This is a genomic window from Aestuariimicrobium sp. G57, assembly GCF_050110855.1.
Classification (GTDB): domain Bacteria; phylum Actinomycetota; class Actinomycetes; order Propionibacteriales; family Propionibacteriaceae; genus Aestuariimicrobium.
In genome coordinates, this window is the sequence record NZ_JBNINW010000001.1 from 698,643 (window position 1) to 756,313 (window position 57,671).

Here is a 57,671-nt window from a genome sequence, read left to right on the forward strand (position 1 = left end):
CATCATCGGCGGCGACACCCGGCGCGGCGGCCTGCTGCTGACGGGCCTCGGCCAGTTCGGCGCGCAGCCGCTCGACCTCCTGACGCAGCTCGGCATCGGCCTGGCTGTTCTGCGGCGCGTTCGCGGAGTCGTTGTTCAACGCCTCCATCTGGGCCTTCAGGCGCTCGTTCTCCTCGAGCAGCGAGGTGAACGTGAGGTCGACCTTGTCCACGAAGTCGTCCACCTCGCCAGCGCGATAACCATCGGTTCCGCGGCGGGCGATCGGGAAGCGGATTGCGCGCACCTCGCTGAGGCTCAGTGTCATGTCTTCTCCAAGTTCAGGGCTGCAGGGCCGACAATTTCGGCGGCTCCGCGAGCGGACAGCAGGGTTTCCACCACGACGTGTGCCACTGGCGGATCGGATTCAGGCTACCGCAGCCATGCGTGACGGGCCAGAACGAGGGGGCGATTCGGCACTCCGAACCCTTGACCCGTGCTTGAGGCCACGACCGGGGGCCGCGTTCAGCACGCCGCAATCAGAAGTACGCCAACACCAGGCGCTGGGTGACCAGCAGGGTGATCCAGGCACAGATGAACCCGAGCGAAATGCTCACCTGTCCGAAGCGCAGCGCCGGCAGCCAGCGGTCATAGAAGCGGATGAGCGGGTCAGTGACGGTGTAGACGGCCTCGAACGCCACCAGCGCCAGACCGCGCGGCGTGAACCCCGGGCTCAGCAGCGGGACGAAGGACATCACCATGCGCACGAAGAAGAGGAACATGTACACCTCGAGGGCGATGCCGAGCACCCAACCCACTGTTCCCACTTGCACTCCTCGACTCGTGCCGCGAGCCGGGCCGCCGGCTCAGCTCTGGTTGAAGAACCCGCCCGAGGCAATGCGCTGTTTGTCCTCTGCCGTGACTTTCACGTTGGGCGGCGAGAGCAGGAAGACCCGGCTCGTCACACGCTCAATGCTGCCACGAAGTCCAAAGATCAGTCCCGCGCCGAAGTCGACGAGACGCTTGGCGTCGGCGTCGTCCATCTCGGTGAGGTTCATGATGACAGGCACACCGTCACGGAAGTGCTCCCCGATGATCCGCGCCTCGTTGTAGGTGCGCGGGTGCACCGTGATGATGCGGCTCAGGTCGGCGGTGATGGGGGTCTGCGCCACGGGGGCGTGGGCGGCGGGTTCGTCCACCTCGACCGGCTCCTCTTCGATGTGTTCCACGGGTCGATGTTCACCAGCACGATGTTCCACAGCACGCGGACGGGTGCGCACGGCGGGCGTCGGCGCCTCGTGCTCGTGACCCTGTTTGCGGGAACGGTGGATGGGGGTGACGGTGGAGGGTTCGTCCTCGTCGTAGACCTGTTCGGTGTACTCGTCATCGACGGGATCGCTGGCGTAGCGGTCGTCGGCCACGAGCCCGAACCATGCCGCAGCCTTCCTGATTGCCGACATTGCTCCCCTTCCAACGGTGTCGCCACCACGCTAGTCCGTGACCCCGACCAAAGCCCTGAGTGACACGCACTAGGCAGGACGAGGCAGCCACACCAGCCCCGCCATGCGGCCGGCAGCCCCGCCATCGCGGCGGTGTGAATGCAGGTCGGGCGAGGTGATGGTGCACGGGTCGAGCCGCAGGGGTTCGACCCCCAGCTCGACCAATTGCAGTTCGGCACCGATGCCCAGGTCGAGCGAGGGGGTGCCCCAGCTTGTCGTCGAGAGGATCTCGGGGTGCTGCGCCGCCACGTCGTCGGCCATCTGCTGCGGCACCTCGTAGCAGTCCCCGCACACATGCGGCCCGATCCAGGCCACGATCTCACGGGCACCAAGGCCGCGCATGGCCTCGACGGTGTTGACGAGTACGCCCTGCAGAAACCCGACACGGCCCGCATGCGCGGCGCCGACCACCCCGGCGGTGAAGTCGGCCAGCATCACGGGCACGCAGTCCGCGACCCGGATGCACAGCGCAACGTCGGGCAGGGTGGTGACCATGGCATCGGCCACCGGCAGCGACGCCTCCCCTGCAGGGGCGCCCAGGTGCGACCGCGGGCCCCAGCCTTCCATCAGGTCGGCATCGACATGCAGCACGTCCGGGCCGTGCACCTGGCTGGTGGCGACCACCGAACGCACGCCGACAGCGCGGCGCACACGCTCGAAATTGGTCTCGACATCGCTGACGTCGGTGGCGTCGGTGCGGCCAAGGTTCAGGGTGCCGACATCAGCCGGCGACACTCCCCCGTGGCGGTCGGTGAACGCCACACCCACACCCTGGTTGGCGCTGGGTTCAAGCAGGAACCGGAACACGCGTCACATCACGAACGGCGGCACGTCCAGGTCGTCGTCCTCGTCGCGCTGCGGCTGCTGCTGCGGACGCGGCCGCTGGACGTTCTCACGCTGGAAGCCGCTGTCGCGCTGGACAGTGTCCTCGCTGCGCCCCTGCTGGCCGAATGCACCCTGCTGGCCGAATGCACCCTGCTGCTGAGGTCCACGCTGGGCCACCTCGGCCGCCGAGCCACCCTGCGGCGCCGCGGCTTGCTGCTGCACACCGGGCTGGCGGGACTGTTGCGGCATGCGCGTTTGCAGGCCGGCGTTGGTGCGCAGCGGGGGCTGGCCGCCATCGAAGCCGGCGGCGATGACCGTGACCCGCACCTCGTCGCCCAGCGAATCGTCAATGACGGTGCCGAAGATGATGTTGGCCTCGTCGTGGGCTGATTCCTCGATCAGCTGGGCTGCGGCCGAGACCTCGAACAGGCCAAGGTCCGAACCACCTGCGATCGAGAGCAGCACGCCGTGGGCGCCGTCGATGCTGGCTTCGAGCAGCGGCGAACTGATCGCCATCTCGGCTGCGGCGCGGGCGCGGTCCTCGCCGCGGGCCGAGCCGATGCCCATCAGCGCCGAACCGGCATCCTTCATGATCGACTTCACGTCGGCGAAGTCGAGGTTGATCAGGCCGGGGGTGGTGATCAGGTCGGTGATGCCCGAGACGCCCTGCAGCAGCACGGTGTCGGCCTGCTTGAAAGCATCAAGGATGGCGACCTGGTGGTCGGTCATCGCGAGCAGCTTGTCATTCGGGATGACGATGAGGGTGTCGACCTCTTCGCGCAGCCGCGCGATGCCCTCTTCGGCCTGGTTCGAGCGGCGCTTGCCCTCGAAACTGAACGGGCGGGTCACAACACCAATGGTCAGTGCGCCGAGCGAGCGCGCGATCTTGGCCACCACGGGCGCGCCACCGGTGCCGGTGCCACCACCCTCGCCCGCCGTCACGAAGACCATGTCGGCGCCCTTGAGTGCCGCCTCGATCTCGTCGGAGTGGTCGTCGGCCGCCTGCCGTCCCTTGTCGGGGTCGGCACCGGCGCCAAGGCCACGGGTCAGGTCGCGACCGACGTCGAGCTTGACGTCCGCGTCGCTCATCAGCAGCGCCTGTGCGTCGGTGTTGATCGCGATGAACTCGACGCCCTTCAGGCCAGCCTCGATCATGCGGTTGACTGCGTTGACACCGCCTCCGCCGACACCGACAACCTTGATCACCGCCAGGTAGTTCTGGGATGCACTGGCCATTCGTTCCCGCCTCACTCCATCGATTGCTGCTGCACCCACGGTGCCCGGGTTCCGTGCAAGCCTATGGAGTGGCCTTTTGGCATGTCCATTAGCGCCACGCCGAACCCTCAGGGTCTCAACCACAGGTCGAGGGTGTGGCCAAGGTTCACCTGGACGTGGGATTGGCAGGTGAACTCACATCGTAGACGGTGGCCTTGACGCCGAGCATCGCGGTGGCCACCTGGGCCTTGGTCGTCGACTGCGCGGACGAGCCCCAGATCACGGTCTGGCCCTTGTCGAGCACCAGGGTGATGTTGTCGGGGCTGGTGGCGGTGATCTTCTGCACACGGCTGCGCAGCGCTGGGGTCAACGAGGCCTGGACGGTGGCCAGGTCGGTGAGCAACCGTCGGTCGTCCGGGGCCTCGACCACGACCAGACCCGCTCGCGCCTTCGTGGCTTGGTGGAAGACGACACCCTTCGCGTCCGACCAGTAGAAGGTGCCGCCCACGCGGCGTTGCAGCACGGGGGTGCGCTCGGTGACGAGGATGGCGATGGTGTTCGGCCAGCGCCGCTCGACCCGCACGCTCTCGACGGCCGGCATGGCCGCAACCCGCGTGGCGATGTCGTCGGTGTTGACCCGGATGAGCGGGGTGCGCATCGGTACCCGGGCCTGGCCGCGCACCCCCGCGACGGTGGTCACGTCCGTGCCCTCGACCTCGACCGACGTGGCCGACAGCACCGGCGAGAACCCGACCAGCCACACCGCCACGGCGAGCAGCACCGCGATGCCGGCCGCGATCGCGCCACGCACCAGGACGCGTCGACGTGCCTGCTGGCGTTTGCGCTGACGGGCGATGCCGGCATCGGCGATGCCTGCAGGCAGACGCCCCTGGCGCCCGGCGGGGCTCACCGCGTGGCCTGCCTCAGCTGGGCTACCAGCAGCGGGCCGACCAGCGTCACGTCACCGGCCCCGAGCGTCATCACCAGGTCGCCGGGGCGGGCCACGTCGGCGATCCGGGCGGGCAGGTCAAGCTTGTCGGGCACATAGGTGACCGTGGCACCGTGGGCCAGGGCGGCGTCGACGACCAATTGCCCGGTGACCCCCTTGACGGGGTCTTCGCGCGCAGCATAGATGTCGGTGACGAAGCCCAGGTCGGCCAGCGCCAGCGCATCGCCGAACTCGTCGCGGAACTCCTGCGTGCGGCTGAACAGGTGCGGTTGGAAGCAGGCGATGAGTCGTCCACCGTCGGGCACTGCCCGACGCGCGGCCGTGAGCGCCGCCCGCAGCTCGGTCGGGTGGTGGGCATAGTCGTCATAGATCGCGATGCCGTTGACGGTGTCGACCAGTTGGAAGCGGCGCAGCGTGCCCGTGAAGCTGCGGGCACCCCGCAGCAGCGCCTCGTGGTCGAGGCCGAGGATGCGTCCAACGGCATAGGCGGCCGCGGCGTTCTCGAGGTTGTACTTGCCCGGCACCTGCAACTGCAGCCGCACGGACTGCCCCTCGAAGCTGAGCGATGCCGCGGCGTGCGTGCCCTCGAAGTCGAGGTCGCTGAGCACGACGTCGGCGGCCTCGGTGGTGCCATAGGTGATCACCTGCAAACCGCGGCCGCGCATGCGGTGGGCCAACTCGAGGGCACCCGGGTCGTCAACGCCGGCCACCAGCGCCTCGACCCCCTGCTGCGAGGCGAACTGCTCGAAGCCGCGCAGGTAGGCCTGCGGGGTGGCCCAGTTGTCCAGGTGGTCGGCCTCGACATTGGTGACCACGGCGATGCGGGTGGGGTACTGCAGAAAGCTGCCGTCCGATTCGTCGGCCTCGACGACGAACGCCTCGCCCTTGCCCAGATGTGCGCTGGTGCCGCTGGCGGCCAGCGGCGAGCCGATCACATAGCTGGGGTCGGCACCGGCAGCAGTGAGCATGACCGCGGTCATGCCGGTGGTGGTGGTCTTGCCGTGGGTGCCGGCGATCGAGATACCGACCCGCCCGTGCATCAACGCCGCCAGGGCCGCCGAACGGTGCAGCACGCGCAGCCCACGACGACGCGCCTCGATGAGTTCGGGGTTGGTCTCGCGGATCGCCGACGAGACGACCACCGTGTCGGCATCACCCACCTGTTCGGCGGCATGCCCCACGAACGTGGGGATGCCCGCACGGGTCAGTTGCTGCAAGGTGACCGAGTCGATCTGGTCCGACCCGGTGACGGTCACCCCGAGCTCGTGGAACAGCCGGGCGATGCCGCTCATCCCAGCACCACCGATGGCGATGAAGTGCACCTTGCCCAATTGGTCGGCCGGTGGCACCTGCACAGGTGCGCGCAATCCCATCAGAATCCCCGTCCCTTCGTTGCGTGTGCCTTCGCGCCGAGCGGCTGCGCGGCCGCGATCACCAGGCCCGCCAGGTCGTCGGCGGCCGTCGCGCTCATCAGCGAGCGCCCGGCACGGGCCATGCGTGCCAGTTCGTCAGGATTGGTCACCAGCGGTGCGACGACGTCGAGCAACCGCTGCCGGTCGAGTTCGGCATCAGGCACCAGCACCGCACCACCTGCGGCGACCAGGGCAGTGGCGTTGCGTGCCTGCTCACCGTTGCCGTGCGGCAGGGGGACGAACACACCGGGCAGGCCCACGACCGCCGTCTCGACCACGGTGCCAGCGCCGGAGCGACCGACCATCAGGTCTGCCGCGGCATAGGCGACGTGCATCTGGTCGACATAGGCCACGGGCACGTACCGGGCCCCCGTGGCCTCGTCCCGCACCTCGACATGCTGGTCGGTGAAATTCTTGCGGCCCCAGACGTGCAGCACCTGCACACCATCGGCCAGCAACCCGTCCCGGGCGGTGACCAGCGCGGTGTTGATGCTGCGGGCACCCTGCGAGCCGCCGCTGACCAGCAGCGTGGGCCGGTCTGCGTCCAGTCCCAGCATGGCGCGGGCCTCGTCACGCGTGGGTCGTCCCTCGCGGGCGAGGGCCTGGATCTCGGTGCGCACCGGCAGGCCGATGAACCTGGCCTTCGGCAGCGGCGTGTCCGGAAAGGTCGTCGCCACGACGGCCGCGAAACGCGCGGCCACCTTGTTGGCGAGCCCGGGAATGGCGTTCTGCTCGTGGATGACGACGGGGATGCGCAGCCTGCGGGCGGCGAGATAGGCCGGCAGCGAGACGTACCCGCCAAACCCGACGACCACCTCGGCGCCCCGGTCGTGAAGGATCTTGCGGGCCTGGTTGACGGCCCGGTTCAACCGCACGGGCACCAAGGCCTGGTCGAGCCCGGGCTTGCGCGGCATCGGCACCGGGTCGACGAGGTCGAGCGCGAGGCCCGCCTGTGGGATGACCGTGGTCTCGAGGCCCTTGGGGGTGCCGATGCAACTGAGTTCGACATCAGTCAGCCGCTGGAGCGCCTGCGCAGTGGCGATCAGGGGCGACGTGTGCCCTGCCGTGCCGCCCCCGGCGAGTACGACGCGCAGCGCCTGCGACATGTTCATCCTCCCGTGGTCCGCGAGTAGCGCCAGCCTGCGGCCACACGCAGACCCAAACCTACCCGGACGGGGTCAATTACGGGAGGAGGCGCGGCCGCGCTGCACCACGGTCGTCACCTTCGGCCCCGGCGCCTGGTCCTTGCTGCGGGCGCGGACGGCACCGGGCTCGTGCCGGGCACAGCACATCAGCAGCCCCGCGGCCAACAGGTTCGCCAGCAACGCCGAGCCACCCACCGAGATGAACGGCAGCGGCACGCCGACGACCGGCAGCAGCTTCATGGCCACGCTGATGTTCACGATGGCCTGGAACAGCAGCCAACTGGTCACTCCCCCGGCCAGCACGCGGTAGAACAGCGATGAGGACCGCAGGGCAATGCGGAACCCGGCGAACCCGAGCAAGGTGAACAGGGCGATCACCAGCAGGGTGCCGAGCAGGCCCATCTCTTCGCCGATCACCGCGAAGACGAAGTCATTCTGGGCGCCGTCATACAGACCGCCCCACTTCTGTTTGGACGCCCCGAGCCCCTGCCCGAACCACCCACCGGAGGCCAGTGCGTAGATGGCCGACAGCGGCTGCTGCGAGACCGACAGGTCATCGGCGGGCGGCGGGTTGAGGAACAGCATGATGCGGTGCATGCGGTTCTCACTCGAGACGACCAGCAGTCCCACCACGGCAATGGCAGCGGTGACCAGACCGCCCAGCACCACCCAGGGTGTCCCCACGACCCACAACAACAGGAACACGATGGCCACCATGATCATGCCGGTGCCCAGGTCACCCTGCAGCAACACCAGCAGCGTCACCAGTCCGGCCCCGGGCAGCATCGGCACCAGCAGGTGCTTGGGCTGGTCAAGCACCTTCTGCTTCATCGAGAACACCGACGCCACCCAGAGGATCACGGCGACCTTGGCGAACTCGGACGGCTGCAGGCTGATCGGCCCCAGTTCGAGCCAGGCACGGTTGCCCTTGATGTCAAGGCCCAGCGGGGTGAAGACCAGCACGAGCAACACGACGGCGAGCATCATGCCGGCCCAGCTCAACGGCTTCAGCACACGTTCGTTGAGCCTGGCCAGCACGATCGCCGCGGGCACGCCCAGGGCCAGGAAGATCAGCTGGCGGATCGCGTAGTAGTAGGCACCGTCACCATTGGCCTGCGCATAGACCGACGAGGACGACAGGCTCATCAACAGACCGATGCCCACGAGGATGGCGACCGAGGTCACCACCATCCACAGGTCGGAGTTGGGGTGGTGCAGCACCTGCTGCACCCAGGCGGGTGCGCGGCCGGCGCGGGCCCGGCGGGCTGACTTCGAACGGCTGGTGGTGGCGGGGGTCCTCGTGCGCGCCTGGATGGTCATCGGGTGCGGTCCCCCTTCGTCCGTTCTCTCAGTTGGTGCCCGGAATGCCGGCCCGCACAGCTGCGGCGAAGTCGTCGCCGCGGGCGTCATACCCGGTCCACATGTCCCTGCTGGCACATCCCGGCGCCAGCAGCACCGTGTCACCGGGCTGCGCGAGGTTGGCGGCCTCCGCGACGGCCTGCACCATGGCTCCAGTGTCGCCGGAATCGATGAGGATCACCGGGACGTGCGGCGCGTGTCGGGCAAGTGCATCGGCCACCACCTGGCGATCGACGCCGAGCAGCACGGCGCCCCGCAGCCGCTCGGCGTGGGCGATGACCAGGTCGTCGAAGCTCACGCCCTTGGCCTGCCCGCCGGCGATCCAGACCACCTTCTCGAAGGCGCGCAGCGACGAGTTCGCGGCATGGGGGTTCGTGGCCTTGGAATCGTCCACCCAGGTGATGCCGTCGTGGGTGGCCACGGTCTCGATGCGGTGCCCGCCCAGGTGCAGTCGCTGCAGGCCCTCGGCGACCGCGGCCGCGGGCACACCGAAACTGCGCGCGAGGGCTGCCGCGGCCAGGGCATTCTCGACGTTGTGGGGGGCGTTGGGCACGACGTCGGCCACCTTGGCCAGTTCGAGGGCCGAGCTCTGCCGTTGGGTGATGAAGGCCCGGTCGACGATCAGGTCGTCGACCACCCCCACCATTGACGGGCCGGGGATACCGAGCGTGAACCCGATCGCACGGGCGCCGTCGACGACGTCGGCCTCTTCGACCATCTTCTCGGTGGCCTCGTCGGCGACGTTGTACACGCAGGCGTGGCGCACCTGGTGGTAGATCCGGGCCTTGTCAGCGGCGTAGGCCGCGAACGGGTCGGCTTCGTGGGCATACCACTCGAGGTGGTCGTCGTGCAGGTTGAGCACGGCCGCCGAGTGCAGTTCGAGTGAGGGCGACCAGTGCAGTTGGAAGCTCGACAGTTCGACGGCGAACACGTCGTAGTCGACCTCGTCGTTGATGGCCTCGAGCACCGGACGACCGATGTTGCCCACGCAGGCGACCTTGAGCCCGGCCGCCAGCAGCATCGACTCGAGCATCTGGGTGGTGGTGGTCTTGCCGTTGGTGCCCGTCGCCCCCAGCCAGGGCACCACCTTGTCGGGGTGCATGAATCGCCAGGCCAGCTCGGTTTCTCCCCAGACCGGGATGCCACGGGCCGCCGCCTGGGCGAGCAGTGGTGCGACCGGGCGCCAACCGGGCGAGGTGACGACCAGGTCGACGTCTTCGGGCAGTGTCGCGGTGGCGCCGGGGCCGATCGTGACCTCGGCGTCGAGCAGTTCGAGCAGCTGCTTCTTCTCGCGGTTGGCCTCGGAATCGTCCTCGTCGAACACCCGCACGTGCGCGCGCTGTTCGAGCAGGGCATCTGCAGCGGCGAACCCCGACCGTCCGAGCCCGGCCACGACCACACGGGCCTCATGCCACGGCGAGGTGCGGTCCGCCCCGTCCAACCAGTCACGCACGCTCATTGACCACTCACCCATTCGCCGTAGAAGAGCCCGAGGCCCACGGCCACGAACAGTCCGCAGATGATCCAGAACCGGATCGTGACGGTGACCTCGGCCCAACCCTTCAACTCGAAGTGGTGGTGCAGGGGCGCCATCTTGAAGATGCGTTTGCCCTTGGTGATCTTGAAATAGCTGACCTGCATCATCACCGACAGCGTCTCGATCACGAACAGGCCACCCAGGATCACGAGCAGCAGTTCGGTGCGGCTGGTGATGGCCAGGCCCGCCAGCGCGGCGCCGATCGCCAGCGAGCCGGTGTCACCGATGAAGATCTTGGCGGGCTTGGCATTCCACCACAGGAAGCCGAAGCATGCCCCGGCGAGCGCCATGGCCACCACCGCCAGGTCGTAGGGGTCGCGCACGTCATAGCAGAGGGGTCCTGCCGTGGCGGTGATGCCGCAGTACTGGTTGTACTGCCAGATGTTGACGATCGCATAGGCCGCGAAGACCATCGATGCCGACCCTGCCAGCAGTCCGTCGAGGCCGTCGGTCAGGTTCGTGGCGTTCGAGAATCCGGCGATCAGGAAGATGATCCAGACCACGGCCACGATGAACGGCAGTTGCAGCCAGCTGATGTCACGCAGGAACGAGATCGCCGTCGACGCCGGGGTCACACCGCGCTCGTCGGGGAACAGGAGCGCCCCCACGGCGAACGTGATGGCCACGACGGCCTGGCCGATGAGCTTTCCGGCCGGGGTCAGGCCGAGCGAACGCTCGTGGCGGATCTTGGTGAAGTCGTCCAGGAAACCGATGAAGCCCATGCCCGCGAACAACCACAGCACGAGGATCGCCGAGAGGCTCAGCGGGCTCCACGTGATCAGGTGCGCGACCAGGTAGGCCGCCACGGTCGAGATCACCACGACGATGCCGCCCATCGTGGGCGTGCCTCGTTTGGTGTTGTGTGACGTCGGCCCGTCGTCACGGATGAATTGGCCGTAGCCCCGCTTGACCAGCACCCCGATCAACACGCGGGTGCCCAACAGCGTTCCGGCCAGGGCCAGAGCGCCTGCGAGCAGGATGTTCAGCATCAGCGTGCCTCCTGGTGGCTGGGGTCGCTCGAGAGCAGGGCTGCAGCAACCTTGTCGAGTGCCAGACCCCGGGACGCCTTGACGAGCACAACGTCCTGTGCGCCCAAGGGTATCGAGGACGCCTCGTGCAGGGTCACAATGTGGGTGATCACGCCATGCGCGGCGGCGCCGTCTGCCAGCTGCTGCGCGAACTCGCCAACGGCCCACAGCTCGTCGACCCCGGCCCGGGCGGCCAGCTCACCGACGCGATGGTGGCGTGCCGCAGCATCGTCGCCGAGTTCGAGCATGTCACCGAGTACGGCCAGCACCCGGGTGTCCGGCAGCTGCTGTCGACGCGCGGCACCGATGTCCGAGAGCGCGGCCAGCGCGGCCGCCATCGAATCGGGGTTCGCGTTGTAGCTGTCGTTGATGATGGCCGCGCCGTCAGCGCGCTGCTGCAATTGCATGCGCCACGGTGACCGGTGCTCGAGATTGTTGAGGGACGACGCCACCGCGGCGGGCGCGAGCCCTGCGGCGAGCGCGGCGGCCGCTGCGGCGACGGCATTGGCCACCTGGTGGCCCCCGATCAGGGCCAGACCGACCGGCAGCCTGACGTCGTCGGCCCCCGGGGCCTTGACCACCATCATGAAACTGTGGTGACCGAGGTCGTCGTGGGTGATCTCGTCGGCCGTCACGAGCAGTCCGGCACCGTCGGGCAGGCTGGCCGACGCATCCAGGCTGAACCATGCCAGCCGTGCTCGGGTGCGATGCTGCATGGCGGCGACATGCGTGTCGTCGAGGTTGAGCACGGCCCAGCCTTCCGGGCCGAGCCCCTCGACGAGCTCACCCTTGGCCGCCGCGATGCCCTCGACCGAACCGAATTCGCCCAGGTGTGCGGTGCCGACGTTGAGCACGAGCGAGATGTCGGGGTGCACCAGCGAGCACAGCCACGCGATGTGGCCGATCCCCCGTGCCCCCATTTCGCTGACCAGGTAGCGGGTCTGGTCATCGACTCGGCAGGCGGTCAGCGGTACGCCGATCTCGTTGTTGAACGAACCGACCGGGGCGACCGTCGTGCCGGCATCCTCGAGCACCTGGGCGAGCATGTCCTTGGTGCTGGTCTTGCCCGACGAGCCGGTCACGGCCAGCACCAGCAGGCCCGAGCCATGGGCGTCGGCCACCACGGCCTCGGCGAGCCGGCTCAGTCCCGCGACGCCGTCATCGACGATGATCTGCGCGAGCCCGGGGTGCCCGCGCATGTGCTGCTCGCTCGTGACCAGCGCCGCAGCAGCGCCGTTCGCGGCGGCGACACCGACATAGTCATGGCCGTCGACATGGTCGCCGGGGAGGGCCACGAACAGGGCACCGGGCGTGACCCTGCGCGAGTCGATGACGACGTCGGGGCCCACCGCTGCGGCGACGTCCCCGACGAGACGACCGGTCACGGTGCGGGCCACCCACTCAGCTGAACGTGTCCTCATTGCCGACCCTCGTCCCCATTCGCGACCATGGCGTGATTTCCCACCAGCGTGGCCCACTCGTCGCGAACCACCTGGACATCGTCGAATTCAATCACGGTGTCGCCGACCTGCTGGCCCTGCTCATGCCCCTTGCCCAGGACCATCACCACGTCTTCAGGACCGGCCAACGACAGCGCACGTCGAATGGCCTCGCGGCGCCCACCGACCTCGACCACCTCGGCGCGGCCCAGCCCAGTGGCGCCTGCGGCCACGGCCGCACGGATCACCGCCGGGTTTTCGGTGCGCGGGTTGTCATCGGTCACCACGACGACATCAGCGCCCCGGGCAGCCGCGCGACCCATGAGTGGTCGTTTCTCGGCATCCCGGTCACCACCGGCACCCAGCACCACCAGCGTGCGTCCGGGGGTGGTCACGGCCCCCAATGCCTCGTCCACGGCCTGGGGGGTGTGGGCAAAGTCAACGATCACGACCGGGGCAGCGCCCGGCAGGTCGACCCGTTGCATACGCCCGGGCACACTGGCATGGCGCAGGCCCCGGGAGGCCACGACGGCGTCGAGACCGGCGGCGTGCACCATGGCCAGCGCCAGCGCGGCATTGGTGACGTTGTAGTCACCGGGCAGGGGCAGGCTGAACTCCAGTCGCTGGCCGTCCATGTCAAGGCGCACCCGCTGCACGCCGGGGTGCTCGGGGTCGGTTTCGGCGCCCAGGATGCGCACATCGGCCTCGCGGGCGCGTCCCACCGTCGTCAACGGCCGATCCGTGACCAGCCCGGCCAGCTTGCGGCCCCAGTCGTCGTCGATGCAGACCACCGCATGACGGGCCCCGGCGCCGGTCAGCGCGTCACCGGTGAACAGCGAGGCCTTGGCCGCGAAGTAGTCGTCCATGTCGGCGTGGAAATCGAGGTGGTCGCGCCCCAGCATCGTGAAGCCAGCCACCGCGAACTCCGTGCCGGCGACCCGCGACAGGGCCAGGGCATGCGACGAGACCTCCATCGCAATGGCCTGGGCGCCCCGCTCGACCATGGTGGCGAACAGGTGCTGCAGGTCGGGCGCCTCGGGGGTCGTGACCGTCGAGGTCGACCAGTCGAGCTGGTGGCCGTCGAGCCGGAACCCGAGCGTGCCGACCGTGCCGACGACCAGGCCCAGCTCGGCCAGTGCCGCCTCGATCAGGAACGTGGTGGTGGTCTTGCCGTTGGTGCCGGTCACCGCGAACATCGGCACCTGGCGCGACGGGTGCCCGTGGAACGCCTGGGACACCGCCGCCATCGCCTGCCGGGGACGGTCGCTGATGAGCACCGGCACACCCGCAGCGGCGGCAAGGGCAGCACCGTCGGGATCGGTCAGCACGGCGACGGCACCCTGGTCGACGGCCTGGGCGCTGAACCGGGCCCCATGGGTGCGGGCACCCGGCATCGCCAGGTAGAGCCAGCCCGGCCGCACGCGACGCGAATCAAATGTCAGCCCGGCGATGGCCGGGTCCGGCAGCCCGTCGTCAACGGCGATACCCGCCGCCCTGGCGAGGGCATGCAGCGTGTGCGGTGGGTGGTCATCAGGGTGCGAAAGTGTCACGGTGTGTACTCGAGCGGGGTCTTCGGCGCGGGGGTGGTCGACGGCGCGATGCCATAGCGCGGCAGCGCCAGACCCAGGATCTGATTGGCCACCGGCAGCGCAAGCGCCGAACCGTCGCTGCCCTTGGTGGGCTGGTCAATCATCACATAGACCAGCAACTGCGGGTCGTCCGCCGGGGCAACTCCGACATAGCTGGCGGTGTAGCCGCGGTAGCAACCACACGTGGCATCGACGCGCTGCGCCGTCCCGGTCTTGCCCGCCACCCGGTAGTTCGGGATCGCGCGCTTGTCGTCCTTGGTGACGACGCTCTCCATCATCGTGAGCACCATCTGTGACGCCTCGGACGAGATCACCCGGCGCGGCTCGGCGGTGGGCGTCGGCGACAGGTTGCCGTCAGTGCCCGAGGCCTTGATGAGCCGCGGGGCGTTGTAGACACCATCGTTGGCCACGGCGGCGATGGCGGCCGCCATCTGGATGGCGGTGACGCTCAGGCCCTGGCCGAACACGATCTGGTCGAAGGAGTAGTCGGGCATGTCGCTCTTGGGCACGAAGCCCGACGACTCGGCCGGCAGCCCGACGTTCGACTTCTTGCCGAGCCCGAAGCCGGCGTAATAGTTGGTCAGTGTGGCCTTGTCCATCTGGCGGCTCAGCAGCACGGTGCCGATGTTGGACGAGTTCGCCAGCACCCCGGCGCCGGTCAGGTAGATGGTGCCGTGCGGGAACGCATCCTTCAGCTTGCCGTCACCCGAGGCCAGCGAGGCGGGCACCTCGACCTTGGTGGTCGGGGTGACCAGTCCCTTGTCAGCCAGCGCCGCGAAGGTGAGGACCTTCTGCACCGAACCGGGCTCGTACGGGGCACTGGCGGCGGTGTTGCCCAGGTTGGCGGCATCGGCCTTGTGTGGTGCGTTCGAGTCGAAGCTCGGCGAGGTCGACAGCGCCAGCAGCTCACCCGTCTTGACGTTCATGACCACGGCAATGCCGTTCTTGGCACCGGCGCGGCTGATGCCTGCACTGAGTGCCTGGTTGGCCACGAGCTGCATCTCGGAATCAATGGTCAGCTGGTAGTTCGTGCCGTTGGTGGCCTTGATGAGCGTGCTGTTGCCGAGCGGGATGCGCCCGTTCGCAGACGTGTCGTAGACCTCTTTGCCGTAGGTGCCGGTCAGCTGCTTGTTGAGCGCGTATTCCAGCCCGCCGGCGCCGACGGCGCGCTGCGTCTGGTCATCCTTGCCCATGAACCCGACGATGTTGGCCGCCACATCACCTGACGGGTAGTAGCGGATCGGGTCGTCCTCTTTGTAGAGGCCGAACCAGTTGTCGTTGGCGAGGTCGGCCCGTATCTGCTCGTAGGTGTAGGCGGGCACCTGGGCAGCGATGACCGAGTAGTGCTTCAACGAGGTGTCGGTGAGCTTCGGCAGGTAGTCCCCGGGCTTGCCGCCCAGGTGCTTGACCAGCACGTCGGCGATCGCCCCGGGGGCCGCCTTGGCCTTCGCACGCTGCTTCGGCCCCATGTCGACGGACGTGTCGACGCCGTTGCGTTCGATCATCAATGGGTCGGCGATGATGCGCACTGCGGGTTCGGACGACGCCAGCACCACACCGTTGCGGTCGGTGAAGGCGCCCCGCTGCGGGATGAGTTCGCGCGAGGCGCTCATCTGAGCCGCAGCCTGGGCGGCATAGGCCCGGGCATCGAAGGCCTGCAGCAGGAAGGCTCGGCCACCGAGCAGCCCCATGATCAGGCCCATCGCAGCGAGCATGGCGATGATGCGCGTCGACTGCTTCTTCAGCGGGATCCGGGTCGCGGTCCTGTAGACCTTGGGACGGCTCGCATCCAGGCGGGCGGAACGTGCTGATTGGGACCGTGCCGACTGGGACCGTGCCGACTGGGACCGTGCGGGTCGGCGAGTCACAGCCATCAGTTTCCTCCGGTCGGCTTCGTGCTGGGTGCGGTGCTCTGCTGCTTCTGGGCGTCCTGCTGCTTCTGTGCGTCCTGCTGCTTCTTCGCCGTGGCCTCGTCGGCCGCCTTCTTCGCCGCGGCGTCCTCTGCCGCCTTCTTCTTCGCAGCAGCCTGCTCGGCCTTCAGCTTGTCTTCGGCGGCCTTCTTCGCCGCGGCGTCGGCCTTTGCCTTGACGACCGCGAGCCGCGCGGCTTCCTGTTGCTGCACCTGCTGCTGCCACGTCAAGTAGACCTGATCGGGCAGTTCCTTGCCGGTCACCTTCGTCGGCGTGCCGAGGATCTTGCCTTCGGGCAGCACGATGAACGCCGGCTGCGGGTTGGGCCGCATGCCCAACTCGTAGGCCTTGGCCTGCAGGCTGGCCGGTGAGCGCAGGTTGTCGACCTCGGCCTGGGTCTGGGCCTGCTTGTGCGACAGGTTGGCCGCCTCTCGCTGCAGCCCGGCCAGCTCGGTCGCCTGCGTCTGGATCTGGGTGTTGACCACGACCAGCCCACCCATGCCAACGGCCAGCAGTGCCACCAGGGCAAGCAGGAAGGGGAACCGGGACACCTTGCGGGGCGCGGCCTCGATGAGGCTGAGCCTGCGCCGTGCCCTGTCGGCACGCGTGGCGATGCGGGCGAGCGGTTCAAGTGCTTGGACGGCGCTCATGCTTGCTCCCTGATTCGTTCGATCACACGCAGCCGGGCAGAGGCGGCGCGGGGGTTGTCGGCGATCTCGGCTTCAGTGGGTTTGTCGGCACCCCGGGTCACCAGCTCGAAGCGGGCGAGCAGGTGGTCGGGCACCACCGGCAGGTGTGGTGGTGCCTGGTCGCTGCTGGCCTCGCGGAAGAGGTCCTTGACCCGTCGGTCCTCGAGCGAGTGGTAGGCCAGCACGGCGAGGCGTCCACCGACGGCCAGCGCGTCGAGCGCGGCCGGCAGCACGCCGTCCAGGGCAGCGAGCTCACCGTTCACCTCGATGCGCAGGGCCTGGAAGGACTTCTTGGCCGGGTGCCCGGTGGACTTGGCCCGCACGGCGGCCGGAATCGCTGCCGTGATCACCTCGACCAGACGGCCGGACCTCTCGAACGGCTGCTGCTCGCGTGCGGCGACGATGCGCTGGGCGATGCGGTCGGCAAACTTCTCCTCGCCGTAGGTGCGCAGCACGCGGGCGAGGTCCTTGACCGGATAGGTGTTGACCACATCGGCCGCGGTCATGCCGGCGTCCTGACCCATGCGCATGTCGAGCGGCGCATCGACGGAATAGGCGAAGCCACGTTCGGTGTGGTCGATCTGCAGGGACGAGAGGCCGAGGTCGAGCAGCATCGAGTCAACCCGGGCGACGCCCAGCCCGGCCAGCACCTGCGAGAGTTCTGAATAGACGGCCCGCACGAGCGTGACCCTGTCGCCGAAGCGCGCCAGCCGGGCGGCGGCGAGTTCGAGTGCCTGCGGGTCCCGGTCGATACCGATGACCTGGACACCGGGAAAACGGTCGAGAACTGCCTCGATGTGCCCGCCCATACCGGTGGTGCCGTCCACGTGGATGCGGGTGCGCCCTGCACCTTCAAGCGCAGGCGCGAGCATGGCGAGGATGCGGTCACGCATGACGGGCACGTGCGCCGCTGAGGCGCGGGCTGCGAGGTCCTGAGATGGGTCGGTCAACTGCGCTGGGTCGGTCGTGCCCTGCGGCACCACCTCGTCCTCGCTGGCCATTCGCCCTCCAGTAGTCCCTGCGTCGCGGTCCTCGTAGTTCGTGTGTCCGTAGTTCGTGTGCCCGTGGCTCGTGGTTCCGGTCCGGCGTCCCGGGAAGTGATGACCTGGCACCGGGGAAGGTGTGCCAGGGCATCGGACACCGGGCCGAAGCCGCGAGCCACGGACGATGTCCGTGAGTTGGTCCCGCCCCTCAGAGCGGGAAGATCTCTTCGTTGATGTCGGCGAATGCTGCCTCTTGTTCAGCGGAGTAGGCCTCCCAGGCCGCCTTGTCCCAGACCTCCACCCGGTCGATGGCGCCGACCACCGCGAGTTCCACGTCGAGCGAGGCGTACTCCCGCAGCTTCGGGGGGATCGTCAATCTCCCCTGGCTGTCGGGCGTCTCGTCCGATGCCGAGGACGCCAGCATGCGCTGGATGGCCCGGTTGCGGGCCACGGTGCCGGGCGCCGCCAACACTTCGGCGGCCTTCCGCTCGAAGACGGCCTTGGGATAGATGGCCAGGCAGCGTTCCTGCTGCATCGTGACCACCAGCCCCTCGGCCAGCTCCTCGCGGAACTTGGCGGGAAGGAAGAACCGGCCCTTGGCGTCGAGCTTGGGGTTGTAGGTGTTCAGGAACATGTCCCGCCCCTCCCCCAGAGCTCTTCTGAAGCGCCGATCCGCTCCACTGCGCTCCACTGTACGCCACTTTGCTCCACTTTGGCCATCATTCGAGGCGTTTCACGTGTGGTGCGCGCGGAATCCCGCCCCGGCCAGGAGCACGACAAGTAGCCGGTTGTCTCGCGGCAGGTTGATCCCGCCCACTAGGCTCGGTTCTGGCATCTACCGCGCTTGGCACTGCCGGGCGTCCCTGCCTGTCCTGAACCCGAAGGCTTGAAGGAGAACCACCGTGACGGTCGCGCCCGAAGCACCCGCCGTGCACCAAGTCGTCTCGACCATGCAGAAGGTCCGCGAGGCGATCGAGCATGTCATCGAGGGCAAGACCGCCCAGATCGACCTGGCCCTGGTCGTGCTGCTGGCCGAGGGACACCTGCTGGTGGAGGATGTGCCCGGTGTGGGCAAGACGATGCTGGCCCGGGCGATGGGTCGCGCCCTCGACTGCACCGTGCGCCGCCTGCAGTTCACGCCCGACCTGCTGCCCAGCGACATCACCGGAGTCAGCATCTACAACCAGGTCACCCACGAGTTCGAGTTCAAGCCCGGCGGCATCTTCGCCAACATCGTGGTCGGCGACGAGATCAACCGCGCCTCACCCAAGACGCAGTCCGCGCTGCTCGAGGCCATGGCCGAGCGCCAGGTCAGCTCCGACGGCATCACGCATGAACTCGAGCGACCCTTCATGGTCATCGCCACACAGAACCCGATCGAGATGGAGGGCACCTACCCGCTGCCCGAGGCCCAGCGTGACCGCTTCATGGCCCGCATCGAGATGGGTTACCCCACCCGACGCGCAGAACTCGACATGCTCGACCACCACGGCGCCAAGGAGCCGCTGTCCGAGGTCGAACCGGTGGCCGGCAAGCATGACATCGTGGGGCTCATCAAGATCTGTCGCGAGGTCTATGTGGCCGAGGCAGTCAAGGACTACATCGTCGACGTGGTCGCGAGCACCCGCCGCAGCCAGGACCTGAGGCTCGGCGCCTCCCCGCGTTCCAGCCTTGCACTGCTGCGCGCCGTCCGCGCCCGTGCCGCGATGCAGGGCCGCGACTACGCCATTCCCGAAGACGTCCAGACACTGGCGATCCCGGTGCTGGCCCACCGACTGTTGCCCTCGACCGCCTCGCAGTTGGGCGGTCGCTCGGTGCACGAGATCTTGCAGGACCTGATCGCGTCGGTGGAGATCCCTGACCACCGCTGATGAGCGCACCCTGGAAACTACTCACCGGGCGCGGATGGGCACTGTTCCTCTCCGGCGTCGCGGGGACGATCGCGGCCATCGCGTATGGACAACGTGATGTGCTCTGGGTGGCCTTCGTGCTGCTGTTGCTGCCCGTGGTAGGCCTGGTCGCCGTCAGCCGCAGCGGCCTGCGCCTGAAGGCCGAACGCCGCGTCGACCCCTCGCGGGGCGTGCTGGGCCAACAGCTGACCGGCACACTGTCACTGACGAACAAGGGCTCATTCCCCCTCGCCGTGCTGAAGTTCGAGGAGTCACTGCCCCGCGAGCTCGGCCGTCGTGCGCGATTCACGATGCACACCGTGCGCGGCACCTGGCGGCGCACCGTGCACTACCCCATGTACGGCTCGGCGCGCGGCCGCTACACGGTGGGCCCCTTGCTGGTGCGTGCCAGCGACCCGTTCGGCCTGGCCCGTCTCGACCGACGATTCAGTTCGACCCAGCAGGTGCTGGTGACCCCGCGAGTCGTGCCGCTCGGCGTGATGGCAACAGCCCCCGGCTCAGGCCAGACCGGCGACAGCACCCCCCGCCGCATCGGGCTGGTCGGGCAGGACGACGTCCTCATCCGGGAGTACCGCGATGGCGACGACGTCCGGCGCATTCATTGGCGCTCGACGGCCCGCAGGGGCGAGATCATGGTGCGCCGCGAGGAACAGTCATGGGACCCCTCGCTCACCCTGCTGCTCGACTCACGCATCCAGGCCCACGTCGGCACCGGGCCCGACAGTTCATTCGAGTGGGCTGTCTCTGCTGTCGCGTCAGTGGCCCGGCACATGCAGCGGGCCGACTACACCCTGCGCATCATCGATGCCGCCGGGCTGCTGATTGACACCAGCGGGCTCGACCCTGCGTCCGCAGAAGACGGTGTGGTGCTCGCACTCACCGATGCTGCGCTCACCCCCGGCGACCCCGACCTGCAGTTGGCGACCGACGTCGTCAACGCGGGCAGGTCGGGCGAGATGCTCATCGCAGTCATGGGACGACTGACCCGCCGTGACGTGCAGGCCATGAACTCGATGCGACAGAGCCGGTCGCAGGGTCTGGCCATGGTGCTGGACGTCGATGCCTACGTGGCCCGGCGTTTCCGCGCCACCCCTGAACAGATGGACGAGCACGAGGAGTGCGTCGCAGCGCTTGCAGCCGCCAACTGGCGCGTCGTGCCGGTGCGCCCGCCCATGGACGTCGACCAGGCCTGGCACCAGCTTGACCAGATCGGGGCGTCACTGTGACCCACTCCCCCGCACACCGAGCCGGCTCGGAGGTTGACGCATGACCCGAATCCTTCGCCCCACGGACCTGATGGCTGCAGCCGTGGCCGTGGCGATGATCCTCGCCAGTCTGTCGCTGCTTGAACTGACCACCGACCGGCGTTACCTGGCCATCGGCGTGCCGGTGATCATCGCGCTGATGCTGATCTCTGCGGTGTCGCGTCGTTTCCGGATGCCCTCGCCGCTGATCCACCTGTGGCAGTTCGTCGCGCTGGTCGGGGCCGGCATCGGCCTGGGCGTCAACGCCACTCCCGGCGGGGGCAACATCCTCGTCCAGTTCTGGCAGGCGCTGCTCGACGGTGTGCTGCACATCCAGACCCAGATGGCCCCGATGGACCCCAGCGCGGGCACGTCCCTCATCTTCGTGCTGCTGATCGGGCTGGTGACGATCATCGCCGACATGCTGGTGCTGAGCCTCGACACCCCCGCCTGGATCATCGCGCCGCTGCTCACCCTGTACCTGATCCCGGCGCTGGCGCTGGACCAGCAGGTGAGCTGGCGATCGTTCCTGTTCCTGGCCATCGGGCTGCTGATCGTGCTCGCCACCGACACGGCCCTGGGCCTGTCGGGGTGGACCCGCAACTTGAAACGTGACGACGCCGACAAGGACCACACGTCGGCCGGGGTGTGGGGCATGGCCTCGATCGTCGGTGTGCCAGTGCTCGTGATGGCGCTGCTGCTGGGCAATGTCGTGCCCACGATGGGCACCCTTGACCTCAACTCCCGACGCCCGCGCGGTGTCGGACCGATCCAGATGCAGGACCCGACCATCGAACTGCACCGCAACCTGGCCCAGCAGTCCGAGCAGGTCGTCATCCGGTACAGCACCGATGCGGCCGACGGCCAGTACCTGCGCCTGGCGAGCCTGTCGGTCATGGACCGCGATTCCTGGAAGCTCACCGCAGTCGACCTGCAGAACGGCGACCTGCCCGAGCCGCCGGGCCTGGGCACTTCGGTGGTCGAGACGACCACAAACATCGAGGTGGGCGACTTCGGCAGCCAGTACCTGCCCTCCCCCTATGCGCCGCGCAGGCATGATGCCCCCGGCCAGTGGGCCTACGACCCGGTCACGATGATGATCCTGTCGACCGAGGGCAACAATCCCGACGCCACCCGCAACATCTCGTACTCGGTCACCAGCGTGGTCACCGATCCCAACCCGAGCATCTTCAACAACGCCCAGCCCGGCAACCCGCCCGACGATGGCCTGACCAAGCAGGTGCCCGCAGACGTGCCCCAGGAGATCGTCGACCTGACCGCCCAGGTAACCGCCGACGCCGAGACGCCGGTGCTGAAGGCTGCGGCGATCCAGGCCTACCTGCGCGACCCGCGTCGATTCACCTATTCGACCGACGCCCCTGCTGGTGACGGCTTCGACGTGATCAAGAACTTCCTGCTGACCGACCGCTCGGGCTACTGCATCCACTTCGCCTCGGCGATGGCACTGATGGCCCGCATCTCGGGCATCCCCGCCCGGGTGGCGGTCGGCTTCCTGCCGGGCACCAAGAACGGGGATGTCTGGCAGGTGCGCGGCAAGGAAATGCACGCCTGGCCAGAACTGTTCTTCGAGGGGTTCGGCTGGGTGCGTTTCGAGCCCACTGCCGGCGTGGCGAATGCGCCGGCCTGGACCGTCGTCCAGGGCAACCAGCCCAGCGAGACCCCCTCGCCGAGCGCTTCGGACAGCAGCACCCCTTCGGCGGCCTCGCCGTCGACCTCGGGTGCGGACACGCCGACGGCCACCCAGACCGAGATTGCCGTCGACGTGGTCTCGAGCAATGCCTTCCCGTGGCGGCAGGTGCTGATTGGCTTCGGGATCGCCCTCGTGGTGCTTGGCCTGCTTTTCGCCCCGATGATCGCCCGCACGGTCATCAGGCGCAGGCGGCTCGGGTTCACCGGCCCGGTCGCCGACCAGGTCGAGGCGCTGTGGGCCGAGGTGCGCGACACCGTGCGCGACGCAGGCACCAGGTGGCCGGGGGGTGCCCCCCGCGAGAAGGCGGCGGCGCTCGCCGGGACGTGGGACGAACCTGCGGGCGAGGCGATCACCCGCATCGCCGAGACCGTCGAGGCAAACCGCTACAGCCGCGGGCTGCCAGTGCTGCCGGAGCAGTTCGGCAAGGACGTCAGCTATGTGACCAAGGACGTCCTGGCGCACCTCACCACCTCCCAGGGCCTGCGGGCAAAGCTCTTCCCGGCCTCGTTGTTCCACCGGGGCTGACGGGTTTGCCAAGTGCTGGCAGGATGGGCACCATTCGTGACCTCGTCCCCCTGCCAACCCGGGCTGTTCGGGTGCTCCGTGGGCGAACTACACTGGATCACACAGCAGAACCCCGTCAGCAGTTGGAGGCAATCATGGCCCTGTCCGAGGAGGAACAGCGCCGGCTCGAGGCCCTCGAGGCCCTGCTCGCCGAAGATGACCCCAAGCTGGCCAACACGCTGAGGGGCACCAGTTCGCACTCGGTCAACGGCAAGCGGCTCGCCGTTGCGGCCATTGGCAGCATCGTCGGCATTGCGTTGCTCGTCGCCGGCATGCAGTGGCACTGGTCGATCAGCGTCGTCGGCTTCCTGGTCATGTTCGGGTCGACGGCCTGGATGGTGATGGGACGTCGCGGGTCGTCCCCCGATGACGATGACGACCGTACCCACAAGCCGGGGCCCTACACGCCGAGCAGTTCGCACCACACGTCGTCATCGGCGTTCATGGACAAGCTCGAGGAGCGCTGGCGCCGCCGCCAGGACGAGGGCCACTGACCCGTTCAGCCACTGGCCCAGTTCACCTCGTGAGGCTCCCCCGTCGCACGGCATCGGGGCCGAACCTGGCAATGGCGGCATCCGCCGCCATCTCTGCCTCGCGCATGCCCCGTTCCGGTGCGTCCAGCGTGAACTGCTGGTAGGCCTCGTCGCGGTCGATCAGCGACTCGACCCGGATGCCCACCCGGCGGATGCGGCCACGCTGCAGGTGCAACTTGTTCCAGCAGCGCAGTGCCGCGGCATAGACCTCGTCGGTGACATCGGTCGGGCTGGGCAGGCTCGTCGTCCGGGTGATGGTGGTGAAGTCCGAGAACCGCAGTGACAGCGTCACCCCCCGCCCCAGCACCTGGGCCTGCCGCATGCGCGAGGTGGTGCGGGCCGCCATGCGCAGCAGTTCGGTGCGCACCACCTGCGGGTCGTCGGTGTCACGGCTGAAGGTTTCCTGTGCCCCGATGCTGCGTTCGCTGGGGGCACCGGCCACCTCGCGGGAGTCACGACCCCAGGCCAGCTCGTGCAGCCAGCGCCCCTGGTGGTTGCCCATGGCCCGCTGCAGCGTGTCACGGGGCAGGTGTGCCAGCTGACCGATCGTGGTCAGTCCGAGGTGGTGCAGCTTGGTGGCAGTCGCGTCACCCACACCCCAGATGCGCTCGACCGGCAGTGGGTGCAGGAAGGCGGTGACCTGGTCGGGCAGCACCTGGAACAGCCCGTCGGGCTTGTTCTGGGTCGAGGCCAGCTTGGCCAGGAACTTGTTGGGGGCGATGCCGACCGAACAGGTGATGCGTTGTTCGTCGGCGACCTGTGCCTTGATGCGCTGGGCCACGTCGAGGGGGGTGCCCAGTCGACGCCGCGAACCGGTGATGTCGAGGAATGCCTCGTCGATCGACAATGCCTCGACCTGCCCGGTGATGGACCGGAAGACCGCGAAGACACCATCGCTGACATCGGAATAGGTGTCCATGTCGGGCGGCACCGGCACCCCTTCGGGGCACAGCCGACGCGCACGCGAACTGGACATGCCCGACCTGACCCCGAACGCGCGGGCCTCGTAGTTGGCCGAGAGCACCACGCCGCGCTCGGCGCCCCCCACCCACATGGGACGCCCCCGCAGGTCGGGTCGCCGCGCCAGTTCGACGGATGCATAGAACGCGTCCATGTCGACGTGCAGGATGACGCGGTTCATCTGCCTGAACTCCCGGGGCTGGAATGCCACAGCTTGCGAGGCGCCTGGTTGGCGGGCGACCCGGCGGGCTTGGTGTCTGCATAGGGCGACTGCTTGTAGCCGCTCGGGTGCACCAGCACCCGGCGCGGGCCCATGCCCCCGGCGCGGGAATGCTGCTGGGCATCACCCTGCTGGGCGGACTCGGCGAGTTGGCCACCCCGCAGGCGTGCCGCCGCACCCCGCGGCGCCTCGACCGGGCGCGGTGCGGCATTGATGATCTCGAGCACTGCGGCGGTCGCCGCCCGCCGGTCCCCGTCGGCATCGACCGACTGCTTCCAGATCTCGAACAACACCTGCAGGTCCCAGGCACCGGTGGCACGCAGCGACAGCCCGCGGGGGCCTGTGCGCCGGATCAGTCCGCGCACCACCAGCAGCCAACCCGAGAACACGGTGTGGGCATAGGCGCCCTGGGCGTCCTCGAAGAACGTGGCATCAACGGGACCGGTGGCATCGTCGAGTGTCAGGAAGACCACCCTTCGTCCCGAACGGACGGGCGGGGTCTGGGTGGCGACCTTGACCCCGGCGACCAGCACCTCGGACTGGTTGCGCAGCCCATGCAGGTCGCGCGACCGGTTGATGCCCAGGTCGTCGAGGAAGGCACGGTAGAAATCGATGATGTGCTCACTGGTGTCGACGCCGAGGATGTCGAGTTCACTGGCGAGCCGTTCGGTGCGGGTCATCTCGGGCAGGCCGCTGGCCCGCACATCGGCCGGCACGGAGTCGCTGTCGGCGTGGTCGGTGTCGGTGTGCTCGGTGTCCTCGTCCACAGGTTGCCCGGGTTCGCTGAAGTCGAGCGCCAGCTGGATGCCGGCGAAACCCTCGGCCACCCGCGCGGGCACCACCTCGCCGACGGCCTGGCGCCGGGCGCGTTCGCGCACGCCCTGACTGTCGACGCTGTCGGCGCCGTGCCCCGCGGGCTGGCGTCTGCCGGACGACGACGAGCGCACCAGTCCCCTGGCCCGGGCGGCGGTGCGGTTCTCGACCACCTGCAGCCGACGCAGGTCGGCCACGGCCAGCAGCAGGTCGCGGCGGGTGACCTGGCCCTCACGCAGCACCGTCACGTCGCTGCCCACCCGGTACAACTCGTCGAAGCCACCGGCCATCACCAGCCGTTCGACCACGGGCGCCTCGACCCCGGCGCGGGTCCAGAAGTCGGTGAGCGAGCTGTAGGGCTGCCCCGCCTCGATGCGCAGCACCTCGGCCAGGCTGATGCCCTTCACCTCGGCCAGCGCGGTGCGCAACCCGTGGGCCGAGTCATCGGGCAGCCCCTGCGGGTCGAGCACCGTGGTCGGCACCGGGGTGGCGGCCCGCTCGGCGTGCCGGCTGACCGGGGGATGCCAGTCGGGTTCGTGCAGGCATTCGACCCGCCAGGTGGCGCCGCTGCGGTTGACATCGAGGCCGAGCAACGGCACCTGCATGCGCCGCGCCTCTTCGACGATGAGCCGTTTGGGGTACATGCCCGGGTCATGGGTGAGCAGGCCCGCCACGAAATGGGCCGGGTAGTGCCGCTTGAGCCATGCCGACTGGTAGGTCGGCAGGGCGAAGGCCGCGGCGTGGGCCTTGCAGAACCCGAACGAGGCGAACGAGGCCAGCACATACCAGACCCGGTCGACCACCTCGGCCGGATACCCCCGTTCGCGGGCGATCGGGATGAACCAGTCCTGCACGTCGCGCTGCCCGGCGACATCACCCAGTGCCCGGCGCACCTCATCGGCCTGGGCGAGGCTGCAGCCGGTCATCACCGCCACCATCTTGATGATCTGTTCGTGGAAGACCACCACCCCACCCGTCTCGGCCAGCACCGGTTCGAGGTCGGGGTGCAAGTACTGTGGCCGGTTCCACCCCTGCCGGGCGTTGAGGAACGGCACCACCATGTCGGACTTCACCGGCCCCGGGCGGAACAGCGAGATGTCGATGATGATGTCGGTGAAGTCGCTGGGCCCGAACTTGCCCACCAGTTCGCGCTGGCCCGGCGACTCGATCTGGAAGCAGCCCAGCGTCGCGGCGTGGGCGATCATGTCGTAGGTGTCGGGGTCGTCGAACGGGCCGAGTGCGTCGACCGGTGGCGGCTCGTGGCCGGTGCGCCCGATTTCGTCCATGCAGTGGGCGATGGCCGACTGCATGCGGATGCCGAGCACGTCGAGCTTGAGCAGCCCGATGTCCTCGACGTCGTCCTTGTCGAACTGGCTCATCGGGAACCCGCCGAAGCTGGCCTCGACCGGGGTGCGATCGCCCAGGGTGGCGTCGCTGAGCAGGATGCCGCAGGGGTGCAGCGCCACGTGCCGCGGCAGTCCGTCAAGTGACTCGACCAGTTCGAAGAACACGTCGAGGCGGCGTTCGGCCAGCCCTGCGGCGCGCAGTTCGGGCAGGTCGCGCATCGCCTGGCGGGCGTCCTTCGCGCGGATGTGCGGGAACGCCTTGGCGATGGCATCGACTTCGGCCGGTGCCATGCTCAGGGCATTGCCGACATCGCGCACGGCATGCCTGACCCGGTAGGTCTCGAGCATCGCCACGCACGCCACCCGTTCACCGCCGAAGACGTCGAGCACCTTGTCATACACCTCGGTGCGGCGGGCCGACTCGACGTCGAGGTCGATGTCGGGCAGGGCCCGACGCAGGGGTGACAGGAAGCGTTCCATGACCAGGCCGTGGGCCAACGGGTCGACCCCCGAGACACCCAGCAGGTGGTTGACCAGGCTGCCGGCCCCCGAGCCGCGGGCCGCGCAGCGGATGCCCAGGTCACGCACCAGGCCCACCACGTCGGCGACAGTCAGGAAGTAGGACGCGAACCCGAGGTGGTCGATGACCCCCAGTTCTTCGTCGAGCCGTTGCCGGACAGCGTCGAGGTGCCCCGGCCCGTACCGGTCGGGGATGCCGGCCTCGCAGCGCTGCTTGAGCACCGACATGGCCGAAGCGGCCGTGGTGCCGAGCACATCGAATTCGGGCAGGTGGACCTCACCCAGCCCGATGTCGGCACGCGGGTCGAGCTGGCAGCGCAGCGCCAGCATGCGGGTTTCGGCGATCAGGCGTTCGGCCCCGTCACGTCCACCGCGGCGACCGGACCTGTCGGCCACCTGCTCGGCGATGTCAATCATCTGCTTGCCGGGCTTGAGCCAGCCCTCGGCATTGCGGCGGTCGACATTGCGCAGGTCGAGCGGCACCAGTCGGCGGGCAGCATCGAGCACGTCGAGGGTGGGTGCCTGGTGGCGGTGGGCCATCCGCACCTGGTTGGTCAGCACCGCCCCGACCTGGTGCTCGTCGGCCAGCGCCACCATCGCACCGGCATGGTTGGCCGAATGGGGTCCGTGCCCCTTGACCTGGTGGTTGGACGCCGCAAGCACGACCTGTTCGGGGCCCAGCGCGTCGACCCAGCGCCGCAATTGTGCCGCGGCCCGCAGCCGGTCACCGTCGGCCACCGCGGTGCCCACGGGTGAGTCGGCACCGAGCATCACCACGAGGTCACCATCGGCGCCGTGTTCGGCGATCAGTTCGAGGCTGCTCACCGGGTCACCGCGGCGGCCAGCGAGGTGGGTGGCTGTGGTGAGGTGGCACAGGCCGGCCCAGCCCTTGCGCGACGTGGCCAGCACCACCACCCGCGGCAGCCGGGGGTCGCGCAGTTCGCCACCCTTGGCGGCACTGGCCCGGCGTTCGGGGGCCCGCTGCCAGGGGTCGGGGACGGCGAGGTCGACGCCGAGTACCGGGGCCACCCCGTGACGCAGGCAGGCCTTGGCGAACCGGATGGCACCATAGAGCCCGTCGCGATCAGTCAGCGCCAGCGTGTCCATGCCATGGTCGGCGGCCGCGGCCACCAGGTCACCGGGGTGTGAGGCACCGTGCTGCAGGGAATAGCCCGAGGCCACCCGCAGGTGCACGAAAGGATCGCTCATCGAGGACCACTCATCCCGCCGACCTGCCCTGCCCCGCGTCGAACCCCTTGCCGCCCTCGAACCGCTGCGCCCAGTCGATCACTGCCTCGCAGAACCCGTCGGCATCGCGCAACAGGTCGTCGGCCTCACGGTCGCTGACCTGCAACCGACCTGCGGCGATCGAACGCCGCCGCGACTGGGTGGCGGCGAAATAGGCCGCCCACTCCCCCAGCGCCGGCACCGTGCTGGCCAGCAGCGGCCACGGGTCACCCAGGTCGACGGGGATGCGTCGTCCGGTGCGGGCCAGCACCGCGGCATCGGCGGCCAGCGCCACCGCATACTGCGCCTGCAGGTAGCGTTCGGCCGGCGCATCGCACAGCAATGCCTCGATCACCAGGGTGCGGGCATGGCGCACATCGGGCACCCAGACCGGTTCTGCGGCGTTCATCAGTCCACCACCCCACGCAGTTGCCATGCCGCCCGCGAGGGGGCATGGGCCAGTTCATAGATACCGCGGCTGCCGGGCATGCCGTTGGCCGCCTCGACACGCCACACGTTCACCTCACCGATCAGGTCGTCACCGCCTGCCTCGTCAAGGACCTCGACCTGTTCGCCGCGGGCGGCGCGCACCGGCGCACTGGTCCACCACGAACCCGTCTCGATCCAGTGGCCCTCAACCGCCAGCACCCGCCACAACGCCCCGCGCCAGATGAACCTGCTGGGTGCCTCGTCGCGGTCACAGCTGACCTCGACGGGATCATCATGTCTGCGCATGCTCACAGCCCTCCCCGAACTGATGCGAGAGCCCGGTGCGGACAGGGGTCGAAGCCGTCCGCACCGGGCCGTCCCGGTGGTGTTCCCGCAAGCCTTCCCCTGACTCGCGAGAGTTCTTTCATTCGAACATCTGTTCGAACATCTTCACTATAACCCCACCCCCAAGTCCGCCGTCAAGCCCCGATTTGGCCACCCCCCTTGGCAGACCCCCGGGCCGTCAGGTACTCTCGAATTGGGAGCGCTCCCAATCACCATGAAGAAGGATCAGGAGGCGCAACGATGCACCGCCCCACACTCGAAGACGTCGCCCGCGCCGCCGGGGTCGGCCGCGGCACCGTGTCGCGCGTCCTCAACGGCGGCTCGGTCTCGGCCCGCACCCGGGCCAAGGTTGAGGCCGCCATCATCGAATGCGGCTACGAGGCCAACGTCCATGCACGCTCACTCGCTTCAGGGCGCAACAACGTCTATGCCGCCGTGCTCACCCAGCCCTACGGCGAACTGTTCGAAGACCCGACGTTCGGCAACATGCTGGCGGGGCTGTCCTCGGCCCTCACCGGCACCGAGATCGGCCTGTCGCTGCTGATTGCGACCAACGAGGACGAGCGCGAGCGGGCGATCCGCCACCTCGACCCGGGGCGCGTGGACGGCGTGGTGCACCTCACGCCCCACATCGATGACCCGATCCTCGCCTCGCTCAACCCCGACCTGCCCACCGTGCTCTGCGATGTCATCGACATCTCGCGCCCGAACCTGTGGGCCGTGCACGCCGATGACGTGCTCGGTGGCCGGTTGGGCGCGCAGCACCTGGTCACCCAAGGTGCCCGCACGATCGCCATCATCGCCGGCCCGGACGACGCCCCCTCGGCCAGGGGCCGCCTGGACGGCCACCGCGAGGCCCTCGGCAACCTGTTCCGCCCAGACCTCGTCATCGCCTCGCCCTGGGGCAGCGAGGGCGGCGCGAGCGCCATGGCCGCGCTGCTGGCCCGCGAACCCGGCATCGATGCCGTGCTGTGCGCCTCTGACCGCCAGGCCATCGGGGCCATGACGGTGCTGGCGACGCAGGGACGACGTGTGCCCGACGATGTGCGGGTCGTGGGCTTCGACGACCAGGCCATCGCCGCCCGCACCCAACCCGCCCTCACGACCGTGCGCCAGCCCATCACCGAGGTCGGGGCCGAGGCCGGGCGCCTGCTGCACCGCGTGCTGGCGGGCGAGGCCGCCGCATCGATCCTGCTGCCCACAGAACTGGTCGTCCGGGCATCTGCCTGAACGTCGAGACCTCAACACACCAACCTGCCGCACCCACCACCACACACCACGAAAGGAGAACCACATGCACGAGGCCCTGGCCCCCGTCACCAGACGCACCGCCCTGCTCGGCACCCTCGGGATCGGCGCCGTCGCCGCCCTCGCAGGCTGCTCAGCAACCTCCGCACCCGCGGGCGCCGTGTCCGTCGGTTCCTATGAATCCGATGCCATCCCCCGCACGTCGATGCGCACCATGATGGACAACTTCCCCGGCGGCACCGTCGACATCAACGTGCTCGACCACGAGACGTTCAAGTCGAGCATCAACAACTACCTGCAGGGCAACCCGAACGACGTGTTCACCTGGTTCGCCGGCTACCGCGCCCGCTACTTTGCCGAGCGCGGCCTGGTCGCCAACCTCGACGACGTCTGGGCGAACCTCGACGGCATGCCCGCATCGATGCGCGCCTCGTCGGCCGGCAAGGACGGCGGCATGATCTTCCTGCCCAGCACCTGGTACCCCTGGGCGGTCTTCTACAAGCCGAGCCTGTGGGCCAAGCAGGGCTGGACCCCGCCAACCACGCTCGACGAATGGGTCAGCCTCAACGAACAGATCAAGGTTGCGGGCATCACCCCCATCGGCATGGCCGACCTCGAGGGTTGGGAAGCCATGGGCACGTTCGACATGCTCAACCTGCGCGTCAACGGCTACGACTACCACGTCTCGCTGATGGCAGGCGAAGAGGCCTGGGACGGCGACAAGGCCCGGGCAGTGTTCCGCGCCTGGGACGAGCTGATGCCCTTCCAGCAGGCCGACCCGCTGGGCCGCGCCTGGCAGGAGGCCGCCCAGGGACTGCTGCAGGAGAAGACCGCCATGTACACCATGGGCATGTTCATCGACCAGCAGTGGCAGACCAGCCAGACCCCGGACGACCTGGACTTCTTCATGTTCCCGGAATTCGACAAGGCCATCGGCGCCGACATCGTCGAGGCACCCGTGGACGGCTTCATGATGGCCGCCAGGCCGAAGAACCCGGACATGGCCAGGCAGCTGATGACCTACCTCGGTTCGCCCGGGGCGATCAACATCCTGCTGGCGGGTGACCCATCCAAGATCGGCGCCAACGAGCGCTCCAACCAGTCCGCCTATTCACGGCTGCAGCGCAAGGCGGTCGAAGAGATCGGCAAGGCGAAGAACCTGACGCACTTCCTCGACCGCGACACCCGTCCGGACTTCGCCACCACGGTGCTCAACCCGGCCTTCCAGGCCTACCTGCGCACCCCGGGGGACATCGACTCGATCCTCCGTTCCGTCCAACGTCAAAAGCGCTCGATCTTCGGGTTCTAGGAGGTACCACGATGGCCAAGTCAACAAAGCCGTTGGTGGCCCCCAACGACGCGAGAAAACTCAATGGTCGCGACCGCACCACGCTGGTGCTGATGGCCGCGATCCCCCTGCTGCTGGTCGGGCTGCTGATCTGGGTGCCCGCTCTGGCCACCCTTGGCCTGTCGTTCACCAACTGGGACGGCATCGGCAGCGTCACCGACGCGAAGTTCGTCGGCGTGCAGAACTATGTCGACGCCATGACGATCTATCCGGCCTTCTGGCCGGCGATCTGGCACAACGTGGTGTGGCTGCTCGGGCTGTTCCTGGTCTTCACCCCGCTGGGCATGTTCCTGGCGGTGCTGCTCGACAAAGAACTGCGCGGCACCAAGTTCTACCAGACCGCCTACTACCTGCCGGTGGTGCTGTCTGCTGCCCTGATCGGTTTCATCTGGCAGCTGATGTACTCCCGTGACCAGGGCTTCATCAACGCGGTGCTGGGCACCTCCATCGACTGGTACGGCGACCCGAACATCAACCTGTATGCGGCGATCATCGCGAACGGCTGGCGCCACACGGGCTACATCATGCTGCTCTACCTCGCCGGCCTGAAGGGCATTGACGTGAGCCTGCGTGAGGCGGCCGCGCTCGACGGCGCCTCTGAGGCGCGCACCTTCTTCAGGGTGATCTTCCCCGCGATGCGCACCACCAATGTGCTGCTGCTGGTGATCACGTTCATCGAGGGCCTGCGCGCCTTCGACATCGTCTGGATCATCAACCGCGGCCGCAACGGCCTGGAACTGATCTCGACGCTGGTCACCCAGAACGTCGCGGGCGAGGCCAGCCGCATCGGCTTCGGGTCGGCGCTGGCGACGATCATGCTGCTGTTGAGTTCGATCTTCATCATTTTCCAGGTGCGACTGCAGATCAAGGGGGATCAGTGATGGTTGCCAACGAGTCAAAGTTCAAGCGTGGCCTGACCATCGCGTTCCTGCTGGTCACGTCACTGATGTGGCTGTTCCCGCTGTTGTGGGCAGTCTTCAACTCCTTCCGTGACTACGGCTACACCCTCGAACACGGGTACTTCTCGTTCGGCGGGTTCACCTTCGACAACTGGAAGAACGCGTGGATCCAGGGCGGGTTCTCGCACAGCTTCCTCAACTCGGCCGTCATCACCATCGTCGCGGTGCTGCTGACCCTGGCGCTGTCGACCTGCATGGCGTTCGTGCTGGCCCGGTACAGTTTCAAGTTCAACGTCGCGCTGCTGGTCTTCTTCATGGCCGCGAACCTGCTGCCCCCGCAGTCGTTGCTGGTGCCGGTCTACCGCATCTTCCGTGCGGTGCCGCTGCCCACGTGGCTGGCCGAATCGGGGTCGCTGCTCGACACCTACGGCGGCGTGATCCTGATCAACGTGGCCTTCCAGACCGGCTTTTGCACGTTCGTGCTCAGCAATTACATGAAGGCGATCCCGTACGCGATCTATGAGTCGGCTGAGGTCGACGGGGCCAGTGTGTGGACGCAGTTCCGCACCCTGACGCTGCCGCTGTGCCGCACGCCGCTGGCGGCCCTGGCCACCCTGCAGACCGCGTGGATCTACAACGAGTTCTTCTGGGCCACGGTGCTGATGCAGTCCGGCGACAAGTTCCCGGTCACCAGCTCGTTGAACAACTTGCGGGGCACGTTCTTCACCGACTACAACCTGCTGAGTGCGGGTTCGCTGCTCGCAGCGCTGCCCATCCTGGTGGTCTTCTTCGTCCTCCAGCGCCACTTCGTCTCAGGGATGACCCTGGGCGCCGTCAAGGGCTGACCCCAGCCAGAGAGCGATCCATGCACGAGATCACTTCGTTCGCCCCCGGCTCGGGCCGGCGGGTGGGCCCGAGGTCCTACCTGCCCTCCACCGCCGCCCGGTACAGTCTGGACGGCGTGTGGGGGTTCAGGTGGGCCCCCACCGCGACCACGTCCCACAATGACGTCGCCGCCCCGGACTTCGACGACAGCGGCTTCGACGAGATCACGGTGCCGTCGCACTGGGTACTTGAAGGTGGCGACGAGGGCAGGTACGGCCACCCCGCCTACCTCAACGTCCAGTACCCCTTCCCCGTCGACGTGCCGCACGTGCCCGACGCGAACCCGACCGGCGACTACCGTCGCCGGTTCACCCTGCCCGACGGGTTTGTGCCGGACGGTGGGCGGGTGCACCTGCGCACACTGGGCATCGAGTCGCTCGCCGTCATCAGCCTCAACGGTGTCGAGGTCGGCGTCGTCCGCGGGTCGCGACTGGCGCAGGAACTGGACGTCACCGACGCGCTGGTGCCCGGTGAGAACGTGCTGCACGTGCGCGTGCACCAGTGGTCGGCGGCGTCCTACCTTGAAGACCAGGACCAGTGGTGGCTGCCGGGCATCTTCCGCGAGGTCGAACTCGTGGCCCGGCCGGCCCACGGCATCGAGGATGTCTGGCTCGACGCCGACTTCGACCCCGACACCCGGGAGGGCTCGATCACCCCCGAGCTGCGCGGTGCCACCTTCCCCGTGAGGATCGAGATCCCCGAGCTGGGTGTGCACCACGTCATCGCCTCGGCCGACGATGCCACCCCATTCCCCGTCGGTGTCGTCGAGCCGTGGTCTGCCGACCTGCCGCGCCTCTACGACGCCACCATCTCGAACAGCACCGAGACCATCACTCTGCGGCTCGGCTTCCGTCGCGTCGAGGTTGTCGGGCACGAATGGCGGGTGAACGGCACCAAGTTGCGCATCCGTGGCACGAACCGCCATGACTTCCACCCCGACAAGGGCCGGGTCTTCGACATCGACGATGCCCGCGCGCAGCTGCTGCTGATGAAGCAGCACAACATCAATGCGATCCGCACGTCGCATGCCCCCTGCCACCCGGCACTGCTCGACCTGACCGATGAGCTCGGCTTCTGGGTGATGCTCGAGAATGACCTGGAGACCCACGGTTTCGAGCTGTGTGACTGGCGCGACAACCCCTCGGACGACCCGCGCTGGCGCTCTGCCCTGCTCGACCGCATCGAGCGCACGTTCGAGCGGGACAAGAACCACGCCTCGATCGTGTGCTGGTCGCTGGGCAACGAGGCCGGACGAGGCGCCAACCTGGCGGCCATGGCGGCCTGGCTGCGCCGGCGCGACCCCCATCGCCCGGTGCACTACGAAGCCGACTTCGACGGCACCCACACCGACCTCGTGTCGCGCATGTACGTGAGCGTCGAACAGATGCAGCTGATGTCGGCCGGCACGGGCGACGCGCTGGCCTCACCCGGGCGCGCTGCCGTGCTCGCCCAGCGACCGATGATCCTGTGCGAGTACGTGCATGCGATGGGCAACGGCCCGGGCGGCATCACCGAGTACGAAGAGGCGTTCGACTCGCTGCCCCAGTGGCACGGCGGATTCCTGTGGGAATGGCGTGACCACGGCCTGCGCACCCGGACGAGCGAGGGCCACGAATACTTCGCCTACGGCGGCGACTTCGGCGAACCGGTGCACGACGGCAGCTTCATCTGCGACGGCATGGTGCTGCCCGACGGCCGCCCCACCCCCGGGCTGGCCGAGTTCAAGGCCGTGACCACCCCCATCAAGCTCACGATCGATGCGGGCCGGCTGGTCATCGCGAACCGTCGTCATGATGGCGACACGGGCGACCTGCGCTTCGTGCTCGTCGACGAGGACGCCGGCACCCCGGTGCAGCAGCTCATGCTCGACGTGCCGGCCGTGCCTGCCGGCGGGCAGGTCGCCATCGAGCTGCCACCGGCCCCCGGCTCGACCGGTGAACTGTGGCGCACGGTGCGGGCCGAGCTTGCCGCCGACGCGCCGTGGGCACCCGAGGGACATGAGGTGTCCTTCGTCCAGGCGTGTCTGAGCACCCCACGGCACAGCACGGCACCCACCCCACAGCGGGCACCTGCCGGCGTGGCGGTCGTCCGCGATGGTGACACGCTCATCCTCGGCCCGGCACGGTTCAACCCGCAGACCGGTGACCTGCTGGCCCTGGCCGGCCTGCCGATCGGCGGGCCTCGCCTGACCCTGTGGCGGGCGCCCATCGAGAACGATTTCGGCCGGGCATCGCCGTCGTACCTCGATGTCTGCCCCGCCGACAGCGCCGGGCTGGGTGCCCCCGGCCCCTCGACCGCGCAGCGTTGGCTCGATGCAGGCCTCGACCGGTTGCAGCGACGGGTCGTCGCCGTCGATGCCGCCGACGACGCGCTGGTCGTGCGGCACCGCTATGCCGCCGCGGGCATGGCCCCGGCGGTCGACGTGACGCTGCGTTACCAGCTGGACGGGTCGTGGCTCACGCTCGAGGCCGATGCGGCGCCGACCATCGGTTGGCGCGGGGTGTGGGCCAGGCTCGGGCTCCACTTCACCTTGCCCACCTCGGGCGCGACCGCGGAGTGGTTCGGCACCGGGCCGCTCGAGAACTACCCCGATTCGGCGCGTGCGGCACGGGTCGGCAGGTTCGCCATGGCGATCGACGACCTCGTCGTCGACTACTCGGTGCCCCAGGAAAGTGGGCACCGGGCGGGGCTGCGTGACCTGCGCGTACCCGAGCTGGGCCTGCAGGTCGAGGCGCTGCCAGTCGCCGGCGAACGCCCGGGGTTCACCCTGCGCAGGCATGACGAACACGAGGTCGCGGCCGCCGGGCACCCGCACGAACTGCCGGAGCCATCGGCGCTGCACCTGACCCTCGACGTGGCCCAGCACGGGTTGGGCAGCCGGGCCTGCGGCCCCGATGTGCTGCCGGCGCACCAGCTGCGTCCCCGGGCCGGGGCCTGGAGCCTGCGGCTGCGCCACGAGGACGGACACGACGGACACCACGACTGAAGCACCGCAATAGGCTGGCCCCCATGGACGAGATCATCGCCGCACGCATCGCCCGCCATGGCCTGGACTGGACCGCCACGGTGACCGCCGCACTGGGCACCAGCTGGCCCTCTGCGAGCGGTCACGTGGCCTTGTCGGCCGAGGATTGCGATGTCACGCCGGCCAGGCTGCACCCCGCCTTCCACGGCAGCCTCGACTGGCATTCGGCCGTGCACATGATGTGGTCGGGCCTGCGGCTGCTCGGTGTTTCCCATGATGCCGGCGCGTCCGACGACCCCGGCGCCCCCGTCAGGCGCGACCTGGTCAGGCTGCTCGACGACCGGCTGACCCCTGCCAACATCGCGGTCGAGGTCGACTACCTGCGCGCCCACCCCACGTTCGAACGGCCCTACGGCTGGGCCTGGGTGAGCCTGCTGGGCGCCGAGGCCCACCGGCTGGCGACCAGTGACCACGACCTCGCCCCGGCCGCGGCCCGCTGGGACGAGGCACTGCGCCCGCTCGTCGACGCGGTGGCCGCCCTGCTGGCCGCATGGTTGCCCAACCTCGCCCACCCGGTGCGCCACGGGGTGCACTCGAACACGGCCTTCGCCCTGGGGCTGACCCGCGATGCGCACGAGGTCCTGGGGACGCCCGGGAACGCCGGGATCATCGACCAGGTCGACGCGAGCGCGCTGGCGTGGTTCGGCGGCGACGTCGACTACCCCAGCGAGTGGGAACCCTCGGGCACCGACTTCGTCTCGCCGGCGCTGGCCGAGGCCGACCTGATGCGCCGGGTGCTCGAACCGGTCGAGTTCGGCGCGTGGCTGCGCACCTTCCTGCCCGTGCTGGGCGAGCCCGGCGATGTGCTGCTGGCGACGCCGTCGGTGCTTGACCAGACCGATGGCCACGGCGTCCACCTGTATGGGTTGGGCCTGTCACGGTCGGGCATGCTGCGCAGGCTGGCACCGTGGCTCGACGACCCGGCACGCAGCCAGGTGCTCGAGGCCTCGGCGAGGCAGTACGCGTGGGCCGCCCCGGCGATCAGCGACGGCGACTTCATGAGCACCCACTGGCTGGTCTCGTTCGCGCTGCTGTGACGGCCACTAGGCTGCAACGCATGGAACTGTTCGGGCTGACCTTCGCCTCGGGATGGGCCAGCGGCATCAACGCGTACGCCACGGTCCTCATCCTCGGCCTGCTGGGACGTTTCGGCGGCCTTGCCGACGTGCCCACGGGATTCCAGCGCACCGATGTGCTGATCGTGATGGGGGTGCTCGCGCTGCTCGAGCTCGTGGCTGACAAGATCCCCTATGTCGACTCGGCATGGGACTCGATCTCGACGTTCATCCGCCCGGTCGCCGGCGCGCTGATCGGCGGACTCACCGCCGGCGAGTCCGGCAGCATCGCCACGATCACGCTGGCCGGCATCGGTGGCGTCACCGCACTGCTCAGCCACATCACCAAGTCCGGCACCCGGCTGGCGATCAACACCTCGCCCGAGCCTGTCTCGAACGTCGCCCATTCGGTCGCCGACGACATCGGTCTGGTCACCGTCATGGGCCTGGTGGCGCTGAACCCGATGGTCGCCGCCATCGTGGCTGCCGTGTTGCTGGTGGGCGGCATCGCGCTGTTCGTCCACCTGTTCGCCACTGTCCGCAAGGGTTGGAAGTCGCTCAAGCGCTGGCTCAGCCGCTCCGGTCCGGCAACGGACACACCCGCGTGAGCGCCGTCGCCACCGGCCGGCACGTACACGTCCACGGCGGCACCCTGGCCGGCATCGCCGCCGCGCTGAGGCTCGCCCGTGCCGGTCATCGCGTCACCCTCGACCCCGCCGGGCCACTCGGTGGGCCCGTGGACGACCTCGAGCCGGTGCTGGCCCTGCCCGCCGCCTGGCGTGACCTCATGAAGAAGTCGGGCGGCCACCTGGTCACCGCGCTCAACGCCCACCACCTCGAACTCGTGCCCGCCCCGCCGGCCACCCACCGCTGGTCGGATGGCACCGAGGTCACGCTGCCCGATGACCGCGCCGGGCAGACCGCTGCCCTCAGGGCCGTCTTTGGTGAGGCGGCCGCGCAGCGGTGGACGACCCTGCTCGACCAGGTCGACGACGTCTGGCAGGCCTTGCGACTCACCTGCGTCGAGCGGCCGTGGCCGTCTGGTGGGCCGTCACTCGAGCAGGCGAAGGCCCTGATGCGTGGCCGCACGCTGGGCCAGCTCGCCGACCAGCTGGACGACCCCCGCCTGGCCGCACTGCTGCTCAGCCATGGCCGGCGCGCCGGGGCGTCCGACCCCCGGCAGGCGCCGGCCTGGCTGGCCACCCGCGCCACGGTGCAGCGCACCTTCGGCCGCTGGCAGTTGGTGGGCGCGGACACATCGACCGACCCCACTGCCCACGCCATGGACGCGCTGGTCACCGTGCTCACCGACCGGCTCGCCGAACGCGGCGTCGAACTCGAGGCAGGTGGTGCCGGCGCCGACGCCCGCATCGACGCCGTGGCGCCGGCCCCCACTCGGCCACCGCTCGGGGCATGGGCCCGGTTCACCGACAGCGTGCGGCGCACGGTGGGCCACCAGCCCGGGCCGGTCACAAGCGTCAGGCCGCCACACATCAGCCACGACGTGCATGCCGACCTCGACGTCGAGCCCGGCAGCATCCGCGAGACCGTGTTCCACACCGAGGGCGGCGTGGTGGTGGGCTGGCAGCGGGCCACACCTGCCGGGGTGCTGGTCACCAGCCACGACCACACCCGACCCGGCGATCCCGACCCCGCGTTCGGTTGGGACCTCAGCCACTGGGACCACTGGGCCGCCCGTCCCCCGATCGAGCCGGCACACCCGGCAGGGCCGTGGCGTGCCTCGTCCGCATCGCACGCGGGCAACGAACCGTGGGCGCAGGTGCTGAGCGCGGCACTGGCCACCTACCAGGTGCATGAACGACTGACGGGTGCCGACATCCGCCCGACGAACAAGGCCACCACGACCCACCGACCACGGGGGACGTTCGCCCCGGGCTGAGCACGCCCCACCCCCTTGCCAACAGGGCTAGTCTTGATCGTCACCCGTTTTGCGAAGGACCGCGTCTTGCCACCTGAGCCCACTCCCCACGACACCCCCGCCCAGCCCCTGGCCTCGAGCCGTGTCGCCCCACCTGAGGCGAATGGGCAACCGCACCACCCCGAGACCGCCGCCGACACGATCAGCCGTGAGCTGACCGTCGAACAGGCCCATGTCGACAGGGTCTATGCGGCGTTGGCCGTGGCCACCCGATCGGCTCGCAATGTCGCCGACGAGGGCAAACGGCGCTTCCAGACCGACCGCGACGACTTCTTGCGCGAAGAGGACGGCACGGCACTGTTCGAGCGCGACGCGTTCGCCTACCAGTCAGCCAAGCGGCTGGCCACCCTCGACGCCGAGCACGAGGGCCTGGTCTTCGGCCGCCTCGACATGGACACCCCGGACACCCGCTACATCGGCCGCCTGGGCGTGCGCGACGACGACTACGAACCGCTGGTCATCGACTGGCGCGCCCCGGCCGCCGAGCCGTTCTACCGCGCCACGCCCACCAACCCCATGGATGTCGTGCGCCGCCGGGTGCTGCGCTGTCGCGGTGACCAGGTCATCGGCATCGAGGACGACCTGCTCGACAGCGAGGCCGACCACGAACACCTGGTCATCATTGGCGAGGGTGCCCTGATGGCCAGCCTCGCCCGGGCCCGCGGCGACGCGATGCGCGACATCGTCGCCACCATCCAGGCCGAACAGGACGAGGCCATCCGCTCGCCCTACCAGGGCGTCACCCTGATCACGGGTGGGCCCGGCACCGGCAAGACGGTGGTGGCACTGCACCGCGCCGCCTACCTGCTCTACACCTATCGCCGCCGCCTCGAGCGCGGTGGGGTGCTGGTGGTGGGCCCGTCGTCGGTGTTCATGAACTACATCGAACGCGTGCTGCCCAGTCTGGGTGAGGACGCCGTGACGCTGCACGCCGTCGGCGCGGTCGCCCGCGACGTGCTGGGCTTCTCGACCGAACGCGTCGACGCCCCCGCCGCCGCCACGCTCAAGGGCAGCATGCGCATGCTGCCCGTGCTGCGCGCCCTGGCCAATGAGCCGCTGGTCGGTGTGGCCGAGCCCCTGCGCGTCAGCGTCAAGGGCGAGGTGGTCAGCCTCAACCCGCGCGAGCTGGCACGGATCCGTGACCAGGTGCTCGAGTCGCGCCGCATCAACCGGGCCCGGGCAGCCGCCGAGAAGGCACTGCTGACCGCCCTGTGGAACAAGTACTCGAACGAGGCCGGGCTCAGCCGTGAAGTCTTCGACGACCTGGCCGGCTCGCAGGCATCGTTCACGATGTTCATGTACGCGTGGTGGCCGAACCTCGACGCCCGCGACGTGATCATGCGGCTCGGCGACCGTGACCTGCTTGACCGCATCGCCCAGGGGCTGACCCCCGACGAGCGCGACGTGCTGAGCGACTCCTACGACCCGGGACTGCTCGAGCATGCCTCGCGCGACAATGCCTCGCCCTGGTCGGTCGCCGACATGGCACTGATGGACGAACTGGTCGCCATCATCGGCCTGCCCGAGATCGACCCCGAGGCCGAGAACCCCGTCTTCATCGAGGGCGGCGGCGACGTCCCCGAACTGGTGACCACGGCCGACCTGTTGACGAACCGTCGCGAGGTCGACCCGGATGACGACCCGCAGCAGACGTTCGCCCATGTGCTGATCGACGAATGCCAGGACATCACCCCCATGCAGTGGCGCATGCTGCGCCGCCGTGGCCCGCAGGCCAGTTGGACGCTGGTGGGTGACGTCGCACAGAGTTCCTACCCACACCTGGACGAGACCCGCCGCTCGATTAACGACCTGGCCGGTTCGGGGCCGAGGCGCCACTTCCAGATGACGACGAACTACCGTTCGCCCGCCGAGGTGTTCAACTTCGCCGCCAAGGTGATCAAGGCCGTCCACCCCCAGGCCGACCTGCCCCGGGCGGTGCGTTCGACCGGCATCGAGCCCGTCATGGCCGCGACCACGCCCAGCGGCCTGAGGTCAACACTCACCGAGCAGATCAACACCCTGGCCGGGCAGGTCGAGGGCACCATCGGGGTGCTGGCACCGCCGACCCTGGTCGATGACGCCGCCGCCGCCGCGCTGGATTCGCAGGCCACCGCACGGGTGCGGGTGGTGACCCCGTTGCAGGCGAAGGGCTTGGAATACGACGCGGTGCTCGCACTGTCACCCGATGACATCGTCGAGCAGACACCGGGCCGCGAGCGGGTGCTGTACGTGGCCCTGACCCGTCCGACGCAGCGCCTGGTCACCCTGGACATCGACCGCGGCGAGGGCCGGCCCCGCTGGCACCGGCTACTGGCTGAGTCCTAACCGCCGATCCGGCCCGGACCACCGTAGTGCCCCGGGCCCTCGTAGGGCCCTGGTCGGGCGTGTCGGCGTTCGATCGCCTCGACGGCGTCCTTTGCCTCCCTGAGCCCGGCGCCGGTGACTTCGCGGTACCGCTTGATGCCCTCGATCTTGCGGTTGACCCTGACGTAGGCGAGCATCTCGGATTCGAGATCGCCGTCGATGTAGTCGGCGGTGAGCGTGCGGCGCGACCTGCTGCGCATCTGGTTGCCGAGTGTGAACAGGACGATCGCGATGACCAGCACCGGCCACGCCCGCATCTGACTGACCATCATCACCGCGATGGCCACGCCAAAGATCCAGCCCGATGAGTACCACGGCACGGGGGCGGTGGCCTGGCCGTGCAGCGTGAGCGTGGCACCTGAGGCTGCAGGCCTGATGGCGACGGGTCCCGGTGCCGGGGCGTCAATGATGGGCCAGCCGGCTTCGGGAAGGTCCACGAACAGCGGTTCGAGGTCGCCCGCCACCTTGGCCGACATGGCCTTGGCCATGCGGTCCTCGAACTCGGACATGTCAAGCCTGCCCGCGGCCATGTGGTCCTGCAGGCGGCGCACCGCCTCATCGCGCTCGTCGTAGCCGACCCGCTGGTCGCGTTTCATGGCACAAGCCTACCCACGCCCGTCGGCGTCGGGCTCACCAGCGGCGGCCCTGCAGCATCTCGAAGATACGCTGCGTGGCCACCGACCGGTTGAGGGTGAAGAACTGCAGGCCCGGCGCTCCCCCGCGCAGCAGCGTGACCGCCAGCTCGCTGCAGATGCGGGCCCCGACGAGCCGCACCTTGTCGGGGTCGTCGGCCACCGCGGTGAGGCGGTCGACCATCGTCCGGGGCATGGCCCGGCCCGACAATTGCGCGAAGGTGTCGAGCTGCTTGATGTTGGTGACGGGCATGATGCCCGGGATGATCGGCAGCTCGCAGCCCTGCGCCCGCACGGCGTCGACCAGGTCGAAATAGTCGTCGGGCTCGTAGAACAGCTGCGTGATGGCGAACTCGGCGCCGGCCTCTGCCTTCTCGACCAGCACCCGCGCCTCGGCGGCCAGGTCGTTGCTGCCACGGGGTGCCGTGTAGGCCGCGACGCCCACGCAGAAGTCACCCGAAGACTTGACCAGCCGCACCAGCTCGGTGGCGTTCGCCAGACCCTCGGGGTGCTGGGCAAAGTCCTCCATGGCACCACCCGGCGGGTCGCCACGCAGGGCCAGGATGTGGTTGACACCCACCTCGGCATACGCATTGATCGTCTCGCGCAGCTGGCTCAACGGCTGGTCGACGACGGTCAGGTGTCCCATCGTCTGCAGGTCGGTGCGTTCCATGATCTGGCGCGTGGTGCGGATGGTGCGCTCACGCTTCGACCCATTGGCCCCGTAGGTCACCGAGACGAAGTCGGGGTTGAGCGGCTCCAGGTTCTCGATGGCCCGCCACAGCACGTCGACCTCGTCCTCGCTGCGGGGTGGCATGAACTCGAACGAGAACAACGGACGCATCGACTCGGCCAGTCGCTGGGCGATGGTCGGGCGCGTCGAGTTCTCTGGAGTTGGCATGCCCTCCAGCCTAGGCGACCACATTGTGTGCCAGTGGCCTAGGCTCAGTACGTGGCACACCAGCGATTTGAGGCAACCGACCCCGTCAGTTCCGATTTCCGGAAAGAGGTGGGCGCTGCCATCACCAGATTCCTCGATGACAAGCAGTCCGAGACCAGCGCGATCGGGGCCGAGCTCGGGCGCCTGCACCAGCTGGCTGTCGAATTCACCGCCGGTGGCAAGCGCTTTCGTCCGGCGTTCTGCTACTGGGGCCATGTCGCCGTCGCCGGTGTGCCCGACCCGGACGAGTGGCTGCTGACGGCGTCGGCCTCCCTCGACGTGCTGCACGTCTCGGCGCTGGTGCACGACGACGTGATGGACGCCTCTGACACCCGCCGCGGCGTACCCGCGGCCCATCGCCAGTTCGAGGCCTGGCATGCGCAGTCCGGCGGGCGGGGCGAGTCCGGGGCCTTCGGACGCGCGGGCGCCATCCTGCTCGGCGACCTGCTGCTGGTGTGGAGCGGCGAGATGTTCGCCCATGCCGACCTGCCCCCCGCGACCCGCGACCGTGCGAGCCGCCTGCTCGAGGCGATGCGTGCCGAGGTCACCTGCGGACAGTTCCTGGACATCGTGTCCCAGACGCGCCTGCTCTCGACCGGCGACCCCCTCGACCCCGAGCGCCTGCGTGAAGAACTCGACCGTGTCTACCGCGTCGTCGACTACAAGTCGGCCCGCTATTCGGTGCGCCACCCGCTGCAGATCGGCGCGGCGCTCGGCGGTGCCGACGAGGTCACCCTGGCCCGGCTGGCCGACTACGGCTCGTTGGTGGGCCGGGCCTTCCAGTTCCGTGACGACCTGCTGGGGGTTTTCGGCGATGAGGCAGTGACCGGCAAGCCCGCCGGGGACGACCTGCGCGAGGGCAAGCGGACGGTGCTCGTGGCGCACGCGCTGGCGAAGGCCCCCCGCGCCCGGGCCGAGCAACTCGATGCGATGCTGGGCGACCCCGACCTGGACAGCGCCGCCATCGACACGGCGCGCGAGATCATCGTCGAGGCGGGAGCCGATGTGGCTGTGGAGCAGGAGATCTCGGACAGCGTCGACCGGGCCCTGACCGCACTCGAGGGTGCAGACCTGACCAGTGAGGGGCGGGTGGCGTTGCAGCTGTTGGGCAGCACCGTGACCGAGCGCCAGCGCTGAGACGACGCGCGGACGTCCGGAACGGCAGGTCAGGAGCGCTTGGGTCGCCTCTTCGGGGGGGCGCCGGCTGAATCGCCCTTGGCCGACTCGCCCTTGGCCGACTCGCCCTTGGCCGCGTCATCCTTGCTGCCGGCACGCTGGCTGCCGCGACGAACGGGCTTGTCGGCCTCCGGGTCGGCCGCCTTGCGGGTGGGCAGCACGATGGTCTTGTCATCGAGGTCGACCTGCATGGGCCCGCGTCCGCCCTTCTTGGTCGTGAACACGTGGACCTTGTCGAAGTCCTTCTGTTCGCGCCAGTGGCGGTCGTTCGGGTTGAAGATCTCGAAGATGTTGCTCATCGGTTCCACCGCATCGTCAGGCCGCCGGCGGCGGCACAGTTGGCGCCAATTGGGTACACCGCCTGGTGGGCGTGGGTACCTGTTGGGCGTTGGTCCATCCTAGACCCCGCGCAAAGACCGCTGCGCCCACGGCTTGGCTCACTGTTCCGGCGGACCGTCCAGGGTCTCGTTCAGCGTGGCCGTGCGCTCCGGTCCACCGAGCGTGCGGTGCGCGTAGCCCTCTCCGTTGACCTGTCGCCAGTGGGCGCGCAGGCGCGTGTCGAAGTCCTGCAGCACGGCGCGCGGGTCTGCTGCCGTCGTGACGGCCCGCCCGACCACGATGCGCGTCGCGCCGGCGGCCAACACCCCGTCGAGGTTGTCGGGGGTGATCCCGCCGGCGGCAAACCACGGCGTGGCGTGCTCGTCGGTCACCGGCCAGGTCGCCGCCGCGGTGGCCACCAGGTCGAGGCCGGGGGCACCGTCACCGAAGACGGGGCCGACGACCGCCCAGTCGGCGCGCTCGTCGACGGCATGGCGGATCTGCGCCTCGTCGTGCACCGAGCGTCCCACCAGCGACCACTGGTGCAATGCCCCACGCGCGTCCCCGAGGTCGCCATCGCTCGCACCCAGGTGCAGCAGGTCGGACTGCAATTGCGTGGCGACGTCGGCGCGACGGCCGACGCAGACCAGGCCCAGGTGGTCGAAGGCCACCCGGGACGCTGCGTTGAGTGCCTCGACCAGGGTGGCGTCATCGACGCCCTGGTCGCGCACCTGGATGATGTCTGCCCCCGCCCCGAAGGCCATGTCGACGAACTCGACGAAGGCGTCCTTGCCGCCACGCAGGTCGGTGATCAGGTGCAGCCTGGCCAGCTGCAGGTTCTCGCGGAGTCCAATCAGTGCGGTCACAAGGCCACAATAGGACCCACGGGGCGTCTGGAGGCGGGAATGGCACGACCCCATCCGGCACGAGACACGCCGTGCGCTCCCCCGGGACGAACTGGGGTGATGAGCCTAGAATCGGGCACAGGCTGACACGGCCACTTCCCCACTTCCCCCAGACCGTGTTTGGAGCAGTTCGTGACCACAACGAGCGTGAGCGACCCCTTGGTCGGTCGTCTGCTTGATGGTCGCTACGAGATCTTGTCCCGAGTGGCTCGTGGCGGCATGGCGACCGTCTATCGCGCCCAGGACCGGCGACTGACCCGTGAAGTCGCCGTCAAGGTGATGCACGACGGGCTCGGGGACGACGCCGACTTCGCCCGCAAGTTCGACCGTGAGGCGCGTGCCGCCGCGAAACTGTCGAACCAGCATGTCGTGAGCGTGTTCGACCAGGGCGTCGACCGCGGCCGCCCCTACATCGTCATGGAATACGTCAAGGGCGGCACGCTGCGCCACCTGATCACCAAACAGGCCCCCCTGGAGCCCCTGCGAGCGCTCGACCTGCTCGAACCCGTGGTGCACGCCCTGGCCAGCGCCCATGAGTCCGGGCTGGTGCACCGCGACATCAAGCCAGAGAACGTGCTGATCAGCGACCGGGGCGAGATCAAAGTGGCCGATTTCGGGCTCGCCCGGGCCGTCACCTCGCAGACCGCCACCGCGACGCAGGGCCTGCTGATCGGCACCGTCAGTTACCTGCCGCCCGAGTTGGTCACCACCGGCAAGGCCAACGCCCGTTCCGACATCTATTCGACCGGTGTGGTGCTGTTCGAGATGCTCACCGGCAGCAAGCCCCATACCGGCGACACCCCCATCCAGGTGGCCTGGAGCCACGTGCACCATGACATCCCGGCGCCGAGCACCGTGGTGCACGCCGATGGTCGGTGGCGCCGCGACTCACGTCGCATCATCCCGCCCTACCTCGACGCGCTGGTGCAGGCCTGCACCCGTCGCCAGCCGCTGCAGCGTCCCGCGGACGCGCGCGAGCTGCTGTTCCTGCTGCGCAAGGCGCGCCACGCGCTCAGCAACGGCATCATGGACGACCCCGCCCTGACCAGGCTGATGCTGGGTTCCACGACCGACGGCGTGCCGGACGACGACGACCTCGAGATCACGTCGGCGCTGGGTGCCGACATCGAGGCGGCCGGCAGCCCGCCGAAGCCCGTGTCGTACCGGGCACGCAGCGCCTCGTCGCCCGCGACGTCGGTGACCGGACGGGTGTCGCGCAGCGACCTCGGTCGCGGGCGTCCGTCAGCCAGCACCCCCACCTCGCCGGTCGACCTGCCGGGAGCGATGTGGAAGCACGTGGACGCCGAGGATGATGGCGGCGCCGACGACGAGTACTCCTCGTCGGGCACACCGGTGCCCCGGCCCCGACCGCGGCGCCGGCCTGGCGAGACCGCGGCGCGTCCGGGCCGGCCCCGCAGCCAGTCGACGCCGATCTTCCCGCACGTCTCGCAAGACCCGGTGCACCGCCGCCGGCGCGGTCTGGTGGCCCTGGTGCTCGTGCTGCTGCTGGCGCTGACCAGCGGCGTCACCGGGTACTGGTACGTCGCCCACGGGCGCTGGACAAGCGCACCGGCAATCACCGGGCACAACCTCGCCACCGCCCAGGCAGCCGCCGACCAGGCAGGGTTCAGCCTGGCGACCACCGAGGCGTTCAGCGAGACGGTGCCGGCCGGCGTGCTGATCTCGACCGAGCCCCTCGCGGGTGCGCGGGTGCTGAAGGGCTCCCACATCAATGCGGTGGTCTCGAAGGGCCCTGAGCGGTACGCCATGCCGGGCCTGGCGAACATGAACCTGGCCCAGGCCACCGACGCGATCCAGTCAGCCCGCCTCAGCGTCGGCAAGGTGACCAAGGCCTGGCACGAGACAGCGGCCGTCAACAGCGTGCTGCAGGCCTCGCAGAAGCCGGGCACCCTGCTCAAGCCGGGTACGTCCATCGACCTGGTCATCTCACAGGGCCGTCAGCCCATTGCCATCCCGAGCGTCGTCGGCAAGGGGTCGTCCGCCGCCACCGGGACGCTGACCGCGCTGGGGTTCAAGGTCACCAGCACCGAGCAGAACAACGACAAGGTGGCCAAGGGCGACGTGGTCAGCCAGTCCCCCGCGAAAGGGTCGGGGCACAAGGGTGACACCGTCAAGCTCGTCATCTCGAAGGGCCCGGTGCTGGTGGCCGTGCCGCGGGTGACGGGCGCCGATGAGGCGACCGCCAGGCAGCGACTCGCCAACGCGGGGTTCACCACGAAGGTGGTCTACAACACCGAGGCGTGGGTGCGCCTCAATGTGGTGGCCGCCCAGGACCCCGTTTCTGGCAAGCTGGCCCCCAAGGGATCAACGGTGACGATCTACGTCAGCTAGGGGGCGCGGTGGAGGTCTTCCTCGCCATCGTGGCGGTGCTGGTCGTCGTGGGTGGCGGCATCGCCATCGCGGTGCACCACCAGCGCCAGAAGTACATCGCGTCGCTGACTGCGCGGGGCTGGACGTTCATCGACAGGCCCGACGAGACCGCCGTGTGCGGCCTGAACTGCCCCCCGTTCGGCATGGGCGTCAATCGCAGGGTCGATGACCAGATCGTCGGTCACACCTCGACCGGTGCGGCCTTCCAGGCGTTCGAGTACGACGCGAGCACGCATCGCCGTGCGGGCTACATCGCGGCCGTGCGGCTGCCCCGCTCGTTGCCCGAGTTCTACCTGCTGCCCCACACTGCGCCTCGTCCGGGGGTCGCGGGTGTCGTGGTGACCCAGCAGGGCACCCACCACGTCGTGGCCAAGGACCCGGACTATGCGCACAAGGTGCTCGCAGCCATCGTCGGCACCCTGGGGCGCTACCCCGCCCCGCCGGACCTGTCGATCGACCACGACCAGCTGGTGGCGGTCGGCGCCCCCAAAGAGGCAGAGGCGCTGGCCGCCTACCTCGAGGCGTTGTCGGCCACGGCCCGCGCGATCGCGGACGCGGGGGCGCTGAGCAGCTACCTGGGCCCGACCCCGCCGCCGCGGTTGTCGCTGTACGAGCGCCCTGACTGGGAGTTCCGCAACCGGGACGACGGGATGCTCGCCGAGGTGGCGTACAGCGGTGGCGGTTTCGACCACACCGCCGAAGAGGTGATCCTGTCCCAGCACCCGCAGCTGCCGTTCGTCTCGTTGCTGCACCGGTGGAAGACCCAGCGCACCGAGACCTACACCGACGGCCAGGGCAACACCCGCACCCGCACGGTCACTGACCACCATTCCGAGCGGCTGCTCGAGTACCACCCCAGGTTCTCGTTCCCCGATTTCAAGGTGAACCGGGGGCTGATGGGCAACAAGGTGACCTTCGAGTGGCACGAGTTCAACGAGGCGTTCACGGTGCGCTGCCGCTCACCGCGCCTGGCCTCGGACATCTTCCACCCGCGCATGATGGAGTACCTGATGGAGCGTCGTCCACCCGGCTTCGAGGTGGACGAGCGTGGCGCCATCAGCATCAGCCTCAAGGCCGACGACGTGGCCAGCCTGATGTGGGGCGAGGACTTCCTGCTCGGGTTCTTCGCCCGGGTGCCGAACTTCGTCTGGGAGAACCTGGGCTACCAGCGCCCGCCGGTGCCGCCGCGGCAGGTCAGCCGGGGCTGATCGCCCAGGTACGCGGCGGTCAGTACGTGCCTCAGTAGGTGCGCGGCCGACCGTCGCGCAGGTCGTCGAAACTGGTGTGCGACATCTCGCCCAACCGACCGAACGCCAGCGCCCAGCCACGCTCACCGAGCAGCCCGTCATGGATCAGGAAGCCGTGCGGCGCATCGACGGCGCGCACGAAGTCGATCGTCTCCTTCATCGCCGCCCAGGGTCCGTAGGCCGGCACCGCCACCACATCGATGCCCTGCGGGGTCTCGGCGAGGCTGTCGCCGGGGTGGAAGAAGGTCGGCTGTCCCTGGCCGCGCACGACAACGCCCACGTTGCCGACCCCGGGGATGTCGGCGTGGATGATGGCGTGCCGGCCACCGACGGCGACGAGCTCGAGGTCACCGAGGGCCACCACATCACCAGCGTGCAGCGGCTCGCCGGTGCCGGCGGCGGCGCAGAGCTCCGGCTCGAGCAGCACGCGGGCGTCCGGGTTTGCCGCGAACAGCACTGGGGCATGCTCGCGGTCGAAGTGGTCGGGGTGCTGGTGGGTGGCCACGACCGCGGACAGGCCGGTCAGCCCGTGCCAGTCCGTCGAGAAGTTGCCGGGATCGAACAGCACGCGCTGGTCGCCGGCCTCGAGCAGCACACAGGCGTGGCCCAGATGGGTGATCTGCATGCACCCAGTCTGGCACCACGCCTGTGGTTGCTGTGCTGCTCAGAGGTCCTTCGCGTGGTACTCCTGCACGGGGTTGAGCCGTGCTGCGCCCTCGCGCAGTCGCTCGGCCACCACGAACGCGAGCTCAAGCGACTGGTTGCGGTTCAGGCGCGGGTCGCAGGCGGTCTCGTAACGGGTGGCGAGGTCCTCTTCACGCAGTTCGTCGGCACCGCCGACGCACTCGGTGACATCGTCGCCGGTCAGCTCGATGTGCACGCCTCCGGGCCAGGTGCCCAGGTCACGGTGCACGTCGAAGAAGCCGTTGACCTCGTCGATGACGTCGTTGAAGGCGCGGGTCTTGTAGCCGTTGGCGGCCTCGAACGTGTTGCCGTGCATCGGGTCGCACGACCACACCACCTTTCGGCCGGTCGCCTCGATGGCCTTGATGACCGGGGGCAGCTTCTCGCGCACATTGCCCGCGCCCATGCGGATGATGAACGTCAGGCGTCCGGGCTCAAAATCGGGGTCGAGGGCCTCAGCCAGCGCGACCGCATCCTCGGGCGAGGTCTTGGGGCCGAGCTTGACCCCCAGCGGGTTGCGGATGTGGCGCATCAGTTCGACGTGGGCACCATCCAGCTGGCGGGTGCGCTCACCAATCCAGACCATGTGGCCCGAGGTGTTGTAGGGCAGGTCGGTGCGCGAGTCGATGCGGGTCAGCGAGTGCTCGTACTCGAGCAGCAGCGCCTCGTGCGAGGAGTAGAAGTCGACCTCGCTCATGGCGCGGTCGTCCACGCCGCAGGCGACCATGAAGGCCAGCGCACGGTCGATCTCGGCCGCGAGCTCTTCGTAGGCCGACTCGACCTTCGAGTTCGCGACGAAGTCGGCGTTCCAGGCATGGATGCCGCGCAGGTCGGCGAAACCGCCCTTGACGAAGGCGCGCACCAGGTTCAGCGTCGCCGCCGAGGCGTTGTAGACCTTCAGCAACCGATCGGGGTCGTGGCGGCGCGAGTCCTCGGTGAAGTCGAACCCGTTGATGGCGTCGCCGCGGAATGCGGGCAGGGTCACACCGTCGCGGGTCTCGGTGTCCTTCGAGCGCGGCTTGGCGTACTGGCCGGCGATGCGTCCCACCTTGACCACGGGCACTTGGGCCGCATAGGTCATCACCACAGCCATGCTGAGCAGCACGCGCAGCTTGCCCTTGATGTTGTCGGCCTGCACCGAGGCGAACGTCTCAGCGCAGTCGCCGCCCTGCAGCAGGAAGCCCTGCCCCTGGGCGACGGCGGCAAGCTGGTCGCGCAGGTCGTCGCACTCGCCGGCAAAGACGAGTGGCGGCAGCTGGCGCAGGGTCTCGACGACGCGGTCGCGGTGGGCCGGGTCGAGATAGGTCGGCTGCTGCGTCAGGGGTCGGGTTCGCAGGTCAGCCAGTGTGGGAATTGCCGAAGACATGCGCCCAACTGTAGTCAGCCCGGGCGGTCCTCCCGTGACGGGCGTCACCATCCGGGCAGATCGACCGGTTCTCAGTCGCCCAGCCCTCGTTCGATGGCATACAGCGTCAGTTCGACCCGGTTGTGCAATTGCAGCTTGCGCAGCACGTTCTGCACGTGGTTCTGCACGGTGCGGTGGCTCACCACGAGCTCGTCGGCAATCTCGCGGTAGGCCATGCCCTTGGCCACGAATCGCAGCACGTCCACCTCGCGCGGGGTGAGCACCGGGCCCTCGTCGTTGTGTTCCTGGGCAACGGTGACCATGCGCCTGAACTCCCCGAGCACCAGACCGGCCAGGCCGGGGGTGAAGACGGCATCACCCTCGGACGTCCGGCGCACCCCCTCGATGAGCTCGGCCTTCGGCGCCGACTTCACCAGGTAGCCCATCGCCCCGGCCTTGACCGCGCGCAGCACGTCCTCGCGTTCGCCCGAGGCAGACACGACCAGCACCCGCATGGTCGGGAACTCGTTGAGCAGGATCTCGGTGCATGTGGCCCCGTCGGGGTGCGGGATCTGCAGGTCCATCACCACGACGCCCGGGCGGGTGGCCCGGGCACGGCGCAGGCATTCCTTGCCGTTGTGCGCCACTGCCACGATCTCGAAGCCCTCACTCTCGAGGTCCTCGCTGAGTGCGTCGATCCACATCGGGTGGTCGTCGACGAGCATGACGCGCTTGCGGTCCATGTCGGTCGTCCTGGTCACGCCTGGGCTCTCGCTCACTGGTTGTTCACTCCTTGTTCCGCACGATCCTTGTCCGCACGGTGCGACCTGATGCCCTCAAACGCGGGGTCTGCGTCGGGCCAGTCATAGGTGTCGGTCTCGTCAACACAGGCCGTGACCGGGATCCTCAGTTCCCATTCCACCCCACGACCGGGCGAAGAGCGCACCTCGGCCGTGCCACCGATCTCGTGCAGCCGTCCGATGATCGATTCGCGGATGCCGAGCCTGCCCGCCTCGAACGCAGCCTGCACCTGCTCACGGGTCATGCCGACGCCATTGTCGCGCACCGAGATCGTAATGGCCTCGTCCTCCTCTTCGAGCAGCATCCACACCTGGGCGTCGGGGCCCGCATGCAGTTCGGAGTTCAGCAGGATCTGGGCGACCGCGGCGCGCACCTCGCTCGCCTGTTCGAGCGGCATCAGCACCGACCCTGCCATCCGCGACACGGTGACCCGGTCGGTCGACATGGCATCGAGCATCGCACTGATGTCGACGAACTTCTCGGTCTCGTCATCGGCCATGTCGACGGTGCGGTCCTGCAGCACCGTGCGCAACTGGATCTCCTGCTGACGGGCCAGCTGGGCGAGGCGTTCGCCGCGCGGTCCCAGTGTGCGGCCCTCGCGTTCGACCATCGAGAGCACCTGCAGCGCGCCGTCGTGGACGATGCGGTTCATGCGGTCACGCTCTGCCAGCGCCATCGAGGCGGCGAGGCTGCGGTCACGTTCAGCGGTCGTCTTGCGCAGCGTGTCGACGAGCTGCCCGACGCCCCAGGCAGTGATGCAGGTGGTGAAGACGAGCGTCCACAGGTCGGTGTGGTTGATCGGTGTCTGCAGCAGCGTGACCGCACTGACCGCTGCTGCGGTGCCAAGCCCTGCCCAACCGCCCCAGAGCACGGCCACCCCGAGCGGCGCGGCCAACTGCCAATAGACGGGAGCGGGCGGGAACGTGTCGGGTCCGACCACCCAGCGCGACACCCCCACCAGCACCAGCGCCAGGCCCACGTCGATGCCTACCACCACCCGCTGCCAGCCCATGGCGAGGCGGTTCTGGTAGGCGAGTGCGATGCTCCACAACAACACGAACACCGTGATCGCGATCAGCACCCCGGGTTGCCTGACGGTGTCAAGGCGGGCCACGTTCACCACCAGCGCGAACAGCGCGAGAAGGATCCTCGTCCACCCCAGTGAGCGCTGCGTCGAACGCATCAGGTGGTACGAGGTGAGCACCCCCGGCACGGCCGTCACGGCGTCTGCACCGAGCCGCCCGGACGAGCCTCGCCGGTGCGGTGCTGGTCACGCTCGGCGGCGGCTCGGGCCTCGTCGCGTGCGGCCTGTTCGGCCTCGACATGCCATTGCGCCAGGTCACGGCGCTCGGCCTCGGCCTCGGCATGGCGGGTCTCGAGGGCCCGCTGTTCGGCCAGTCGACGTTCGGCGCTGCGCGCGCGGGCAGCATCGCGGCGCTTGAGTGCGGCGCTGCGCAGCTGGTCGCGCGCGGTCGTGGTGAAGGTGTCCAGGTAGCCGAGCCCACCCAGGTCGGCGATGGTGGCCATGATTTCATCGGTGACACCGCGCGCCAGGGCACGGTTGGCCGGGATACCGCGGTGCCGTCCGAAGTCGAGCGCCGGGCCGAGCGTCAACGTCGAGGACCGGACGTCGAGCACGGCAGGCACCACCGACACCTGGGCCGCCAGCACCAGCCAGCCGGTGGCGTCGCGGCCCTTGTGCAGCGATCGGTCGGGGGCGTGGTCGCCCTCGGGGAACAGTGCCACGACTCCCCCGCCGGCCAGTTCGGCCAGGGCCGTCCGCCAAGCGCTGGAGCGCGCAGGTGAACCGCCGCCACGCAGCAGGCGCACGTCCGCGTCGAGCGCCCTCACCGACACGACGCGCAGGGGACGCGGGCTCGCTGCGGCCAGTGCGCGGGCGTCCAGGGGGTGGGAATGGTTCACGACGAGCAATGCCGGGCCCGAGGCCGGCAGGTGCCTCAGCCCGGCGACCTCGCCGTGCCCACGCACCGAGGTCACCAGCTGGCGTGCAGGCCTGCTCGCCGCGGTCACGAACTCGCTCGCCCGGTCGGCGGCCACGCGACCCAGGCGCGCCGCCGTGCTGCGCGCCTGGTGCCCGAAGCCCGGTTGGCTCGTCATGCGGGTTGCTCTGCCCCGGCCGTCGACTCCACGGCCCTCGGCGCCGGACGGGGCGGCAGCTCACCACCCCCGGGACGCGGCCTGACAAAGGGAGTGAGGTCCTTGTCCTTGAGCTCGCCGAACTTGGCCCGGGTGGCGTAGACATCGACGTACTCCTGGCCGGTCAGCTGCTGCACCGCCGCCATCACCTCATCGGTCACCCACCGCAGCACCTTCATCTCGCCCGAACGGTCGGCCAGGTGGCTGAAGTCGAGTGGTTCACCGAAGATAATGCCCGGACGCTTCATGACCGGGATGCCGAACAGGCCCTTGCGGAATTCGGTGCCGACGGTACCCACCGGCAGGATCGGCACCCCTGCCTCGAGTGCCATCTTGGCCACGCCGGTCTTCGGCTTGTACATGCGCCCATCGGGCGAGCGGGTGCCTTCGGGGAAGATCCCGACCACGCCGCCGTCGGCCAACACCTGCTGCACGGGGCTGAGTCCGTCCGCACTGGCTCGTCCGCCGGAACGGTCGAGCGGCACCTGGCCAACGGTCTTGAGGAACCAGCCGACGATGCGCCCGCCAATGCTCTTCTGCTGGAAGATTTCGGCCTTCACGGGGAACGTCATGCGCCGCGTGATCATCGCCGGCACCAGGAACGTCTCGCCGTAGGAGAGGTGGTTGCAGGCCATGATCAGGCCGCCCTCTTCGGGAATGTTCTGCTCGCCGCGCACCCACGGATGGAAGACGGCCCTGGAGATGGGGGTGAACAGCAGGTTCTTGAAGAGGTGGTACGCGAGCATGGACCTCACGATATGGCATCACCTCGACGCACACTGTGCGGCACCGCGCGGCACGCCTAGGCTGGTGGCATGAAACCTCACGATCGCGATGAGGTCGACCGGCGCTTCCAGGAACTGATGAGCTCCGCGTTCACCGACGAGGACGGTTTCGGCGCTGCCACCGGCCCCGCCGCACCGCCGGTTCCCAACCCGAGGTCGCCTGCCGCGCCACCACCCCCGCGCGTGGTGCCGTTCACCGCCAACCGGCTGCCCTTCGACGGCGGCGATGATGACGATGAGCACCCGGCTCACGACGATGACCTGTCATACCGTGACTCCGATGGTCCACTGCTGGCGGGCATGAAGTGGTCGGGTCTCACCTTGCTCGGTTTCGTGCTGTTCACCGGCGGCCTGATCGGCATGTTCGCGATGATCTTCGGGGTGCAGCTGGGCGCGCCCTGGGCACAGTTGGCGCTCGCCGGCACCGTGGTGGGCCTGGGGGTGCTGATGTTCCAGGCGCTGCGGCGCCACCCCGACGACGAGGACGAGGGCGACGCCGGCATGCGCCTGTGAGCAATCTCAGGAGCGCATGGACGTGGTCGCGCCCACCAGTTCACGCAGTGTGCGACGCTGACGGCGGGGGCGTCGGCGGCGTGGCCAGAAGCCGCGCTGGGAGCCGGGTGGTTCAATGATCGAGACCCGGGCAAGGTCGGCGGCGCCGATCAACCCGGCGTCATTGCGAAACCGTGCCAGCGCAATGTGCGCCTCTGGGCGGAAGCCGCGGCCGGTCAACGTGCGGCTGAAGGCCGCCCGCGCCGGTTCGACGAGCATCTCGCCCGCACTGCTGACCCCACCACCGATCACGAACAGGTCGGGGTCGAGCGCCGCGGCGAGGTTGGCGAGACCACGTCCCAGCCATGTGCCGACATCGCCGATGAGCTCAATGGCCACGGGGTTGCCGGCCATCGCGGCCGCAGTGACATCGGGGCCACGCAGGTTGTGCGGGTTGCGGTCGAGCACGTGGTCGAGCAGCCCTTCGGCCTGGGGCACCTCGGTCTCGAGCACGGCGATGGCGTCACGGACGAGCCCGTTGCCCGAGGCGTACTGTTCCCAGCAGCCGCGGTTGCCACAGGGGCACCAGTGCCCGTCCGGCACGACGGTCATGTGACCGAACTCCCCTGCCATGCCGTAGCGGCCCCGGAAGAGGCTGCCGTTGATGACCAGGGCACCGCCGATGCCGGTGCCCAGTGTCACCATCACCATGACCCGGGCGTCGCGTCCGGCTCCGAAGCGAAACTCGGCCCATGCGGCCGCGTTCGCGTCGTTGTCGACGATGGTCGGCAGGGTGATGCGCTGCTGCAGGCGCTGCTTCAGGGGTTCGTTGCGCCAGGCGAGGTGGGGTGAGAACCGTACGAGGGCCTGGTCGTTGTCGACCCAGCCCGCTGCGCCGATGCCGACTGCCGCCACCTGGTGGCTCGAACCAAGCTCGGCGACAACATCACAGATCGCGTCCTCGACGGCGCGGGCGTCCTTCGATGGGGTGGCGCGGGTCAGGCGCCGCAGCACCCTGCCCTCGAGGTCGACAACACCTGCGGCGACTTTCGTCCCCCCGATGTCGACGCCAATGCTCAGCACGGGTCACACACTACTGCCGGCGACCGGTGAAACGGTGTCAGCCGACGCGACGGATCGAGTGGATCGGCATCCAGGAGTTCTGCAGCGAGATCATGCGGACACCGGCGCGCGGGTTGGCCGCGTCGACGATCATGCCGCCGCCGACGTAGATGCCGACATGCGAGGCGCCCGAATAGAAGACCACGATGTCGCCGGGCTGAATGTTGGCCAGCGAGACACGCACGCCCGCCGAGGCCTGGCCCTGCGAGGTGCGCGGCAGGCTGACGCCGGCCGCACGCCAGGCGGCACCGGTCAGCCCGGAGCAGTCATAGGAGTAGGGACCGGTCGCACCGAGCACATAGCTCTTGCCGATCTGGGCCTTGGCGAAGGCCACGGCGCGGGCGGCTCCGCCACTGGCAGCAGGGGTCTCGGGCGTCGCCTTGGGCTTGGCAGGGGACTTCGGCGTCTTCGGTGTCGTGGTGGCGCCGGAGTTGTTCGTAGTGGCCTCAGTCGCCGCATCGGCGGCCTGGGTCGCGGCGAGCTGACGGGCAGCCTCTTCCTGCTGCAGCTTCTTCAGCCGGGCCTGCTCTTCAGAAG

50 protein-coding genes and 1 pseudogene (2 of these 51 cut by a window edge) are annotated in these 57,671 nt (G+C 69.0%); 18 read left to right on the forward strand and 33 right to left on the reverse strand.

Going from position 1 to position 57,671, the window contains the following annotated elements:
* The 17 genes from ACQCX5_RS03210 to mraZ form a co-directional block, all read right to left on the reverse strand.
* Positions 1–304 carry the start of a DivIVA domain-containing protein gene (locus ACQCX5_RS03210; RefSeq protein ID WP_434540529.1) on the reverse strand. Its footprint begins 629 nt before the window's first position, so only the first 304 of its 933 coding nucleotides appear in the window; the start codon lies at positions 302–304; its stop codon lies beyond the left edge, outside the window.
* A gap of 211 nt (positions 305–515) precedes the next feature.
* Positions 516–803: a YggT family protein gene (locus ACQCX5_RS03215; protein WP_434540530.1), complete on the reverse strand. Its 288-nt coding sequence runs from the start codon at positions 801–803 to the stop codon at positions 516–518.
* A gap of 39 nt (positions 804–842) precedes the next feature.
* Positions 843–1,436, reverse strand: coding sequence for a cell division protein SepF (locus ACQCX5_RS03220; protein WP_434540532.1), 594 nt, complete (start codon positions 1,434–1,436; stop codon positions 843–845).
* A gap of 69 nt (positions 1,437–1,505) precedes the next feature.
* A complete protein-coding gene (locus ACQCX5_RS03225) occupies positions 1,506–2,282 on the reverse strand; it encodes a polyphenol oxidase family protein (RefSeq protein WP_434540533.1) in 777 nt (258 codons plus the stop codon).
* A gap of 3 nt (positions 2,283–2,285) precedes the next feature.
* A complete protein-coding gene (gene ftsZ, locus ACQCX5_RS03230) occupies positions 2,286–3,536 on the reverse strand; it encodes a cell division protein FtsZ (RefSeq protein WP_434540534.1) in 1,251 nt (416 codons plus the stop codon).
* Positions 3,537–3,681: 145 nt separating this feature from the next.
* Positions 3,682–4,425 carry a cell division protein FtsQ/DivIB gene (locus ACQCX5_RS03235; protein ID WP_434540535.1) on the reverse strand — a complete coding sequence of 248 codons (744 nt, stop codon included), beginning with the start codon at positions 4,423–4,425 and terminating at the stop codon, positions 3,682–3,684.
* Positions 4,422–5,837, reverse strand: coding sequence for a UDP-N-acetylmuramate--L-alanine ligase (gene murC / locus ACQCX5_RS03240; RefSeq protein WP_434540536.1), 1,416 nt, complete (start codon positions 5,835–5,837; stop codon positions 4,422–4,424). The genes ACQCX5_RS03235 and murC overlap by 4 nt, the downstream gene beginning before the upstream one ends.
* Positions 5,837–6,982, reverse strand: a complete 1,146-nt coding sequence (gene murG, locus ACQCX5_RS03245; RefSeq protein WP_434540722.1) for an undecaprenyldiphospho-muramoylpentapeptide beta-N-acetylglucosaminyltransferase — start codon at positions 6,980–6,982, stop codon at positions 5,837–5,839. The genes murC and murG overlap by 1 nt, the downstream gene beginning before the upstream one ends.
* A gap of 72 nt (positions 6,983–7,054) precedes the next feature.
* Positions 7,055–8,242 carry a putative lipid II flippase FtsW gene (gene ftsW, locus ACQCX5_RS03250; protein ID WP_434540723.1) on the reverse strand — a complete coding sequence of 396 codons (1,188 nt, stop codon included), beginning with the start codon at positions 8,240–8,242 and terminating at the stop codon, positions 7,055–7,057.
* A 127-nt stretch (positions 8,243–8,369) separates the two neighbouring features.
* A complete protein-coding gene (murD, locus tag ACQCX5_RS03255) occupies positions 8,370–9,854 on the reverse strand; it encodes a UDP-N-acetylmuramoyl-L-alanine--D-glutamate ligase (protein ID WP_434540537.1) in 1,485 nt (494 codons plus the stop codon).
* Positions 9,836–10,906 carry a phospho-N-acetylmuramoyl-pentapeptide-transferase gene (gene mraY, locus ACQCX5_RS03260; RefSeq protein ID WP_434540538.1) on the reverse strand — a complete coding sequence of 357 codons (1,071 nt, stop codon included), beginning with the start codon at positions 10,904–10,906 and terminating at the stop codon, positions 9,836–9,838. The genes murD and mraY overlap by 19 nt, the downstream gene beginning before the upstream one ends.
* The gene (locus ACQCX5_RS03265; RefSeq protein ID WP_434540539.1) at positions 10,906–12,366 is read right to left on the reverse strand and encodes a UDP-N-acetylmuramoyl-tripeptide--D-alanyl-D-alanine ligase; all 1,461 of its coding nucleotides are present in this window, start codon (positions 12,364–12,366) and stop codon (positions 10,906–10,908) included. Before ACQCX5_RS03265 ends, mraY begins: the two co-directional genes overlap by 1 nt.
* Complete coding sequence (locus ACQCX5_RS03270) at positions 12,363–13,934, reverse strand: UDP-N-acetylmuramoyl-L-alanyl-D-glutamate--2,6-diaminopimelate ligase (RefSeq protein ID WP_434540540.1); 1,572 nt, start codon at positions 13,932–13,934, stop codon at positions 12,363–12,365. Before ACQCX5_RS03270 ends, ACQCX5_RS03265 begins: the two co-directional genes overlap by 4 nt.
* Positions 13,931–15,718, reverse strand: a complete 1,788-nt coding sequence (locus tag ACQCX5_RS03275) for a peptidoglycan D,D-transpeptidase FtsI family protein (RefSeq protein ID WP_434540724.1) — start codon at positions 15,716–15,718, stop codon at positions 13,931–13,933. Before ACQCX5_RS03275 ends, ACQCX5_RS03270 begins: the two co-directional genes overlap by 4 nt.
* 128 nt (positions 15,719–15,846) lie before the next feature.
* Positions 15,847–16,533, reverse strand: coding sequence for a hypothetical protein (locus tag ACQCX5_RS03280; RefSeq protein WP_434540541.1), 687 nt, complete (start codon positions 16,531–16,533; stop codon positions 15,847–15,849).
* A complete protein-coding gene (gene rsmH / locus ACQCX5_RS03285; RefSeq protein ID WP_434540542.1) occupies positions 16,530–17,573 on the reverse strand; it encodes a 16S rRNA (cytosine(1402)-N(4))-methyltransferase RsmH in 1,044 nt (347 codons plus the stop codon). Before rsmH ends, ACQCX5_RS03280 begins: the two co-directional genes overlap by 4 nt.
* A gap of 190 nt (positions 17,574–17,763) precedes the next feature.
* A complete protein-coding gene (gene mraZ, locus ACQCX5_RS03290; protein ID WP_434540543.1) occupies positions 17,764–18,189 on the reverse strand; it encodes a division/cell wall cluster transcriptional repressor MraZ in 426 nt (141 codons plus the stop codon).
* A 316-nt stretch (positions 18,190–18,505) separates the two neighbouring features.
* Here mraZ and ACQCX5_RS03295 point away from each other — a divergent pair, with 316 nt between their 5' ends.
* From ACQCX5_RS03295 to ACQCX5_RS03310, 4 genes are all read left to right on the forward strand, one after another.
* Positions 18,506–19,426: an AAA family ATPase gene (locus ACQCX5_RS03295; protein WP_434540725.1), complete on the forward strand. Its 921-nt coding sequence runs from the start codon at positions 18,506–18,508 to the stop codon at positions 19,424–19,426.
* Positions 19,426–20,691, forward strand: a complete 1,266-nt coding sequence (locus tag ACQCX5_RS03300) for a DUF58 domain-containing protein (RefSeq protein WP_434540544.1) — start codon at positions 19,426–19,428, stop codon at positions 20,689–20,691. The genes ACQCX5_RS03295 and ACQCX5_RS03300 overlap by 1 nt, the downstream gene beginning before the upstream one ends.
* Positions 20,692–20,731: 40 nt before the next feature.
* Positions 20,732–22,945, forward strand: coding sequence for a transglutaminaseTgpA domain-containing protein (locus tag ACQCX5_RS03305; protein WP_434540545.1), 2,214 nt, complete (start codon positions 20,732–20,734; stop codon positions 22,943–22,945).
* Between the two features lie 134 nt (positions 22,946–23,079).
* Entirely contained in the window at positions 23,080–23,478 is a 399-nt protein-coding gene (locus ACQCX5_RS03310; protein WP_434540546.1) for a DUF3040 domain-containing protein, read from the forward strand.
* A 22-nt stretch (positions 23,479–23,500) separates the two neighbouring features.
* Here ACQCX5_RS03310 and dinB read toward each other — a convergent pair whose 3' ends face one another.
* The 4 genes from dinB to ACQCX5_RS03330 are packed head-to-tail and all read right to left on the reverse strand — an operon-like array spanning position 23,501 to position 29,337.
* On the reverse strand, positions 23,501–24,658 hold the full coding sequence (gene dinB, locus ACQCX5_RS03315) for a DNA polymerase IV (RefSeq protein WP_434540547.1): 1,158 nt from the start codon (positions 24,656–24,658) through the stop codon (positions 23,501–23,503).
* On the reverse strand, positions 24,655–28,584 hold the full coding sequence (locus ACQCX5_RS03320; RefSeq protein ID WP_434540548.1) for a DNA polymerase III subunit alpha: 3,930 nt from the start codon (positions 28,582–28,584) through the stop codon (positions 24,655–24,657). The genes dinB and ACQCX5_RS03320 overlap by 4 nt, the downstream gene beginning before the upstream one ends.
* A 10-nt stretch (positions 28,585–28,594) precedes the next feature.
* A complete protein-coding gene (locus tag ACQCX5_RS03325; protein WP_434540549.1) occupies positions 28,595–29,011 on the reverse strand; it encodes an SAV_6107 family HEPN domain-containing protein in 417 nt (138 codons plus the stop codon).
* The gene (locus tag ACQCX5_RS03330; protein WP_434540550.1) at positions 29,011–29,337 is read right to left on the reverse strand and encodes a DUF6504 family protein; all 327 of its coding nucleotides are present in this window, start codon (positions 29,335–29,337) and stop codon (positions 29,011–29,013) included. The genes ACQCX5_RS03325 and ACQCX5_RS03330 overlap by 1 nt, the downstream gene beginning before the upstream one ends.
* Positions 29,338–29,616: 279 nt before the next feature.
* Here ACQCX5_RS03330 and ACQCX5_RS03335 point away from each other — a divergent pair, with 279 nt between their 5' ends.
* The 9 genes from ACQCX5_RS03335 to ACQCX5_RS03375 all read left to right on the forward strand — a co-directional run bounded on the left by ACQCX5_RS03335 (position 29,617) and on the right by ACQCX5_RS03375 (position 42,100).
* Positions 29,617–30,606, forward strand: a complete 990-nt coding sequence (locus ACQCX5_RS03335) for a LacI family DNA-binding transcriptional regulator (RefSeq protein WP_434540551.1) — start codon at positions 29,617–29,619, stop codon at positions 30,604–30,606.
* 64 nt (positions 30,607–30,670) lie between these two features.
* Positions 30,671–31,933: an ABC transporter substrate-binding protein gene (locus ACQCX5_RS03340; protein ID WP_434540552.1), complete on the forward strand. Its 1,263-nt coding sequence runs from the start codon at positions 30,671–30,673 to the stop codon at positions 31,931–31,933.
* A gap of 11 nt (positions 31,934–31,944) precedes the next feature.
* The gene (locus ACQCX5_RS03345) at positions 31,945–32,853 is read left to right on the forward strand and encodes a carbohydrate ABC transporter permease (protein ID WP_434540553.1); all 909 of its coding nucleotides are present in this window, start codon (positions 31,945–31,947) and stop codon (positions 32,851–32,853) included.
* On the forward strand, positions 32,853–33,716 hold the full coding sequence (locus ACQCX5_RS03350; RefSeq protein ID WP_434540554.1) for a carbohydrate ABC transporter permease: 864 nt from the start codon (positions 32,853–32,855) through the stop codon (positions 33,714–33,716). The genes ACQCX5_RS03345 and ACQCX5_RS03350 overlap by 1 nt, the downstream gene beginning before the upstream one ends.
* Before the next feature lie 20 nt (positions 33,717–33,736).
* Positions 33,737–36,742, forward strand: a complete 3,006-nt coding sequence (locus ACQCX5_RS03355; RefSeq protein ID WP_434540555.1) for a glycoside hydrolase family 2 TIM barrel-domain containing protein — start codon at positions 33,737–33,739, stop codon at positions 36,740–36,742.
* A gap of 23 nt (positions 36,743–36,765) precedes the next feature.
* Entirely contained in the window at positions 36,766–37,818 is a 1,053-nt protein-coding gene (locus tag ACQCX5_RS03360) for a DUF2891 family protein (protein WP_434540556.1), read from the forward strand.
* Between the two features lie 20 nt (positions 37,819–37,838).
* A complete protein-coding gene (locus tag ACQCX5_RS03365) occupies positions 37,839–38,444 on the forward strand; it encodes a DUF4126 domain-containing protein (RefSeq protein ID WP_434540557.1) in 606 nt (201 codons plus the stop codon).
* Positions 38,441–39,736, forward strand: a complete 1,296-nt coding sequence (locus ACQCX5_RS03370) for a hypothetical protein (protein WP_434540558.1) — start codon at positions 38,441–38,443, stop codon at positions 39,734–39,736. Before ACQCX5_RS03365 ends, ACQCX5_RS03370 begins: the two co-directional genes overlap by 4 nt.
* Positions 39,737–39,802: 66 nt before the next feature.
* Positions 39,803–42,100 (forward strand): HelD family protein, encoded by a 2,298-nt coding sequence (locus tag ACQCX5_RS03375; RefSeq protein ID WP_434540559.1) that lies wholly within the window; start codon positions 39,803–39,805, stop codon positions 42,098–42,100.
* On the opposite strand, the gene ACQCX5_RS03380 is transcribed toward ACQCX5_RS03375, so the two are convergent.
* Together ACQCX5_RS03380 and ACQCX5_RS03385 are read right to left on the reverse strand one after the other, a co-directional pair.
* Positions 42,097–42,735, reverse strand: a complete 639-nt coding sequence (locus ACQCX5_RS03380; RefSeq protein WP_434540560.1) for a DUF1707 domain-containing protein — start codon at positions 42,733–42,735, stop codon at positions 42,097–42,099. The two genes, ACQCX5_RS03375 and ACQCX5_RS03380, sit on opposite strands and share 4 nt — an antisense overlap.
* 34 nt (positions 42,736–42,769) lie before the next feature.
* A complete protein-coding gene (locus tag ACQCX5_RS03385; RefSeq protein WP_434540561.1) occupies positions 42,770–43,672 on the reverse strand; it encodes a methylenetetrahydrofolate reductase in 903 nt (300 codons plus the stop codon).
* 51 nt (positions 43,673–43,723) lie between these two features.
* Here ACQCX5_RS03385 and ACQCX5_RS03390 point away from each other — a divergent pair, with 51 nt between their 5' ends.
* Positions 43,724–44,848, forward strand: coding sequence for a polyprenyl synthetase family protein (locus tag ACQCX5_RS03390; RefSeq protein WP_434540562.1), 1,125 nt, complete (start codon positions 43,724–43,726; stop codon positions 44,846–44,848).
* A 29-nt stretch (positions 44,849–44,877) separates the two neighbouring features.
* Here ACQCX5_RS03390 and ACQCX5_RS03395 read toward each other — a convergent pair whose 3' ends face one another.
* Both ACQCX5_RS03395 and ACQCX5_RS03400 read right to left on the reverse strand, forming a co-directional pair.
* A complete protein-coding gene (locus ACQCX5_RS03395) occupies positions 44,878–45,186 on the reverse strand; it encodes a hypothetical protein (protein ID WP_434540563.1) in 309 nt (102 codons plus the stop codon).
* Positions 45,187–45,324: 138 nt separating this feature from the next.
* Positions 45,325–46,071: a thiamine phosphate synthase gene (locus ACQCX5_RS03400; RefSeq protein WP_434540564.1), complete on the reverse strand. Its 747-nt coding sequence runs from the start codon at positions 46,069–46,071 to the stop codon at positions 45,325–45,327.
* Positions 46,072–46,242: 171 nt separating this feature from the next.
* On the opposite strand from ACQCX5_RS03400, the pseudogene ACQCX5_RS03405 reads away from it, so the two are divergent.
* The 3 genes and pseudogenes from ACQCX5_RS03405 to ACQCX5_RS03415 all read left to right on the forward strand — a co-directional run.
* A pseudogene (locus ACQCX5_RS03405) lies at positions 46,243–47,163 on the forward strand (protein kinase domain-containing protein); the annotation flags it as partial.
* Positions 47,164–47,394: 231 nt separating this feature from the next.
* Positions 47,395–48,462, forward strand: a complete 1,068-nt coding sequence (locus ACQCX5_RS03410) for a PASTA domain-containing protein (protein WP_434540726.1) — start codon at positions 47,395–47,397, stop codon at positions 48,460–48,462.
* Positions 48,463–48,470: 8 nt separating this feature from the next.
* On the forward strand, positions 48,471–49,709 hold the full coding sequence (locus ACQCX5_RS03415) for a hypothetical protein (protein ID WP_434540565.1): 1,239 nt from the start codon (positions 48,471–48,473) through the stop codon (positions 49,707–49,709).
* A 31-nt stretch (positions 49,710–49,740) separates the two neighbouring features.
* Here ACQCX5_RS03415 and ACQCX5_RS03420 read toward each other — a convergent pair whose 3' ends face one another.
* The 6 genes from ACQCX5_RS03420 to ACQCX5_RS03445 form a co-directional block, all read right to left on the reverse strand.
* A complete protein-coding gene (locus ACQCX5_RS03420; RefSeq protein WP_434540566.1) occupies positions 49,741–50,373 on the reverse strand; it encodes an MBL fold metallo-hydrolase in 633 nt (210 codons plus the stop codon).
* A 39-nt stretch (positions 50,374–50,412) separates the two neighbouring features.
* Positions 50,413–51,798, reverse strand: coding sequence for a class II 3-deoxy-7-phosphoheptulonate synthase (locus ACQCX5_RS03425; protein ID WP_434540567.1), 1,386 nt, complete (start codon positions 51,796–51,798; stop codon positions 50,413–50,415).
* 71 nt (positions 51,799–51,869) lie between these two features.
* Entirely contained in the window at positions 51,870–52,520 is a 651-nt protein-coding gene (locus ACQCX5_RS03430; RefSeq protein ID WP_434540727.1) for a response regulator, read from the reverse strand.
* A 32-nt stretch (positions 52,521–52,552) separates the two neighbouring features.
* Positions 52,553–53,800, reverse strand: coding sequence for a sensor histidine kinase (locus tag ACQCX5_RS03435; protein ID WP_434540568.1), 1,248 nt, complete (start codon positions 53,798–53,800; stop codon positions 52,553–52,555).
* Positions 53,797–54,696: a lysophospholipid acyltransferase family protein gene (locus tag ACQCX5_RS03440; protein ID WP_434540569.1), complete on the reverse strand. Its 900-nt coding sequence runs from the start codon at positions 54,694–54,696 to the stop codon at positions 53,797–53,799. Before ACQCX5_RS03440 ends, ACQCX5_RS03435 begins: the two co-directional genes overlap by 4 nt.
* Entirely contained in the window at positions 54,693–55,481 is a 789-nt protein-coding gene (locus ACQCX5_RS03445) for a lysophospholipid acyltransferase family protein (RefSeq protein ID WP_434540570.1), read from the reverse strand. Before ACQCX5_RS03445 ends, ACQCX5_RS03440 begins: the two co-directional genes overlap by 4 nt.
* A 69-nt stretch (positions 55,482–55,550) precedes the next feature.
* Here ACQCX5_RS03445 and ACQCX5_RS03450 point away from each other — a divergent pair, with 69 nt between their 5' ends.
* Positions 55,551–56,033: a hypothetical protein gene (locus ACQCX5_RS03450; RefSeq protein ID WP_434540571.1), complete on the forward strand. Its 483-nt coding sequence runs from the start codon at positions 55,551–55,553 to the stop codon at positions 56,031–56,033.
* 6 nt (positions 56,034–56,039) lie between these two features.
* Here the strand turns inward: ACQCX5_RS03450 and ACQCX5_RS03455 are convergent, their stop codons facing one another.
* On the reverse strand, positions 56,040–57,095 hold the full coding sequence (locus tag ACQCX5_RS03455; protein ID WP_434540572.1) for an ROK family glucokinase: 1,056 nt from the start codon (positions 57,093–57,095) through the stop codon (positions 56,040–56,042).
* 37 nt (positions 57,096–57,132) lie between these two features.
* A protein-coding gene (locus ACQCX5_RS03460) for an NlpC/P60 family protein (protein ID WP_434540573.1) crosses the window boundary here: on the reverse strand, positions 57,133–57,671 show its 3' portion. 574 nt of this gene lie beyond the right edge of the window; 539 of the gene's 1,113 nt are visible here — the last part of the coding sequence; its start codon lies beyond the right edge, outside the window; it ends in the stop codon at positions 57,133–57,135.

Bases quoted from the DNA above. Each gene is read 5' to 3' on its own strand.
- ACQCX5_RS03360 (WP_434540556.1), top strand. From the start codon at position 36,766: ATGGACGAGATCATCGCCGCACGCATCGCCCGCCATGGCCTGGACTGG.
- murD (WP_434540537.1), bottom strand. From the start codon at position 9,854: ATGGGTGAGTGGTCAATGAGCGTGCGTGACTGGTTGGACGGGGCGGAC.
- ACQCX5_RS03300 (WP_434540544.1), top strand. From the start codon at position 19,426: ATGAGCGCACCCTGGAAACTACTCACCGGGCGCGGATGGGCACTGTTC.
- ACQCX5_RS03295 (WP_434540725.1), top strand. From the start codon at position 18,506: ATGCAGAAGGTCCGCGAGGCGATCGAGCATGTCATCGAGGGCAAGACC.
- mraY (WP_434540538.1), bottom strand. From the start codon at position 10,906: ATGCTGAACATCCTGCTCGCAGGCGCTCTGGCCCTGGCCGGAACGCTG.
- ACQCX5_RS03445 (WP_434540570.1), bottom strand. From the start codon at position 55,481: ATGCTCGCGTACCACCTCTTCAAGAACCTGCTGTTCACCCCCATCTCC.
- ACQCX5_RS03310 (WP_434540546.1), top strand. From the start codon at position 23,080: ATGGCCCTGTCCGAGGAGGAACAGCGCCGGCTCGAGGCCCTCGAGGCC.
- ACQCX5_RS03265 (WP_434540539.1), bottom strand. From the start codon at position 12,366: ATGAGGACACGTTCAGCTGAGTGGGTGGCCCGCACCGTGACCGGTCGT.
- mraZ (WP_434540543.1), bottom strand. From the start codon at position 18,189: ATGTTCCTGAACACCTACAACCCCAAGCTCGACGCCAAGGGCCGGTTC.
- ACQCX5_RS03345 (WP_434540553.1), top strand. From the start codon at position 31,945: ATGGCCAAGTCAACAAAGCCGTTGGTGGCCCCCAACGACGCGAGAAAA.
- ACQCX5_RS03280 (WP_434540541.1), bottom strand. From the start codon at position 16,533: ATGAGCGCCGTCCAAGCACTTGAACCGCTCGCCCGCATCGCCACGCGT.
- ACQCX5_RS03420 (WP_434540566.1), bottom strand. From the start codon at position 50,373: ATGCAGATCACCCATCTGGGCCACGCCTGTGTGCTGCTCGAGGCCGGC.
- ACQCX5_RS03380 (WP_434540560.1), bottom strand. From the start codon at position 42,735: ATGAAACGCGACCAGCGGGTCGGCTACGACGAGCGCGATGAGGCGGTG.
- ACQCX5_RS03340 (WP_434540552.1), top strand. From the start codon at position 30,671: ATGCACGAGGCCCTGGCCCCCGTCACCAGACGCACCGCCCTGCTCGGC.
- murC (WP_434540536.1), bottom strand. From the start codon at position 5,837: ATGGGATTGCGCGCACCTGTGCAGGTGCCACCGGCCGACCAATTGGGC.
- murG (WP_434540722.1), bottom strand. From the start codon at position 6,982: ATGTCGCAGGCGCTGCGCGTCGTACTCGCCGGGGGCGGCACGGCAGGG.
- ACQCX5_RS03335 (WP_434540551.1), top strand. From the start codon at position 29,617: ATGCACCGCCCCACACTCGAAGACGTCGCCCGCGCCGCCGGGGTCGGC.
- ACQCX5_RS03440 (WP_434540569.1), bottom strand. From the start codon at position 54,696: ATGACGAGCCAACCGGGCTTCGGGCACCAGGCGCGCAGCACGGCGGCG.
- rsmH (WP_434540542.1), bottom strand. From the start codon at position 17,573: ATGGCCAGCGAGGACGAGGTGGTGCCGCAGGGCACGACCGACCCAGCG.
- ACQCX5_RS03355 (WP_434540555.1), top strand. From the start codon at position 33,737: ATGCACGAGATCACTTCGTTCGCCCCCGGCTCGGGCCGGCGGGTGGGC.
- ACQCX5_RS03430 (WP_434540727.1), bottom strand. From the start codon at position 52,520: ATGGACCGCAAGCGCGTCATGCTCGTCGACGACCACCCGATGTGGATC.
- ACQCX5_RS03425 (WP_434540567.1), bottom strand. From the start codon at position 51,798: ATGTCTTCGGCAATTCCCACACTGGCTGACCTGCGAACCCGACCCCTG.
- ACQCX5_RS03395 (WP_434540563.1), bottom strand. From the start codon at position 45,186: ATGAGCAACATCTTCGAGATCTTCAACCCGAACGACCGCCACTGGCGC.
- ACQCX5_RS03450 (WP_434540571.1), top strand. From the start codon at position 55,551: ATGAAACCTCACGATCGCGATGAGGTCGACCGGCGCTTCCAGGAACTG.
- ACQCX5_RS03350 (WP_434540554.1), top strand. From the start codon at position 32,853: ATGGTTGCCAACGAGTCAAAGTTCAAGCGTGGCCTGACCATCGCGTTC.
- ACQCX5_RS03385 (WP_434540561.1), bottom strand. From the start codon at position 43,672: ATGCCAACTCCAGAGAACTCGACGCGCCCGACCATCGCCCAGCGACTG.
- ftsZ (WP_434540534.1), bottom strand. From the start codon at position 3,536: ATGGCCAGTGCATCCCAGAACTACCTGGCGGTGATCAAGGTTGTCGGT.
- dinB (WP_434540547.1), bottom strand. From the start codon at position 24,658: ATGAACCGCGTCATCCTGCACGTCGACATGGACGCGTTCTATGCATCC.
- ACQCX5_RS03410 (WP_434540726.1), top strand. From the start codon at position 47,395: ATGTGGAAGCACGTGGACGCCGAGGATGATGGCGGCGCCGACGACGAG.
- ACQCX5_RS03220 (WP_434540532.1), bottom strand. From the start codon at position 1,436: ATGTCGGCAATCAGGAAGGCTGCGGCATGGTTCGGGCTCGTGGCCGAC.
- ACQCX5_RS03305 (WP_434540545.1), top strand. From the start codon at position 20,732: ATGACCCGAATCCTTCGCCCCACGGACCTGATGGCTGCAGCCGTGGCC.
- ACQCX5_RS03330 (WP_434540550.1), bottom strand. From the start codon at position 29,337: ATGCGCAGACATGATGATCCCGTCGAGGTCAGCTGTGACCGCGACGAG.
- ACQCX5_RS03365 (WP_434540557.1), top strand. From the start codon at position 37,839: ATGGAACTGTTCGGGCTGACCTTCGCCTCGGGATGGGCCAGCGGCATC.
- ACQCX5_RS03325 (WP_434540549.1), bottom strand. From the start codon at position 29,011: ATGAACGCCGCAGAACCGGTCTGGGTGCCCGATGTGCGCCATGCCCGC.
- ACQCX5_RS03320 (WP_434540548.1), bottom strand. From the start codon at position 28,584: ATGAGCGATCCTTTCGTGCACCTGCGGGTGGCCTCGGGCTATTCCCTG.